The organism is Amycolatopsis sp. VC5-11 (genome assembly GCF_037034185.1).
Classification (GTDB): domain Bacteria; phylum Actinomycetota; class Actinomycetes; order Mycobacteriales; family Pseudonocardiaceae; genus Amycolatopsis; species Amycolatopsis nivea.
Genome location: NZ_JBAGKF010000017.1, coordinates 56,268 through 110,559, shown reverse-complemented (window position 1 = coordinate 110,559; position 54,292 = coordinate 56,268). Strand labels below are relative to the sequence as shown.

Genomic DNA, 54,292 nt, shown 5'->3' with positions numbered 1-54,292 from the left:
CCGCGGCCGGCCGCCGTGCGCGAGTCGATTTCCCCGGCGTCCGGACCGGCCGGTACGGCTCCGGCACCGGCAGCCGCAGGATCCGCCCGATCTTGCCCGGCCCGAGATGGTTCAAGTCCGCCACCGCCGCGGGTTCGTGCCGGGCGCAACTGGCGAGCACGCCGAACAGGAACATCGTCACGATCAGCGACGTCCCGCCGTACGACACCAGCGGCAGCGTCACCCCGGTGACCGGCAGCGCGTTCACCACGTACCCGATGTTGACCGCCGCCTGCGCCACCAGCAGCACGGTGATCGTCGCGGCGACGATGCGGATCCACGGGTCGAGGTTGCGCGTCGCGATCCGCAGGCCGACCAGCGCGAGCCCGCCGAACAGCAGCAGCACCACCGCGCAGCCGAGGAAACCGAGTTCCTCGCCGATCAGCGCGAAAATGAAGTCGTTCTGCACGTTCGGCAGGTACTTCCACTTCGACGCGCCCTGTCCGAGCCCGACCCCGAACAACCCGCCCTCGGCGAGGGCGTACTGCGCCTGCACCGCTTGGTATCCGGCACCGGAGGTGTCCGCGTCGGGGGAGAGGAACGACAGCACGCGCGCGAGCCGGTAGTCCGCGACCAGCGCGAGCACCACGAACCCGCCGACGCCGCCGGCCAGAAGCGCGGCGAAGAGCCGTCCCGGCGCGCCGGAGAACCACAGCAGCGCAAGCAGCACGATGCCGAGCGAGATCGTCCCGCTGAGGTTCGGCTGCGCCATCACCAGCGCGAACATCAGCAGCGCGACCGGCACCAGCGGCACCAGCAGGTGCCGCCAGTGGTGCAGCAGCCGGGCTTTCACGACGAGAATGTGCGCGCCCCACAGGGTCAGCGCGACCTTCGCGACCTCGACCGGTTGCAGCGTCAGCGGTCCCAGCGCGAACCACCGCTGCGCCCCGTTCACCTTCGCGCCGAGCGGGGTGAGCACGAGCGTGAGCATCGCCAGCGTCACGAGCATCAGCATCGGCGAGAGGGATCTGATCCGCCGCAACGGAATCCGCAGCCCGGCCCACAGCGCGACCAGGCCGATGAGGACGAAGATGACGTGCTTCTGGAACGTGCTGTACACGCCGCCCGGCTGCGCGGAGGACGCCGACAGCACCATGATGACGCCGAGCAGCGTGAGCAGGCCGCACAGCGCGAGGACGAGGTGGAACGACGCCAGCGGCCGGGAGAGCCAGCCGACGATCGCGACCGGAACCCGGGTTCGTCTGTTCCGTGTCGTAGCCACTCGCGCACCGCCGTCCGCCGATTTTCCGGCGCGCGGAAGGAACGCGCCGGGCCAATTATGCCCTAACCGTCTTCATCGGATAGTGCGGCGCGCGGGCATTCGCCGCTGAAGCTATTTCACACAAGGGATTCCGCCACCGCTCAACGCCGGCGGGGGAGCGGGAACGCCGCTGCTGTGCGTCATCGGGCGCACATACGCGGCCGGTGTCGGCACCGGAGCGCCGCTGAGCAGTTGCGCGACCAGGGACTGGATTTGCCCGGTATTAACGAAGTTGACGTCTTCGCCGGACGGGCTCTTGCCGAAATGGTCGACCGGAAGGGTAACGAAACTGACATTCCCGCCGGTCAGGCTGGACGCTTGTTTCGCGAGCGCGAGCAGGTCCAGCCCGCTGTCGACCGCGGTGTTCTGCTTCGCGACATCCAGGATCCCTTGGAGTTTCGCCGGATTCGTGAAGGTACCGCCCTGTTTGAGCTGATAGGCCAGCGAAGAGATGAACGCCTGTTGTCTGCGTTCGCGGTCGAGATCGGTGAAATTGAGCGCCGGATGCACGTTGTCGCGGCGCTGCCGGACGAATTCGACGGCCTGTTCGGCGCTGATCTCCTGCTGGCCGGCGTGGAAATTCGCGCCCGAATAGCTGTCCTGGGTGTCCTCGTTGAGGCACACCGTGATCGGCTGGACTACCTGGGCGATCTCGAAGAACGCCACGAGGGTGACCTCGACGAAATGGTCGATCGGGACGCCGCCGAGGAATTTCCGCACGGTGTCGATTTCCGCCCGGCGGCCCGCGTCCCGGGCTTGCTGCTCGCGCTGGGATTTGTCGGTGACATTCTGCGAGACGAGCTGTTTGGCCTTTTCGTCGAACGCCAGCCCGTAGGCCTGTTTGATCTTGCCCTGGCACACGTTGTCCGGACAGCCCGCCAGCGGAACGTAATCGTCGCGCGGGATCGAGATCGACGTCGCCCTGCCGCCGTCGCCGGGAACGTGCAGCAGCATCAGCACATTCGCGTTGTAGCCGCCGTCCTGCTGATCCCCGGCGTGCAGCGAGTTGTAGATGTCCTTCGGCAGCGGGTTGCCGTTCTCGTCGAGCCGCGAATCGAGGCCCATGACGAGGATGTTGGTGTCGCCGCCGCTGGAGGTCGACTGCCCGTCGAGCACGTCGGAAACCTGCAGTCCGGACACGACGCCGTGGTAGGCCGCCCAGCCGTAGCCGGTCAGCGAGAGCGTCAACGCGGCCGCGAGCGCCAGCGCGACCCGGCCGGTGACCCGCCGCCGCCGGGCCGCGGCACGGGCAGCGACACCACGCGCCGCCGCACTTCGGGACGCGGCGGCACGTCTGTCGTGAGGGTCGGTCATCAGGCCTTCCGGTGCCAGGGCGTCATGGTTGACCACTCTTCTGCACACACGCTGTGTACACGCTGAGAACGAAGCTCACGCAGAGTTAACTCAAGGGCGGCGGTGGTCATGTCAAGCACTCCCTCCGGCCCCGCTTCCCGGGCCGATCACGTTTCCCGGCTCGCGGAGTACTCAACGCCCTCCGCCAGATAACTGTCAAGCAGTTGTACAAGTGTTGTAGTTATCAAAGTGACCCAGATCACAGTCGAGGTAATGTCGAGAACGCCGTCCGGGCTCCGTCCCCGCAGCACCTGACCGAAGCCGAGAAGGAGACCACGATGGAACCGCAGGAAGTCGCCGAAGTCCTGAACCGCCCGCTCAGCCGTGAACTGCTCGCCCGCGACATCACCCGGCTCGCCTACGTGGCGAAGGACGGCACCCCGCGCAGCGTCCCGATCTCGTTTACCTGGAACGGCACCGAGGTCGTCCTGTGCACCACCAAGAACGCGCCGAAACTGCCTGCGCTGCGGGCGAACCCGATGGTCGCGCTGACCATCGACACCGAGTCGCACCCGCCGAAGATCCTGCTCGTCCGCGGCCGCGCCGAACTCGACTACGTCGACCACATCCCCGACGAGTTCCTCCAGATCAACGGCACCTACGAGATGACGGCGGAACAGCGCGTCGAATGGGAAGCCGAAGTCCGCTCCCTGTACGCGGACGGCATGGTCCGCATCGTCGTCACGCCGACTTGGGCGAAGCTCATCGACTTCGACACCACGCTGCCGTCCGCGGTCGAGGAACTCGTGCAGCGGCGAGCGGAAGCGAACGCCGGATAGCCGTCCGCTGATCCACTACACTGAATCGCCTACACGCCCCCGACGCGCGAAGGCGGAGCGCATGATCCTGGTGACGGGTGCGAGCGGCAACGTGGGATCGGCGCTGGTCAAGCAGTTGCGCGAGGCCGATGTTCCGTTCCGGGCCGCGTACCATTCCGCGGAGAAGGCGCAGAAGGCCGCCGCGGACGGAATCGACGCGGTCACCGTCGAAATGTCCGATCCGGCCAGCGTGCAACCGGCGCTGGCCGGGGTGTCGAAGGTTTTCCTGCTGGGCGCGATGAGCCCCGGACAGACCGGCAACGAGTCCAATGTGGTCGAAGCCGCCGTGTCCGCCGGGGTCTCGCACGTGGTGAAACAGTCGCTGTGGCGGGCGGACGAGGAACTCACCCCGATTGCCCGGCTGCACCGTCCGGTCGAGCGGATGCTGGAAACCTCGCCGCTGTCCTGGACCTTCCTCCGGGCGAACTTCTATCTCCAGGCGTTCTCGGGAAACTGGGCCGGAACCATCCGGTCGGGGAATTTCTTCGCCAGCCCGCTGATCCGCGGTCCGATCGCCTTCGTGGACGCCGAAGACATTGCCCGCGTAGCGTTTCGGGCACTGACCGAGGACGGTCGCGCAGGCAAAGCGTACGCGCTCAGCGGTCCCGAAGCGCTGACGTATGACGAGGCCGCGGCAGTGCTGTCCGAAGTGCTCGGCCGTCCGATCACGTACCGCGGAATGTCGAACGAGCAAGCACTTTCCGCGCTGGCCGAAGCCGGCATGTCCTCGTTCCACGCCAAGGCGCTGGTCGAGGTGTGCAATACGTACCTGGACGGCGGCGCGGAAACCGTGACGTCCACAGTCGAGGACATCACCGGCCAGCGGCCACGGAACTTCCGCGAGTTCGCGACGGCGCACCGGCATTGTTTCGAGGCAGCACAAGGCAGCTGAGCACGGCGGCGACGAGACTGAGCCCGGCGGTGACCAGGAAGACGTCGCCGAGGTCGGCGGCGTAAACCAGCCCGAGCACGGCGACGCCGAGCGTCTGGCCGAGCTGCCGGAACGTAGCCATGGCACCGGACGCCATCCCCGCGCGGTCCCCAGGAACCGCGCTGAGAATCGCGGTGCTGCCCGCAGGTCCGGCGATCCCCATCCCAGCGCCGGTCACGATCAGCCCGGGCAGCAGGCTGAGCCACGTCGAATCGCGGTCGAGCAGCATCCACTCCAGGCCGCAGCCCGCAGCCGCCAGCAGGGCCCCGAGCCCGAGCACGATGCCCGGCGAAACCGCGTGCAGCCGCTTGCCGATCAGGATCGAGGCGAGAAAAGACGTTGCCGCCAACGGAATCAGCGCAAGCCCAGCCTCGGTCGGGCTGAGGTGTACCGCGGTTTGCAGCCAGATCGACACGTAAACCAGGCAGGCGAATACGAAAGAACTCGCGACAACCACGACCAGCACTGTCACGAATGATGCCCGGCGGAACAGTGCGAGATCGAGCATCGGGTGCTTCACTCGTCGCTCGACCACAACGAAACCTGTCAACGCCACGGCCGCGAGAGCGAACACCGGCCACGCATGCTGGATCAACGCGTAGATCACCGCACCCGAACCGACTCCGAAAGCCAGCATGCCACCGAAGTCGATCCGGGTGCCAGCCGGTCGTTTCGGTGCCTCGGCCAGATACTTCCGGGTCAGCAGCAGAGTCAGCACGCTCAACGGCAAATTGAGAAAGAATATCGCCTGCCACCCCGCCCACTGCGTCAAAACGCCACCGAGAAACGGGCCCGCCGCACCAGCGCCACCGAGCACCGCCGTCCACGTCCCGAACGCGGCACCTCGCTCCTTGCCCGCGTAATTGGCTCCCAGCAACGACATCGCAGCCACCATCATCGCCGCGCCGCCGATCCCTTGCACCGCCCGCGCGCCAATCAGCACGCCGACATTCGGTGAGAGCGCGCATCCCAGCGACGCCACCGCGAACAACGCGACCGAACCGACGAACACCCGACGCTGTCCTACGATGTCGCCGATCGCGCCCGCACTCAACGCGAGAACGGCGAGCACCAAGGTGTAGCTGTTGACCACCCATTGCAGGCTGGCCAGCGACGCTCCCAGCCCGCGCGCCATCTCCGGCAACGCAACCGTCACCACGGTGGTGTCGAGGATCAACATGAACGACCCGAGGCAGATCGCCGCCAACGGCCCCCATTTGCGCATCACAGCTCCCTTTCTCATTCCCTGAAGAGTGCTCACGCTGTCGGCGTGCCTCAAGCAAACTGGCCTTTGGTGGCGGATCCCGTCATCAACTACCGTGGAGTGATGAAACCCGTCACGCTGGACTCCGTGGACCGCCAGCTGATCCACGCGCTGGATCTCGACGGCCGCGCCGCTTTCGCGCGGATCGCCGACGTGCTCGGCGTTTCGGAGAACACCATCGGCAGGCGCTACCGGCGGTTGCGACAGGCCGGGGTGCTCCGGGTAGTAGGCGCGGTCGCGAGCGCGAGACTCGGGTACGCACTGTGGACGGTCCGATTCGCCTGCGCGCCCGCGTCCGGCCTCCCGATCGCGACGGCGCTCGCCAAGCGCCCGGATACGTTTTGGGTCCATTTGCTGTCCGGCGGCACGGAAATCGCGTGCACGACACAGTCGTCCATTGTGGATGAACCCGACGTGCTGCTGCTGGACAAACTCCCGCGGAGCAGCCGGATCACGTCCGTGTCCGCACACCAGATGTTGCACGGGTTCACGCGCCTAGGCCGATGGTCGGCCTTGTCCGACGAGCAGATCGCCGCGCTGCAAGTCCCGGTCGACTCCGCCGAGGAGACCACCTTCGACGACGCCGACCGGCAGTTAGTGCAAGTCCTGGCCGACGACGGCCGCGCCAGCTACGGCGAACTGGCCGCCGCGTCGGGCCTGTCCGAGTCGACCGTGAAGCGCCGGATCGAAACCCTCCGCCGAGCCGGGGTGCTGTCGTATCAGCTGGACATTTCCCTGCGCGCCTTGGGCTGTCAGGCAGAAGCGCGACTGTGGATGATCGTCCGCCCCTCAGCCGTCACCTCGGTGGCAAGTGCCTTGGCGGAACACGAAGAGGTGCAATTCGCCGCAGTCACCACCGGCCCGGCGAACCTGGTCGCCGCGATCGCCTGCCGCAACGCGACGCACCTGTACGAATACCTAACCGAACGCGTCGGAGCGCTCGACGGGATCCAGCAAATGGAAACCGCCCCCGTGGTCCGCACGGTGAAGCGCAGTGGATCGTTGCTGCCGCTCTAAACCGCGGCCTTCCCGCTGTAAGCACTCAGCACCTCGGACAGCGAACCGTGCTGCTTCACGTGCCCCTCGTCCATCCACAACGCGGTATCGCAAAACTCCGCGAGCAGTTCGTCGGAATGATTCGCGAACACCAGGATCCCGGACCGCCGCACCAGGTCCTTGAGCCGATCGCGCGCCTTGGCGAGAAACGCCGCGTCGACCGCGCCGAGCCCCTCGTCGAGCAGCAGGATCTCCGGATCGATCGTGGTCACCACCCCGAGCGCGAGCCGCACCCGCATCCCGGCCGAGTAGGTGCGCAACGGCAGTTCGAGATAGTCGCCGAGCTCAGTGAACTCCGCGATGTCATCGACCCGTTTCGTCATCTGCCGCCGGCTCATCCCGAGAAAGAGCCCCTGGATCAGGATGTTCTCGCGTCCGGACACCTCCGGATCCAGCCCAACCCCCAGATCGAACACCGGCGCGACCCGCCCCACGACCTTCAGTGCGCCGCGCGTCGGCTCGTAAATCCCGGACAGCAACCGCAGCAACGTGGATTTGCCGGCCCCGTTGTGCCCCACCAGCCCGACCCGATCGCCCTCGCCAAGCCGGAACGACACGTCCCGCAACGCCTCGATCACCGGCACCCTTGCCCCGTCGGCGATGGTCCCGCCGACCTTCCCGAGCACCCGCTTCTTCAACGACCGGGTCTTGGCGTCGAAGATCGGAAAGTCGACGTAGGCGTTGCGCACCTCGATGCTGACCATGGCTCCCCCTCCTAGATGCGAACGGGAATTATCATTCGCATATCCGCGACGCTACCAGTAACGTGCCGCGAGTGAGCGAGACCAGCGAGGGCTTCCGCCCGCCGCAACAAGCCCGCAGCCGCGCCGCGCTGCAGAGACTCCTGACCGCAGCCGAACAAGTCCTGGCCGAGCAGGGCCTGGAGTCGTTTACTGTCGCCGCGGTGGCCTCGCAGGCAGGCATGTCGGTCGGCACGATCTACCGCCGCTTCGACGGCAAGGAACAGCTGCTGCACGCCGTGAAGGACCGCTTGCTGACCCAGCTGGAAACCAGCGTCCGAGACGCCCTCCGCTCAGCGCCCCCGGACCTGCGCTCGATCTTCACCGCCTTCGTGGCAGCCCTGGCACAGACCTTCGAAGAACACGACGGGATCTTCCCGGAACTACTGGACGCCCAACGCTCCGACGGCCGAGACCGCGGCCTGGCCGCCCTGTCCGCGATCCAAGACGCCCTGCTGGAAGCCCTGCCGCTGTCCTCGGCCGACGTCGAGAACCTGAAAATGGCCGCCAGAACGATCATCGGCGCATGCGTCCACCGCGCCGCGACCAGCAGATTCTGGCCAGACGACCGCCCGTGGGAGACATGGGCGGAGGAAGCGGCGGAGATGGCACTGGCGTACCTGACTTCACCGCCCACGGGCCCCGCTAGGATGTAGCCAGCAGCACGCGACGGCCCTCGTAGCTCAGGGGATAGAGCACGGCTCTCCTAAAGCCGGTGTCGCAGGTTCGAATCCTGCCGGGGGCACACATCCGCAGGTCAGATCCTATTTCGATCAAGAAGGTTCGAACCGGGAAGCCTCAAGAGTCAGAAAACTGTCTGAATTCAGCGCGTGACGGTTCGGCCCCCGACCGTACCTCTCCGCACACGGTCCGCACCTCCCGCGGCTTCCCGCGTAACAGGTCCGCTTCGCTCTGCGATCCCCTTTGCCGGACCATGACGAGGGGGACACCGTGGGGGACGACTCCGACAGACCGAGATGCTTCACCTCGCGATCGATCGGGGCGCTGCTGGCAACCCTGGTCGTTGCATTCGGTCTGACCAGCTTCGCGCCACCGGTCGACCCGGTCGCACGGTCGGCCGGGTTGAGGCCGACCGATCGCAAAGCGCCGACGTGCGACCAGGCCACGGTGATGAACCGGCGGCTCGACGAGCTCGGTCGCGGCGGCTTCACCTGGACGATCGCCGAGCCGCCCGACAATCTGTGGGGCGTGGTCGACCTGCACGGCACGATGCAGGTGCGCATTTCCCCGCGGGTTCCGTGCTCGCACATGATCGACGTGATCAACCACGAGTGGGTTCATACGCGGCAATACGCCAAGTACGGCGACCGCACCATGCAAGCCTACGGCGACGTGCTGGAACCGGTCGCCGACTGCGGCTCGCGACTGCTCGGCTCGGCGTACACGCCGTACCTCGACCAGCGGGGGGACTGGCTGCACCGAGTACGAGGTGGCGTCCGCGCGGTCACTGCTCGCCGCCAACCGACCGGGTTAGCTCTGGTCAGAGCCGAACGCCTGCCCATCGCGCGAACCCAGCCGGAGTCGCGGTGGTGCGCCGCTCGGAAGCGGCGAGCGCCCGCACCGTCTCGGTGACCGATGGGTGGTGACGGGTCGCGTTCGGTGCGACTTCCCTGGCCGCGTTCAACTTTGCGAGAGTGCGCTCTCGGTCACCATGGAGCATCCATGCGCGCGCCATGTCGATGTGGTGGTGCCCGACCCGTTCCGGTCGACGCGGGTCCGTAACTTCGACGGCGGAGGCACGCCGGACGGCTTCGGTGCCGTTGTAGTTCTCGACCGGCTTCGCGCACCAGTGAACGACGATGTTCGTCGTGCTGGCGTCGACGCCGTAGTACGGGACCGCGGGCGGCTGGAACTCGTCCGCGAACGCGCGTACCTCGCCCAGATAGTCGTCGGCCTCGACCGGGTCGCCGGCACGAGCGGCGAGGATCGCTGAGCGCAGGTCCAGTTGGATTGCCACTGACCGACTGGGGCTGACCCGTTTTGACGGACAGGGTCGTTGAGGCGGTCAGGCTATCCGGTGGGTGGGTTCGTAGGTGTTGGGGCTGAGGTAGCCGAGGCTGGAGTGCAGTCGGCGGGTGTTGTACCAGCCTTCGATGTAGCCGAAGATCGCTTTGTGCGCGGCAACCCGGGTAGGCCAGCCGCGCCGGTCGAGCAATTCCGCTTTGATGGTAGCGAAAAACGATTCGGCGACGGCGTTGGGCCAGCACTGTCCCTTGCGCCCCACCGACAAACGCGCGCCGTGCTCGTCGGCGAGGGCACCGAACTGGGCAGGCGTGTATTGACAGCCGCGATCGAAGTGGAAGATCACCCCGGGTTCCGGTCGGCGCTGGGCAACGGCGTTGTTGAGCGCGTCGGCGATCAGGTCGGTGCGCAGGTGATCGGCGGTGGCCCAGCCGACAACGCGGCGGGAACCGAGGTCGATCACCGTGGCCAGATACAGCCAGCCTTCCCAGGTGCGGATGTAGGTGATATCGCCGCACCAGCGAGTGTTGATATCGCTTGTGCTGCAGGAGAAGTCCCGCTTGATCAGATCGGCCGGAGTGTGCGCGCCCGGGTCGGGGACGGTGGTGGTGCGCCACGGTTTCGGAGCTCGTCCGGCGCGGCCGGCGGCGCGCAGGAGCCGGGCGATGCGCTTGCGGGAGTGCCGCCGCCCGCGGTGGCGCAGTTCGGCGTGCAGCCGGGGCGTTCCGTAGGTGCCGTTCGACTCGTCGTGGATCGCGGCGACCACCACGCCGACGACGAATGTGGGATCAATCCCCTGTTCCTCTTCTCCGACTGGCTGCGCCGAGCGCCGGGCTTCGCTCGCATTGGTCCGCCGCGCCGTCCAATCCGGATACGACTCGCCTGCAAAGCCTGCGGCGCGACCGCCAAGCACACGGACCACCGATGCGGCGAGTGCGGCGAAAGCTTCCGTTTGGACATCTAGACAGCCCGGCACCGCGGCGGTGATCCCTCGACACGCTGCGGCACCGGGTGCGCCCCCACCGGACGGGGTGCGGGGGACGGTGGTCTATCCCGAAGACCACCGCCCCCATCCAACAGACTGCGATGACAGGAACACCGGATGGAAACGCCGGACGAGGCGCGCGCGAAACGGATCAAGCGAAACCGCCGGATGATCGAATCCTGGCGAGCCGGTGAGTCGGTCACCGAGATCGCTCGGGAGCACGGGCTGTCGCTGAGCTGGACCGGGCGATTGCTGCGGCAGGAAGGGGCCGTGCTGCCGCCCATCCGACAGGGTGTGAAGCGCACCGACCTCGACATCGAACAGAACATTCTCGACTACGAAGGCGGCGCATCCATACAGGCAGTCACCGACGCACACAGTACGTGCTATGCCACGATCCGTCGGCTCCTGAAGAAACACAAGGAGACGATTCGCCCGCACGGCGGCCAGAACGCCATCGAGCTCTCGCCCCTGCTAACCCTTCGATCCCGCACATAACCACGACCCCATGCCGCACGTCCGCATGCTTCCCTCTCGCAGGCGCGTGGCGGGGCGGTTCCGTTGTCCGGTGAAATGTGCCGGTCGAGCGACGCGCATGGCGGCGATCTAGCGTTCACGAGTCCTTGGGCGCTGCACATCAGGTCGTGCCACGCGTCGCTTCTCCTCCTCCTGAGTAGTTCTATCTAGCTGCGCCTAGATAGGCCTTCGCGTGTTCGCTGGCGAGCCCCCCGTTTGAGGGGTAGACACCGTTGATCTCCGAGCCCCGGTGCCCGTAACGTGACTCTCGGTTACGGGAAGGGGAGGCCGATGGGGTTCACGAGTGTGCCCGCTGCGTTGAGAGCGGCGGGGCGGTCCGCAGGGGAGAAAACGGCCGGTCTGCGCGGCGCGGATTGCGCCGGTCTGGTCGGGCGGGTCTCGGCTGCGGTGCGGGGCGGGAAGGCCGCGGCGGCGGCCGGGGGCTGCCAAGAAGCGTTGTCGTCGACCTTCGCGCAGTGGTGTGCACAGGCGCAGCGGTTCGGCGAGAATCTTGGTGCAGCAGCCGACCGGTACGAGAAGGGCGACCACAGCGCGGCCGGGGTGTTCCCCGTCGCTCCGACGATGCGGGGGCCGCGCTGATGGTGTCACTGGCCGATGTGCGCGCCTGGAACCCGAACGTGCTGGACGAGGTTTGCTCGGCCGTGCGGGCGAAGGTGCAGGTTCTGGTCAGCGAGGGCGGCGACTACGGCAAACTGCTCCCGGTGGACGGCTGGAGCGGTCCCGCCGCCGAGGGCGCGGCCGCCCAGCACAAGACCCACATGCAGGGCCTGGACACCTACGCCGCCGGAGTCGCCGCGATCGGCAAAGCCGTCGGGCAGGCCGCCGACGCGATCCTCGCGCTGCAGGCCGCGATCAAGAACGCCGACGAGCTGGCCCGCAAATACGGGTTCGCGATCACCGCCGACGGCGCGATCGTCTGCGTCTACGCAGGCGACCCGCCACCGGAACTGCACCCGCAGGACCGGGCACGAGCACAACAGCAACTGGCCGACGACGTCGCGCAGATCCTGCGCACCGCCGAAGACATCGACAGCGACCTCGCCGCCGTCCTGGACAAAGCAGCCGCCGGCCAGTTCGGCACCGGCAACGAATCCACCGTCGCCGCCGCGGCCGCCGACGGATTAAACGCTCCTGGCCTCACCGCGCCCGAACCTCCGCCCAACGCGACGCCATCGCAAGCCTCGGCGTGGTGGGCCACCCTCTCCCCGGCCGAGCGGGACATCCTGATCCGCGACCGCCCCGGCCGGATCGGCGCGATAGACGGACTGCCCGCCGTCGACCGCGACCGCGCGAACCGGGCCGTGCTCGACCGCGACTACGCCGATCTGCAACGGCAGCGCGACGACATCCGCCACCGGCTCGACGGGGTGAAACGCAGCGATCCGCAGCAACAGAAGGAGTACTACGCGCTGGAAAAGCAACTCGACGAGCTCAACGGCAAGATCGCCGGAATGGACCAGATCAAACACCGGCTCGACCAGGCCCTGCCCGGTCAGCCGCCCGCCTACCTGCTTGGCATCAACCCCGCGAACTCCGGGCAGGCGATCGTCGCCATCGGCGATCCCGACCACGCCGCCAACGTCGCCACCTACGTCCCCGGCACCACTGCCGGGCTCAACGACGGCATGCACACCGACATCGAACGCTCCGACGCCATGGCAGCCAAAGCCACGCAGTTGGGTTCCCCGTCCACGTCGGTGATCACGTGGGTGGGGTACGACGCGCCGCAAAGCGTCCTCCCGGACGCGGCCAGCACGAGCTTCGCCGACAAAGCCGAACCCGCGCTGCGCGGTTTTCAGGACGGGCTCGGGGCCGCGCACCACGGGCCGGTGAACACCACCGTCATCGGACACAGCTACGGCACCACCGTCGTCGGCCAAACCGCCCGAGACCTCGGCCTGCCCGCCAACAACCTCGTCATGGTCGCCAGCCCCGGAGTCGGCGTCGACCACGCCAATCAGCTCCACCTCGACGGAACTCCTCAAAACCAAGTCGGCCAGCACATCTACTCCACCGCCTCCACTACCGACCCCATCCCCGCACTCACCAACCTCGACTTCTCCCCGCTCGACGGAATCGACCCCCTCGGACCCGCCCCCACCACCCCCTGGTTCGGCGGGCAGACCTTCGATTCTGACACCGGAAACCCCGCCACCTCCCACAGCGACTACTGGAACAAAGACTCTTCCTCACTCAAGTCGATAGGCAAGGTAATTGCCGGAAGCAAACCATGACTCGTAACTATCAAAAAAAACCTGTGCAGCCGATGAGGCTCGCAACGCTTGCCGCCGTCTTGATCGCAATGACCGCCTGCGGAGGTGCCCCCATGCAGCCAACCCTCACGTCCGAACAGGCCAAGCAGGCGGCGGCGGACGCCGTTCACGCTGCCGCGTCGATCTCCTTCCCTGTCGGGTACAAGCTGACCGAAATCGTATTTCCCGCAGAGTCCTGCACTGACTCGTCGGACAAAGAAACCGGTCAAGTCAGGGTCGGCGTCACCTACTGGGTAGACGGCCCGGACCGCGCGCAAAATAGTTCCTACTACGAAAAGCTAAAAAAGTGGTGGACGGACAACGGCTGGACAATCGAAACCGACACCTGGCAGGGCGACCAATTCGCCAACGCCCATAACGGTGACGGCTACGTCATGAGCCTGACTGGCACGGTGACGGGAACGGTCCTGGGGCGCCTGAGCATCGGAGCTAGTTCGCCGTGCGTCTGGCCCAACGGGACGCCCGAGCCCAAGTCCTGAGACCCGGATGAGCCGTCGACTGGATCAGCCAAGGTCAGCAGTCCTGCTCATTGCCGGGCTGTTCGCTGCAGTCCTGACTGCGTGCAGGGTCGAGAAATCGCCCTTCCCAGGAGACAACGTGGACCGAGACCCCGCAGAAGTCTGGGCCGCACTGATGCGCCTGCCCGACACCGACCAAGCCCGCCAGCAATACCAGCAACTCGACACCGAACTCCGCCAAGCCCTCACCGCCGCCATCCCCAAACTGACGCCCTGGACGCCGCTTGGCAACGGCTCGTGAGCAGCGTGCGGCGCACGATTCCCCGGCGTCGGCAACGACGGCGAACAGGCAAGCCTGGGCGACCACGGGGTGACCGGGAACCTGCCGGACGCGGACTACGAGAAAGCCCTCACCATCATCGGGACCATCGCCCAGCGCTACGGATTCGACCTGCGTCCCCAGCGTCTGCACGACGCGCCCGGATCACACGACGCCGTCTTCCATAACCGGACCGATGAAGGAGCGATCTCCTTCGGCACCGCGCTCAACACCAGCCTTGGCCTCGACCTTGGCTGTCGCCTCTTCCCTGCGGCCAAGCAACGTGGCACCCCGTCGGCCACGCCCTAGCCGGGCGCACCGACCCGCCATCTGCTCAGTTTCGCCCCGCCGCGCTTCCCCCTCGGTTGCGCGGCGAGGCGGTTCCATGCCCGGTTAGTCCTGGTCGAGCTTGGCGACCGGCACGACAGGGCGGCGGACGAGCACGCTGCTCACGACGGACAGGATCGTGCCGACCGCGGACACGATCACGTTGATGGTCTGGTCCGGGATGACCCACCACCCGATGGCGACGACGGCGACGAGGACCAGGCGCACGGCCTCGGCGATGCTCGCGGGCTCGGTGCCGGCGCGGCTCGGCTGATCCGGGGCGGTCACTGCGCGACCGCCGGTTTCGTGCCGAGCCGAGCGGCGGGCTTGTCCACGATCTCGTCGGCCTGCTCGGCGTTGTCCTCGCCGAGCACTGCCACGACGTCGGCGCGCAGCTGCGCGCGGAAATCGTCGAGGCCCGCGCCGACGGCCTTTGGCGACCATGGGCAGGATCGACGGCATCGGGTTGCCGTCCGGCGCCGCGATGTAGTTCGACGCGAAGAAGAGCATCCGTACACGTTGGCGAGCATGTCGTTGAGCGGCTTGGCGTTTGAGCGCGGGGCGATGCCGTCCGCGTTGTTCGGCCCGATCTCAAGCGAAAGCGGGCTAAGCCAGGAATGTAGCTCGGCCAGCTGCCGGGTTCGGGTAGCGTCCATGTCGGGAGCCTCCGTGCTGATGAGTTGAGCGTTGGCGTAGGACTGGTTCCAGCCGACGGCTCCGGCCGAGCCGGGGAGTGCGCCGTCGTCGCGGTACTGATGGATGTCTTAGTGGCCGGTGTATTGCACGCCGTTCCTTGGGGTCTCCGGTTTGAGCCCGTATCGGGCGACCCAGACGACCGGGACTTCCGGCCAGAGATCCGGCCGGGTCGCCGGCTCCAGCGACGCGTTCATGTAGACCGCCGGCCGGACGCCGAGCTGGCGCATCTGCGAGCAGTACGCGCGGCCGTCGTCCTTGTCCGCAGCGTTCGACCAGATGTGAATCTTCGGGTCGCTCTCGATGTCGCAGCCGGGCGCGACCCCGGTCCAGCCGAGCCGCTTGCACTCCGCCCACAGCACGCGGGCTTCGGCGGCACCGTCGCTGGGCTGGGCGTAGACGTAGCCGCCGAACGGGATGCCGAGACGGCGGAACAACGCGGCGTGCGCGTCCGCAGTTCAAACCCGGCCGTCGGCTTTCTTGCTGCAGACGCGCGCCATCGGCCCTCTTGAGCCAGCCGTATTCCAAGCCGGCAGCGCGGTGACTCCGCGTTGAGCGCGTCTGCGTCACCGGCGGCGTTGCCGCTCATCAACCACGCGGGCTGGAAGTCGAGGCCGTCGACCTGCCACGACTGGCCCGCGCGCGCCTACGCGCAGGAGACCCACTCGGGTTTGCTGGCCGAGTTCGCCGGGCGCATCCACCGTCGGTACGCACATGGCCGATCAGGGCGGCCGGGTCGAGGAGGCGGCCAGCCAGCTGGGCAACACCAAGGAGATGGTCGAGAAGCGCTACTGGCGCATGCAGGTGACGAACGAGCGGGCCGCGGCTCTGCTGGAGACGTTGCTCGACGCCGAGCCGAAGATCGGCGAGTCGAGGGGCCATTAGTGTCAGTAAACCATCAGAATTCAACTCGATACAACGATGTCCGACTGAGACTCTGCGGGACAGATTCCGTTACGACAAAACACAAATGGAGCTAACATGGGCGTGATTCTGCGACAGCCGGTGTCGTAGGTTCGAATCCTGCCGGGGGCACAAAACATGGTGATCGGCATGCCCTCTGGCTCGCGACAAGCCCTTCCTTTCAGTTGGACAAGAGCGGCCGCTTCTCTGCTGTGAGGTCCATTCTCTTCGCGGTGCGAATCAATGATTGCTCACAGCTGCCGGAGCTCCTTCAGGATGTGGAGCACGAGCTTGACGGTCACCACAAAAGCGCCTGCCCCAGCGGTCAGCACGACTTCCGTTCGGGTGCCCACTGCGGCCGCCACGATTCCGGCCACCAGGCAGGCGATCACTCCAGTGAGCACTGCGACCAGGACAAGCAGAGTCCGCTGGCGGGACGACATCGCACGAGGCTTGGTCATGGGGTAGGAGCCCTTCACTCATCGGACAGCGGCTTCGGACTGTCGCCGCTTGCGCAACCCAGTAGAGCACACTACTATCTTCTCAGCAATCAGAGAGGACTGAGAATTGAAAAAACTGGATCTTGTGGACAGCGACTACGACCGAGTCATGCTGCTCGCACGTGCGTGGCAGGTCTCAGGCGGTGAGGCGGTGCGACGTCTGCTCGACCATTTCGTCCGTGAGGTCGGAACGCCCGCCGCCGCTGGGCAGGAACCTGCTGATGACGGCGTGTCCATCTACGCCGACTACGGAGGCGAGCGCATCGAGGCGCTCTACCACAAAGCTACTAAGCGAGTCGACATTACGAGCGGCGTGCTCGCTGGGTGCTCGTACAAGAGCCCGAGCGGTGCGGCGATGGGGGTTGTCCAAGCACTCAACCCCAATGTGCACAACAACCGCAACGGATGGTCGTTCTGGTTCATCGCCGAGAACGGGGAAGCGCTGCAAACAATTCGGCCGTAGCCGGCCGCGTTCGAGTCTCTCTGCGGCGTGGCCCGCTCGTGCAGCACTGCTTGACCGGCGCGGGTTAAACGAAAAGCTGATCCAGATACCGATCGATCGCCACGCGCGCGGCGCGAGGATCGATCACGTCCAGCTCAAGCAGCGGCGTCAATCCAGTCAACGCGAGGACAAGATTCGTCTCGACGGCCGGGTCCCGATCCTCGGCGATGTGCCCGTCCGCGATGGCTTGCCGGATCATCTGTTCGACGAGTGCTCGTTTCTCGCGCAAGTCGTCGCGCAGCTTCGCGTGCAACTCAGGGTCGTGCAGGGCTTCGAGGACGTACGCGGCGCTCATCCGGCTGGTCGCGCGGGCGTCGGGGTGCAGCGGCAGCATCTCGGTGAGTGTCACCCGCAGCACCTCGCGGGGGTGCGTGACGTCCACGAGCCCCTCGGCGACCCGGTGCGACGTCTGCTCCGCGGCGAACTCCATCGCGAACGTGAGCATCGCCGTCCGGGTCGAGAAGTAGTGCTGAACCTGCCCGAGCGACGCGTCCGCCTCCCGGGCGACCTCGCGCATGGTCGCGCGGTTCCAGCCTTGCTGCGCCACCACCCGCCACAACGCGCGCGCGATCGCTTCCCGGCGCTCGCGGTGGTCGACCTTCTTCGGCACGGCAGCCCTTTCCCTCGTTCCAATACAAGTGACATAATACACTTGACTTGAAACCGGAGGGGGAACGAGAATGGACGACAAGACGCAGCCAGTGGTCCGGACGGTCGAGGGGGCCGTGGCGGGCCGCTGGCGAGCGGGGATGGCGGAGTTCCGTGGGATCCCGTACGCCCAGCCGCCGGTGGGCGATCTCCGGTTCGCCGCGCCGGTCCCGGTCTCGCCCTGGGAGGGCACGCGACAGGCGACCGAGTTTGGTCCACTGCCTCCGCAATCCGGGCCGGTCCAGGTGGAGTCGGCGCACGAAACGGACTGGCTCACCCTCAACGTCGCAACGCCCGACCCGGGTGCGGCAGGACTGCCCGTGCTGGTCTGGTTGCCAGGCGGCGGATACGTCATCTCGGTAAACAGCGACCCGAGCTACGACCCGACGCTGCTGTGCGCGGCCGGGCTGGTCGTGGTGAGCGTGAACTACCGGGTCGGCGTCGAAGGGTTCGCACTCATCGACGGTGCACCGGCCAACCGTGGGTTCCTCGACCAGATCGCCGCTCTGGAATGGGTGCAGCGCAACATTTCCCGCTTCGGCGGCGACCCCGCGCGAGTGTGCGTCGCCGGTCAGTCCGCGGGAGCGGGATCGGTCGCGTCCTTGCTCGTGACGGCGCAAGGCTTGTTCCAACGCGCCATCGCCCATTCCGTACCCGGTGCCTTCGTCCTCCCTTCGCTCGCCAAGCAGGTCACCGCGGCGCTGGCGAACGGGGAAGACCTCCGCAACGTCGACCCGTGGCAGCTGGCCGAGAGGCTCACCGCGTTCAACGCCAGCCTGTCCGGCCAACGCGACCGCTGGGGGCCGATGGCGCAAATCGGGGCCGGAGTTTGTCCTGTGCTGGACGAGAATTCCCTGCCGCAGACGCCATGGTCGGCTCTCTCGAACGGCGTCGACCTCTTCGTCGGCCACACCCGTGACGAGTTCCGGCTGTTCTCCGTCATGGCCGGTCGAGTCGGCACGTTCACTGCCGACGACGCGCAACGGGCGCTCGACCTCTTTGCCCCGTCGCCAGACGGCTACCGCGACGGCTACCCGGACGCCAGCCCGGAGGAGTTGATGGAGACCGTCTACTCGGACGCGCTCTTCCGGATGCCGAGCCAGCAGTTGGCCGAGGTCAACGCTCTGGCTGGCGGCCGGTCGTACCTGTTCGAGCTGTGTCTGTCCGCGCCCGTTCTGGGTGCGTGTCACAGCCTCGACGTGTGTCTCGCCTTCGGAACTCTGGACAGTCCGGTCGGCCGCCAGGTCTTCGGCGAGATGCCTGGTGCCACCACGCTTCAGGCGTCCGAGGAGCTTCGGAGTGCTTGGGTCAGCTTCGCAGCCACTGGCGATCCGGGGTGGGCCGCCTACCGTCCCAGCCAACGGCTGACCCGCGTGCTGGACGTCGAGTCGAAGACCGTTCCCTATCCGGAAGAAACTTCACGGAAGATCTGGGAGCAGCACACCCCGGTCCCGTTCAGCCCTCCCGCCTAGTCATGCCGGCCTTCCGATACCAGTCAAGAAGATCCGGCCGATCAACGCTCCCAGGATCAACCACGCTGTCCGGCTTTTCTCCGCGCAACAACCGCTTCACCGGAACCTCGAGCTTCTTTCCTGTGCGGGTATGCGGAATCCCCGGCGCAGCAAGGATCTCGTCGGGAACATGCCGTGCGGAAGCACCTCGGCGGATGGCCGCGAGGATCCGGTGTCGCAGCGCTTCATCGAGAAGGGCCCCGTCGGTCAGCGTGACGAACAACGGCATCCAGTACCCGCCATCGTCCAGCTCAACGCCGACTACCAGCGCCTCCGCGACCTCCGGAAGTTCCTCGACCGGTCCGTAAATATCGCTGCTGCCCATGCGCACGCCGTGCCGATTCAGCGTCGCGTCCGAACGTCCGTGGATGATCACCGAACCGCGGTCGGTGATGGTCGTCCAATCGCCGTGCCGCCACAGCCCCGGAAACGTGTCGAAGTACGCGGCTCGGTACCGGCTGCCGTCGGGGTCGTTCCAGAACCGCACCGGCATGGACGGCATCGGCCGCCGCACGACCAGCTCACCGACCGCGTCGCGCAGGGATTCCCCGTTGTGTCCCAGCGAATCGAGCGCGACACCGAGGCAAGGGGCGGACAACTCGCCCGCCCACACCGGCGTGGTGGGCGCCGCGCTCGCGAAGGCGGTGACGACGTCCGTCCCGCCGCTGCTGGAAGCCACCTGCACTCGCGGCCCGAGTTCACCCTCGACCCAGCGGTGCAGGTCAGCCGGGAACGTCGAGCCAGTGACGCCGAGTCGTACCAGCGCGCGCAGGTCATGGTCACCGAGCCGGACCCCGGCCTTGCGGCACGACGCGAGGTAACCGGGACTGGTGCCGAGCGTGGTGACCTGCAGGCGAGCGGCCAGCTGCCACAACGCGTCCGGGCGGCCGAACGTCGGGCTGCCGTCGTAGCAGACCGCGGTCGCTCCGGTGAGGAGAGCGCCGACGAGTGAGTTCCACAGCATCCAGCTCGGCGTCGTGTACCAGAGGATCCGGTCGCCAGGGCGCAGGTTCTGGTGGAACGCGGAATGTTTCAGCTGCTCGAGGACTACGCCGCCGTGTCCGTGCACTATCCCTTTAGGACGGCCGGTGGTCCCGGAGGAAAAGAGAACCCACAGCGGGTGCTCGAACGGAACGGGCACGGGTGCCAAGACAGCGTCGCCATTGACGATTGACGACCAGGGGATCGCGCCGGGCACCGAGTCATCGAGCACCACAGTCGCGACCAAAGTGGACAGCCCGGCGCGCAAGGCCGCCACGTCGGCGCTGCGTTCGACGACGCGGCCACCGTGCCGGGATTGGGTCGCGGTGATCAACACGGTCGGCGAGAGCTGCGCGAATCGCGCGAGCGCGGCCGATCCGACGTAGTCCAACCCGCATCCGGCCCAGATCGCCCCGAGGCTCGCGGTCGCCAGGAACGCCACGATCGCCTCGGCCGAATTGGGCAGGTAACCCACCACCCGGTCGCCCGGCGATACTCCCCATTCAGTCAGCGCCGCCGCGACCGAGCCGACTTGCCGGCGCAGCTCACCCCAGCTCAGCTCGACCGGCACCGCGTCCTCGGCCACCGCGATCACCGCAGTGGCGTCCTCGTCGCGATCCCGGAAGACCTCGGCTGCATAGTTCAACGTGCTCCCCGGGAACCAAACGCTGCCCGGCATCGCCTCGGTCGCCAGCGCCGGTTGTCCCTCCGGACGCGCCGGCAGTCCGAAGTAGTCCCACACCGCGGACCAGAACCCGTCGAGATCCTGCACCGACCACTCCCACAACGTCCGGTATCCGCCGGTCAGGTCGCGTCCGGTGCGGGCCGACGCGTACCGGGCGAAATCGGTAATCCGCGCGGTCATTCGAGTTCCCGTTCCGCGACCGTGGTCCGCACGTCCTTGGCGGCGAGGGCCTCGAACAGCGGCCGACCGCCGGTGTCGGCGAGGGTGACGAACAGCCGGTTTCCGCCATCGGTGCAGCAGGCGATGGGGAACGTGGCGCCGGTTGTGATCGTCTCGCGCACCGTGTTGTCCCGGACCAGCACGACGGCGTGTCCAGTCGTGGTCGCCACCCAGATCCCGCCCGGGGCGGGCCAGATTCCGTCCGGACGAGCGTCGGGGCCGACCAAGTGGGCGAGGTCGGCGTAAAGCCGCCGGTCGGTCAGCGTGCCGTCCGGGCCGACGGTGAAGGCCGTCAGCCGTTGCGCCGCGGTCTCGGCGACCACCAGGGTGCGCCCGCCGTCGAGGAAGGCGAGACCGTTCGGGAAGTCGAGGTTCCCGGCAGCGACAGTGGCTGAGCCATCGACGCCGACCCGCACCAAACGGCCTGGTCGCGGCGGTTCACCAGGGACGAACCCGACGTCATCGACGTACAGATTGCCCTGCTCGTCACCGACGAGATCGCCGAGCGGGCCAGTCGCCACGGCGCTGAGATCCGCGTAAGTGGTGAACTGCCCGTCCGCCCAGACGCCGATGCGTTTCTCGTGCATCATGGCCGCGACCAGCCTGTCGTCGGGCAAGAACCACAGTCCGTTCGCCGGTGAGTCCACCTTGGTGGCGCTCCAGGTCCCGCCCTGATCCGTCCACAGTCGACTGCCCTGGGTGTCCGACAGCCACAGCGCGCCCTGATGCCAGCGGGGTCCTTCGCCCCAGATCATCCCGGTGCCGTAAGGCTTCACGCGCGCACCTCCATGCGTCGCGCGAGTTCCTTCGTCGCCGTCTCGAGTTCCGCAGTGTCGGCCGCGAAGGCGAACACGTACCGGTCCGGACGGATTATGGCCGCGGTGGCCGAATTCGCGGCCAACCATTCTTCGACCGCCGGGCCGCCATCAGCGACGACCGCGACGTCGAGGTGCCGCCACAGCTCCGCGATCTCCGCCGATACGGCCTGTTTGCCGACGACGACGAAGTTGTATCCGGTGACCTCGTCGAGTCGCGTGCCGTCCGCGGCCCGCGGCTGCGGGCTGAGTCGGCTGACCGAGGTGCTCAGGCCGGGGCCGAGCGGCGGACGGAGCGGTTCGAGAGTCTGCGGCTCCGTCAGTTCCGGATGGGTGTCGCCGACGCCGAAGGACTCGATGAGGTTGGCCTGCCGGGCGGACTCGGCGATGTAAGGGCGAACGTGCGGGGCGCGCTCGCTCTCGTAGGTGTCGAGCAGGTTGTCGGGGCTGCCGCCCTGGACGACGGCGGCGAGTTTCCAGGCGAGGTTCGCCGCGTCGCGGAGTCCGGAACACATGCCCTGCCCGAGCATCGGCGGCATCTCGTGCGCGGCGTCGCCGGCGAGGAGCAGCCTGCCGGAACGCCAGCCGTGCACGAGCCGCGCGTGCCATTCGTAAGTGTCGGCGCGCATGATGCGGTAACTGCCCGGTTCGATCCAGCGGCTGAGCGCGTCGTACACCGCCTGCGGACGTTCGAGCGCGGCGGCGTCGTCTCCGTCGAGGAGCATGAATTCGAACCGCAGCATCGGGGGGAAGATCGGCACGTAGGTGATCGGCCGTTGTCCCTGGCACAGAATGAATCCGGATTCCTGGGGCAGCGCCGGCGGGTGCTGGAACGGATGGATGTCGACGATGAGCGACCGTTGAGTTCCCTCGAGATCTTCGACCTCGGCGTCCATCAGCCGCCGGACGAACGAATTCGCCCCGTCCGAGCCGACGGCGTAGGCCACGGTCAGCGTCTTGACCTGGTCTCGGCCGGTCACGGTGAGGCGGACGGCGTCGGCGTCCTGGGTGATTTCGGTGACGGACCAGCCGAACCACAGGTCGACGTTCGGGTCGTTTGCGAGCAGACCGCGCAGCCGGGATTCGAAATCCGGTTGGTGGAACTGGTAATCCGTGCGCCAGCCCTGTCCGGATTCTTCCCTGGCGTGGGCGAATTCGAGGAATGGCGTGCCGTCCGGCAGTTGCAGCGTCCATCCGGTCTGCCGCAGGAACCGCTCCTCCAGATCGGCCGCGCCCAGCGTTTGCAGCGTGCGCATCGATTCGTCGTCGAGATGAGTCGCCCGCGGATGGTGGCAGACGATCCGGTTCGGATCGATCGCGGCGACCCGTAGTCCTTTAGCGCTGAGCAGCCGCGCGAGGGTCAGGCCGACCGGACCGCAGCCCACGACGGCGATGTCGTACGTGTCCATGACTGTTCCTTCGTTCAAGCCGGTTCTTCGACCGGTTGCGACGCGGGGGTTTCGGCGGTGCGGCGGAAACTTCCGAGGACGACGGTGAAGGTCGCGCCGAGGATCGCCGGGACCGCGAAAAGCAGGAAATTCCACTGTGGAGCGAACCCGGCGGCAAGGACCCATCCGCCGAGCACCGGCCCGGCGATCGCGCCGATCCGGCCGATTCCCAGCGCGACGCCGATCGCGCTGGCCCTGGCGTGCGCCGGATAAGTGCGGGCGACGTACACGTTGATCAGCCCCTGCACGCCGAACGCGCCCGCGCCGCCGATCAACACGATCGCCGACAGCACCGGCAATGGCGACCGAACGCTCAAGGCGGCCATAGCTCCTGCGGCGACGACAAAACACGCGATGATCGGGATACGCGATCCCGCCCGGTCGGCGAGCGCCGCGATCGCGAGACCGCCGACCGTCGCGCCGACGTTGACCAGGGTCAGGAACATCAGCGAGGAATCCAGCGGATACCGCGCGGCCTGCATCAATTGCGGCAACCAGGTGTTGATCCCGAAAATGAGCAAGAACGAACAGATCACCATGGCGCAGAACAGCGCGGTCGTTCCGGTATACGGCGGGCGCAACACGACGCGCAGGCCGCGTGCTCCGGTCGGCTCTCGCCGGTAGACCGGTGATTCGGGAAGCCACCGGTACGTCATCGGCACCAGCAGCAACCCGACCGCGCCGCCGACGAGGTACTCGGGCCGGAAGTTGTCTCCGCTCAGGAACGCCGCGGCCACGACCGCGGCCAGCGAACCGCCTACAGTAACTCCACATTGGACGATTGCCGAACTGAGGTTCTTCCGTTTCGGCGGCGCGAGTTCGAAGATCAGCGGGCCCATCGCGGGGTAGACCGCGCCGACGCCCAGTCCGACGAGGAGCCTGCTCGCACCGAACAATTCCGGATTGGGCGCGAACGCACAAGCGAACATGCCCAGCGAGACGATCGCGATGCTGAGCAAAGTCGTTCGGCGACGCCCGTGCCGATCGGTGAGCGGCCCGACCAGCAGTGCGCCGAAAAGCATGCCCACCGGCGTGAGGCTGCCTAACGTGCCCAGCTCGGGAAGGGAAAGCTGCCACGGCTGATGGCGGAGCAACAGCGGCGTCGTCGCGCCGAAAGCGACGAGGTCGTATCCCTCCAGCGTCATGACGGCCAGCCCGATCGCGATGGCTCGCCACGGCATCTTCATGTGCTCGCCTTGTCCGTGGAAAGGTGTAGCACCCGTTCGGCGTTGCCGTGGCTGATCTTCTCCCGGTCTCGGTTGCTGATCGGTGCCTGCTCGAGGAACTGGACGGCCTCTGCAGTGTCTTCGAAGGGATAGTCGACGGCGAACATGATCGCGTCCGCTCCGACGGCCAGTACCGCCCCGGCGAGCGCGGCCGGGGAACAAACCCCGCTGGTGGTGATCAGGATGTTGTCGCCGAAGTATTCCGACGGTTTCCGCGCGAGAGTCCGGAGTTCCTGCCGGTCGTAGCGCGAATCGAGCCGCGCGAGCTGAAACGGCAGGAACTCGCCCAGGTGGCCGAGGATGAGAGTGGCCCCCGGATGCCGGTCGAAGACGCCGCCGAAAACCAGCCGGAGCGCGTGTCCGCTCGTCTCGGCCGCCCAGCTCCACAATGGACCGCGCAGTTCGGGGCGTCCGTCGAGTACGTTCCAGGGTTCGGCTGGGGGAGCGCCCGGGTGAAGGTAAAGCGGCACGTCCAGTTCTTCGAGCGCGGACCACACCGGTTCGTAGCGCGGGTCGTCGAGGTAGGTGCCGTTGGTGTGGTCGTTGACGAGAGCCCCGCTGAGCCCGAGTTCGCCGACGGCGCGGTGAAGTTCCGTCACCGCCGCCTCCGGACTCTGGAGCGGCAACGCGGCCAGGCCGCGGAACCGATCCGGATGCGCGGCGATCACTTCGGCTAAATGGTCATTGGCGACCCGAGCATCCTTGATCGCCTGGTCGGCATCGGTCAGCCCTTGAATACCGGGCGCGGTCAGGGAAAGCACCTGAACGTCGATGCCGTTCGCGTCCATTTCCGGCAGCCGGTATGTCGTGTAGTCGCACAACCGTTTCCCCCAGTCCTCGACCCACCGCGCGGCGGTTTCCGTCTTGGGCACTGGGTATCCGGCCTGCAGTTCGGGAAGCGCGAACGCTTCTTCCATGGCGATGTAACGCAAGATGATGGCCTTTCCGCTCAGCTGCCTTCGGCGTGCGCGCCGGTCATGTGCGCCGCCAGGTCCTCCGGATTGATGAACGACGGCGGGGGCGGCGGGCCCCATTCGGAGAGCGACCGCATGCCCTCGAACGACCGCGGCGTCCAGAGCTGGTCGTCGACGATGGCGTCCATGTCGGAGTAGTACTCGGCGAAGTTCCCGGCGGGATCCTTGAGATACCAGAAGAAATTCGACCCGATGTGGTGGCGGCCGAGACCCCAGACGTGCCGTTCCGGATGGTCGGCGAGCATGCCCATCGCTCCGCGGCCGACTTCGTCCACATCGGACACCTGCCAGGACGTGTGGTGCAGGAAATTGAGCGGAGCCTGCTGCACCAGCAGGTTGTGGTGATCGGTGGAGCACCGCAGGAACGCCGCCCGGCCCGGAACCACGTCGCTGACCTTGAACCCGATGCCGTCGGTGAAGAACCGCTGGGTCGATTCCTGCTCGACCGTCCCGATCACGACGTGCCCCAGCGCGAGCGGCCGCACCGGCTCGGTCCGCGACAACACGGGCGCGCGGGTATTGGCGCGGTCCAACCGGCCAGGCCCGTTGTACGGAGTCGCCGGCACCGGTGTGCGGACCAGCCGCGGCGCGACGACCGCTTCGACGGCGATGTCCGCGATCGGCTCCCGGGCGTGCAGCGTGTCGGCCTCGCGCCGCACCGGAACGCCGAGCCGGTCGAGGTTGGCGGCGATCCGGCCGAGGTCGTCGGCGTCGTCGACCGCGACGGTCAAACCCAGCAGGCGGCGGACCCGCGAGTGCGCGAGCACGAACTGCTCGCCGCCCTCGACCGTGGCGAACCTGCCCGGTGCGAGCTGCGTGAGCCCGAAGTCGGCGTAGTAGCCGGAGGTGCCCGCGACGTCGGGCACTCCGACGGTCAGCGACTTCAATCTGTGCAGTGCCATGGAATCGCTCCCTTCACCCGGCGACGCAGGTCTGCCGGAGCTGTCCGATGCCCTCGATCTGGGTGACGACCTCGTCGCCCGGCCGCAGGTAGCGCCGCGGGGACCGCGAATGCCCGACCCCCGAGGGCGTGCCGGTGAAGATCAGGTCGCCGGGAAGGAGCGGGCACACCGCCGAGAGCCGCGCGATCAGTTCGGCGACCGAGAAGACCATTGACGACGTGCGCGCCTTCTGCACGCTCTCGCCGTTGACCAGGCACTCGATCGCGAGGTCGTCGGGGTCGGCGAACTCGTCCGCGGTCACCAGCACCGGCCCGGTGGGGGCGAACCCCGGGAACGACTTGCCGAGCGAGAACTGCGGAACCGGTCCCGCCGCCTGGACGACTCGCTCGGAAAAGTCCTGCCCCACCGTCAATCCCGCCACGTGCAGCCAGGCGTCCTCGGCCGCGGTTTTCTCCGCCCGGCGGCCGATCACGACCACGAGTTCCGCTTCCCAATCGACGAACTCGCTCGGCAGCTTCAGCTCCGTGTCCGGCCCGGTGAGGGACGTGGCGAACTTCGTGAAAGTGGCCGGCGACTCCGGAAGCTCGAGCCCGGCTTCCTGCGCGTGCTCGCGGTAATTCAGCCCGATGGCGAAGATCTGCCGAGGCTTCGGCGAAGGGCTCCCCGCGAGACCCTCGGGCGCGGCCGGTCCGTCGGTCGTCGTCCGCCCCCACTCCGCGAACTCGCTCCAGCGCTCGAAAACCGCGAGCGGATCGGCCGGGAACCGCCCGCCGCTCGCCCCTTCGACGTCGATCGCCCTGTCATTGAGCACCAGGCACATCCGGCCGGCCCGTGTCGTCGTTTGCATTCTCCGCGTCCTTCCGCTGCTTCCCGGCCAGTGAACACCGCTGAATCTCGATAAGTCAACTAAATCTCGAGATTATGGCGAATATGCGGAACCAGGTACGATCTGCGACATGACTGGCGCTCGCAGCACGACCCGCGTCGAGGACGTCTACCTGCGTCTTCGCGCCGACATCCTCAACGGCCGGCACGCGCCCGGAACGCGGCTGCGCGTCGAAGCGCTCAAAGGGGACTACGACGCCAGCAGCGGCGTCCTGCGCGAAGCGCTGCCCCGGCTGGTCGGCCAGGGGCTCGCGACTTTCGCGCCACAGCAAGGATTCCGGGTCATCGACGTCTCCCCGGACACCCTGCAAGACCTCACCGAGGCGCGCGTGGTCGTCGAAACGCACGTGGTCCGCGAATCCCTCGCGCACGGCACCATCGAATGGGAGTCCGACCTGCTCGCGGCGCACCACAATCTCGCCCGCACCACGTTCGCCGACGAGTCAGACTCGATCAACGAGCGCTGGCTGTCCGCGCACGCCCGGTTCCACCAGGTCCTGCTGGAGGGCTGCCCGAACCAGCACCTGCGCACGGTGGCGACGCAGCTGCGCGAATCGGCCGAGGTCTACCGATGCTGGGCCCGTGCCTCGAGCGAGGACAACCACCGCGACGTCGCGGCGGAACACCGGCTGATCTGCGAACGCGCGATCGAACGAGACGTCGCGGGCACGGTCGAGGCCCTGCGGGACCACATCGAGTTGACTACGAAGCTGCTGCTCGACGGGTATCGGAGCCGGGAAGAGGGCGATGGATAGTGGTGGTCATGCCTCGAGTTTTGCCTGCGTGCGGGCCCGGCGTCCAAGACTGGTTCGCTATCCGGCGATAACTTGACGGCATCGGATCTCGAAAGTCTTGCGGCAAACAAGTTCTCTCAACTCCGAGCGAGAAACCGCCGCTGCTCCGCCGCCGCGTCCAAGTCCTCCGGGCTGTCGCCGCCGAACCCGCCGTGCGGCATCGCCTCGAACACGTGCAGTTCGGCTGCCACGCCGGCGGCGCGCAATTTCCGATGCATCCGGACCGTGTTCGACAGGAACAGATCGCGGGTACCGCTCCGGAGGAAGGTGCGCGGGAAGCCGGAAACGTCACCGAAGATCGGGGACAGGTACGGATCCCGCAGGTCGGCACCCGCTGCGTAGAGGGCGTTCGTGGGAGCCAGACTGCGGAGGATGTTGTCGACGCCGTCCAGCGTCTGGAAGGTGTCGCCGGATTCGGTCAGGTCGACTTGCGGCGTGTTGAGCACCAGCGCGGCCGGCATCGGCAACCCGGCGTCCTTGGCGCACAACAAAAGCGCGGCCGCGATGTTCCCTCCCGCGGAATCGCCGCCGACGAACACCTGCGACGGATCACGCTCCCGCAAGGCGTGCTGGTACACGGACATCGCATCATTCAGCGCCGCCGGATACGGATAGAGCGGCGGCAGTCGGTAGTCCACGCCCCACACGAGCATGCCGGTCGACAAGGCGGTCCTGGCCGTTGTCGCCCGGCACGCGTCCCCGCCGCCGACCAGGAGGCCGCCGGGATGCATCCACAGGAAGACGGCGTCGTCATCGACCCCATGCGGCCGCGCGGCGTACCCGGCGGCTCCGTCGACCTCGAAGTCCTCGACGTGCACCGGCAGTCCAGTGACCGGAAACCGCTGGGCTGTCGACTGATTCGCCCGAGCTGCCATCGCGAGCCAGCCATCCGTGTCGTCGGCAGCCGGATAGGTCAACTCGCCGGCGTCGAGGGCGAGCCAAGACCGTGCTTGCTCGCTGACCGTCGACGGAGCGGGAAACACGCGCTCGCTCATGACTGGGCTCCCCTCTGCCTGGTAGCATCTTAATCAACTAAATTTAGTGACACAAGGAAGTGGTTCCGGATGCCCAGAACCAGCGAACGCGGGGGCCCGCAGACGCGCGCCCGGATCCTGGCGGTCGCGAACCGGCTGTTCGTGGAGCGCGGGTACGAAGCCGTGACCGTTGCCGAGATCGCGCGGGAGGCCGGGGTTTCCAGCGTGACGGTCTTCAACCACTTCGCGCGAAAGGAAGACCTTTTCCTGGACCGAGCGGCCGACGCCGTGGATCTGCTGCGCGCGGCAGTCCGAGACCGCGCGCCGGACGCCGATATCCTGACCTCCTTGCAGGGCCTGTGCTTCCGCCTGTGCGACGACCGTGCGCCGCTGTCCGGGATCAGCGCCAATTCCGTACCGTTTTTCCGGACGGTCGCCGGTTCCCCCGCGCTGATCGCCCGCGCGCGAGCCATTGGTTCCGAACTCCAGTCCGTCCTCGCCGAGGAGCTAGCCCAAGACCCCGCCTTCGACGGCGACGGGTTTTTGCTCGCGGCCTTCTTTATCGCTGGCTACAGCACGGTGCTCGTAGAAACCGTCCGCCGCCGTATCGAGGGCGAGCCGGACCGCGCGGTGGCGAAGAACCACCGCGTCCGTCTCGATCAGCTGTTCACGGCACTGCGCGACGGCGTCGTGGCGCGCTGACGAGCAAGACGACCGCTGCGGCCGCGGTGCAGATCGCGAGGGCGGTGCCGGGTGCCGTGGTTTCCGTCGTCGCGCCGAGGAGACCCGAGCCGGCAGCGGCACCGAGGTTGACCGCGGTGTTGATCCAGCTGCTTGCTTCGGTCCGCACGGTGGGATCAGTGCGAGCATCAGCCGCGAGGTAGCCGACGATGAGCAGCGGTGCGATGAAGCCGCCCGCTATACCGATGCCGACGACCAGCACTGGCGTGGACCCGATGAGCCCAGCGGTCGCGCTGACGCCGATCAGCGCTGCGCCGAGAACGAGCAGTTGTCGTTCGACCGACATCCGCGGATTGAGGCGGCCGTACAGCAAACCGCCGAGCGCGCTCGCCCCTGCGAACAGGGCCAGGACGACGCCGGGCAGAACCGCGGAACCCTCGGCCGCCCCGATAGCCGGTGCCACGATCTCGACCGCGCCGAGGATGATTCCCGGAGCCATGATGGCGACCACCACCGGCAGAAATCCGGGCGACCGCAACGGTTTCGGCGCTTCCGCGGTTCGTTTGGTGCCGTGTCCGCGCTGTTGCCGGGACAGCGGGCTGAGCACGAAAAGACCGCTGCCCGTGGCGACGAGGCCGGCCGAGACGTAAAGCGCCAGCGCCGGATCCGCGAGCGCGGTGAGGATCGCGGAAGTCAACGGCCCGACTGCGAAAATCAGTTCTTCGGCGACCGCGTCCAGGCTCAGTCCTCGAGTGCGCAGCGGTCCGCTGGCGAGCGCCGCCGACCACACCACGCGCATCGTCGATCCGAACGGCGGAAGCGACAACCCCGCGACGGTGCCAAGACCCAGCAAGAAAGGCAACGGCGCGCCCGGATCCATGGCGAACACCACGAGCGCCATCGTGTGGACCGCGCCCAGCGTGGACAAGACGGTTGCCTGGCCGAATCGGTCGACGGCGCGCGCTCGCCAGGGTGTCGCGACGACGTTGGCGATTCCCAGCGTGGCCGTGACGGCTCCGGCGGCGGCGAATGATCCGCTGCCGGATTCGAGGAGGAACACGAGCGCGAGACCGGACATCGCCAGCGACGACCGGCCAAGGATGCTCGGCAGGAAGGAGCGCACCACGTGGGGCTGGCGCAGCGCGGTCCAGTAGGAAGGGTGTTCAGGTGACACGTCGTTCTCCAGGGCACAGCGCGAGTCGAGGCGCGCGGCTGACGGGGTCCTGCGCCGAAAACGGCGCGTTGAGACCCGCCCGGGCCGGTGCTGGATCTGCGAGGGGCGGGTCGCAGGACCGTCAGCTGAAGAGAACGATGAACTGGAACATCGCCGCGACCGTAGCAGCGGCGGCGCGCCCGGCGGTCACCTTTTTCGCGCGGACTCCAGTCAGCAAGCCTTCCGAACCAGCCGATGAACATCCGCTCCTTCTGGATCGGTTACGCAACTCGGCGACGCCCATCCGAAGAAGTCACTCAAGTGGGTGACCAGCAACCGGGTCGACTGCTGTTCTCGGCCGCTCCGGTGGACCAGCCGCGTCACCTGGTCGTGTCTGGTTTCGAAACCGTGGACAACAGTAGGTAATCTTCCGTAACGGGTGCGGGGAGCCGCCTCCAACCCACGGTTTGCCGGAGGGCTTCGTTGATCAAGCTCATGTTCGCCGACGACGAGGAACTAGTTCGGTCGGGGCTGCGCGCCATGATGTCCGGGGCGTCGGACATCGAGATCGTGGGCGAGGCGAGCGACGGCAGATCGGCGGTCGAGGTCGCCCGTCGCTATCACCCTGACGTCGCGCTGCTCGACATCAAGATGCGCGCCCCTGACGACGGCATTCGCGCGCTCCGGGCCATTCTCGCGCTGCCCGATCCGCCGACCGTCGCCATGCTCACCACCTTCGACATCGACGAGTACGTCAGCCTCGCGCTGCGGCTCGGCGCCAACGGCTTCCTGCTGAAGGACATCGACCCGGCGGCGCTGCTGCGGGCCGTGCGCGACCTGGCCAAGGGCGGTGCCGTCCTCGATCCGGGCGTGGCCGTGCGCATGGTGCAGAGCCACCGCGACGAGCAGCGGGCCGCGCAGCCGGCGCGCAAGCTCCTGGCCTCGCTGTCCGAACGCGAACGCGAGGTCGTCGCGCTGATCGGGCAGGGCCTGTCGAACGCCGAGATCGGCGGGCGGCTGCACCTGTCCGAGGCGACGGTGAAGGGGTACGTCTCGGCGGTGCTGTCGAAGATCGGCGCGGCCAACCGGGTGCAGGCCGCGCTCCTGGCCTACCGCGGCGGGCTTCTCGACCAGTAGAACCAGCACATGCTGCTGACCGCGCTCGAGTTCCTCGGGCTGGTGGCGTTCGCGGCGTCCGGGGCGCTGGCCGCGGTCCGGGCGCGGCTGGACGTGTTCGGGGTCGTCGTGGTCGGCCTGACCACGGCACTCGGCGGCGGCATCATCCGCGACGTGCTCCTCGGCATCCACCCGCCGACGTCCCTGCGCAACTGGCCGTACCTCGCCGTCTGCGCAGTGACGGCGCTGGTGGTGTTCGCCTTCCACCCGCAGGTCGCCCGGCTGCGCCACGCCGTGCTGCTCGCGGACGCGGTCGGGCTCGGAGTGTTCGCCACGGCCGGCACGACGCTGGCGCTCAACGCGGGTGCGACCGGGTACGCAGCGTGCCTGATCGGCATGACCAGCGGCATCGGCGGCGGCGCGGTCCGCGACCTGCTGCTGCGGGAGATCCCGCTCGTGCTGCGCAAGGAGATCTACGCGATGGCCGCGCTGACCGGCGCGGTGTGCGTCTGGGCGGGGCACGCGCTGCACCTCCCGGCCGGCGCGGTCACGACCGTCTCGGCGGTGGTCGTGGTCGCGATCCGCGTGCTCGCTCTCTGGCGACACTGGAACGCCCCGGTCGCCCGGCCGCCGGAAGAGCGCTCGTTGTGATTTCCGCGTCCGCGACCCCCGGCGCGGCCAGTGCGAATGTGCCGCCCTGTCCGCGGTCGTCCGGAAATGCTCTTTGTGTGTTCTGCGTGTGTTCTTAGGCGGGTCTCAGCACTCTGCGTAAGACTGACGGCATGCGCATCCTCGTAGTGGACGACGACCGTGCCGTCCGTGAATCGCTCAGGCGGTCTTTGGAGTTCAACGGCTACACCGTGGAGCTCGCGAGCGATGGTGCGCAGGCGTTGGAGACGATCCTCGCCAACCGTCCGGACGCGATGGTTCTCGACGTGATGATGCCGCGCCTCGACGGGCTCGAAGTGGCCCGCCGGCTCCGCAGCACCGGCGACGACCTGCCGATTCTCGTGCTGACCGCCCGCGACACCGTCTCCGACCGGGTATCCGGCCTCGACGCCGGCGCCGACGACTACCTGCCCAAGCCGTTCGCCCTGGAGGAGCTGCTCGCCCGGTTGCGCGCCCTGCTGCGCCGCGCCGCGCCGGACGCTCAGCAGGGCGAGACGTCGGAGGTGCTGTCGTTCGCCGACCTCACGCTGGACCCCGGCACTCGCGAGGTCCGCCGCGGCGGTCGCGAGATCAGTCTCACCCGCACCGAGTTCGCGCTGCTCGAGCTGTTCCTCTCGTACCCCAAGCACGTGCTGACCCGCGGAAGGATCCTGGAGGAAGTATGGGGTTACGACTTCCCGACGTCGGGCAACGCGCTGGAGGTCTACGTCGGCTATTTGCGCCGCAAGACGGAAGCGGACAACGAACCGAGGCTGATCCACACGGTGCGTGGAGTGGGGTACGTCCTGCGCGAGACCCCGCCGTGACCGACTACCCGGCGGGTGCGCACGCCGCGCCGGAGGGGGAGGTCCCGGATCCGCGGGGCACCCGGTGGACCACCCGGCGGTTCTCGCTGCGCGGCCGCGTCACGCTGCTGGCCGCGGCGTGCGTGGCGGGTGCGGTGGCGCTCGTGTCCCTGTGCGCGTACCTCGTGGTGCGCAACAACCTCCTCACTCAGCTCGACGACAACCTGCTGGCCCGCGCACAAGCCGCGGCGAACTCGCCCCAGGTGCCGACCGACCAGCTGCGCGAGGTTCCGGGAGCCTTGCTGGCCAGCGCTGACCTGCAGATCGGCCAGCTCAACGGCCTCACCGGCGACCTGATCTATCCGCAGCCGGGCACGCGGCCGCCGGTCGGCCCGTCCGAGATGCGCGTCGCGACCGGCGTGCTTCCGCAGTCGCTGCGCACCGACGCGGCCACCGGCATGCGCGTGGTCGCGGTGCCGCTCGGGCACGGCCAGGCGATCGTGCTGGCCCAGTCGATGGCTCCGACGATGCGCGCGCTGAACCAGCTGTCCGTGGTGCTGTTCCTCGTCGGCGGTGCCGGGATCGTGGTGGCCGCGGGTGCGGGCACGGCCGTCGCGCGCGCCGGATTGCGCCCCGTCGACCGGCTGACCTCAGCTGCCGAACGGGTAGCCGCGACCGGCGACCTGCGCCCGATCCCGGTGAGCGGCGATGACGAACTCGCCCGGCTCACGCACAGCTTCAACATCATGCTCGGCACGGTCGCGGACTCGCAGGAACGGCAGCGGCAGCTTGTCGCGGATGCCGGGCATGAGCTGCGTACCCCGCTGACTTCCATGCGCACCAACCTGGAACTGCTGCTGTCGGCCAGTCGCCCAGGCGCGCCGTCGCTGCCGGACGAGGACCGAGCCGACATCGAGGCCGACATTCGCGGCCAGCTCGACGAGCTGACCCAGCTCATCGGCGACCTGGTGGAGCTGGCGCGGCAGGACGAACCGCGCGAGCAGGCCGAACGCGTCGACCTGATGGACGTGGTCGAGCGCGCGCTCGACCGGGCGCGCCGGCGGGCGGGCGAGATCGAGTTCGAGGTCGCGCTGCAGCCGTGGGTGCTCACCGGCGACAACAGCTCGCTCGAGCGGGCGGTGCTGAACCTGCTGGACAATGCGGTGAAGTTCTCGCCGCAGGGTTCGCGGGTGCGGGTCACGCTGCGTCCGCTCGGCGACGGCACCGCGGTGGTCGAGGTCGCGGACTCCGGACCGGGCATCGCCGAGGAAGACCTGCCCAAGGTGTTCGACCGTTTCTACCGCTCTTCGGAGGCACGCACCCTGCCCGGTTCCGGCCTCGGGCTGGCGATCGTGAAGCACGCCGCCGAACGGCACGGCGGCACGGTTTACGCCAACCGGGCGCCGGAAGGCGGCGCGCTGCTCACCATCCGGCTACCAGGGGCGCCGGTCGCCTGAGCGGCCCGCCACGCATGGCTGTCGCCCGGCAGGGGGACGCTTGATCTGCACGTCGCGCACACCTGATGTTGAATCGTGTAGGATTTTGTGCAGTTGATGGGTGTGCTTGGGGAGTGGCGGTGCTCGCGCGGCAGCGACAGGCGGTGATCCTCGAGGAAGCACGCCGGACCGGTGCGGTCCGGGTCAGTGACCTCGTCGCGAGGCTCGGCGTCTCCGACATGACGGTCCGCCGAGACCTCGACGTGCTCGCGGGCCGCGGCCTGGTCGAGAAGGTCTACGGCGGCGCGACGTCGCTGGTCGGCAAGAGCACCGACGAACCGGGGTTCGAGGCGAAATCGGTGCGCCAGCGCGCCCAGAAGGAAGCCATCGCCGAACTGGCGGCCACCCTCGTCAAGCCGGGCACCGCGATCGGCCTGTCCGCGGGCACCACCACCTGGACGCTCGCGCACGCGCTCGACGGCGTCGAGGGCCTCACCATCGTCACCAACTCGATCCAGGTCGCCGATGTGCTGCGCAACGCGGGACAGCCGGACCGCACGGTGGTCCTCACCGGCGGGGTGCGCACTCCCTCGGACGCGCTGGTCGGACCGGTCGCCGTGCAGAGCCTGCGGACACTGCACCTCGACCTGGTGTTCCTCGGCGTGCACGGCATGGCGGTGGGGCCCGGGTTCACCACCCCGAACCTCACCGAGAGCGAAACCGACCGCGCGCTGGTGGAGGCCGGACGGCGGCTGGTGGTGCTCGCCGACCACACGAAGTGGGGCACCGTCGGCATTTCCACGATCGCGGACCTGGAAGAAGCGCAGGTCGTGGTGACCGACGACGGACTGGACGACCGCGCGCGGGAAGACCTCGCGGAGCGGGTCGGAGAACTCATGATCGCCGAAACGGCGGAGAACCTCGAGGCAGAAGAAGCGTGAAACGCACTGCGGCACACCTGGCCGACGGCCGGGAGATCATTTATTTCGACCACACCGACGACCGTGAACGGCTCGCCGAGGACACCCGGGACCTGCCGCCGGTCGCGGCGGCCTCGGAAATCCGCCGCGACCCGCTGACCGGCGAGTGGGTCGCGATGGCGGCGCACCGCCAGACGCGCACGTACAAGCCGCCCGCCAACCTCTGCCCGCTCTGCCCGACCCGGCCGGGCAAACCGAGCGAAATCCCCGAAGCCGACTACGACGTGGTCGTCTTCGAGAACCGGTTCCCCTCGTTCTCGCAACAGGCGACCGGTGAACCGTCCACTGTGGATGGTTTGGGCCTCGTCCCGACCGCGCCGGGCCTCGGCCGCTGCGAGGTCGTGTGCTTCACCAGCGACCACGACGGCGCGTTCTCCCGGCTGACTCCGGAACAGGTGCGCCTCGTGGTGGACGCCTGGGCCGACCGCACCGCCGCGCTCGCGGAGACGCCTGGCGTGGAACAGGTCTTCCCGTTCGAGAACCGCGGCGAGGAAATCGGCGTCACGCTCTCGCATCCGCACGGCCAGATCTACGGCTACCCGTTCGTCACGCCGAAGACCGAGCGGATGCTGGCGGTCGCGCGCGAGCACGGCGGCTCGGTGCTCGGCGACGTGCTGGCGGCGGAACGGAAATCGGGCGAGCGCGTGGTCGCGACCGGCGAGCACTGGACGGCTTTCGTACCGCCTGCCGCGCGCTGGCCGGTGCACATCCAGATCGTGCCGCACCGGCAGACGCCGGACCTCCCGTCGCTCACCGACGCCGAGCGCGACGACTTTTCCCGCGTGTACCTGGACGTCCTGCGCCGGTGCGACGCGCTGTACGACCGGCCGCTGCCCTACATCGCGGGCTGGCACCAGGCTCCGGTGCGGCGGGACCGGGAGCTGTCGTGGCTGCATCTGGAGCTGTTCTCCGTGCTGCGGGCCAAGGACAAGCTGAAGTACCTGGCCGGATCCGAGTCGGGCATGGCGGTCTGGATCAACGACGCCACCCCGGAACAGATCGCGGACCGGCTTCGTTCGGCAGGCTGACCGGAACTCGCGGCATACTCATCTACGAAACACAGGTTCGACTCAGGAACCTCTCAGGCCCAGCCGCTTAGGTGAGGACATGACCGAGAACGACCCCCACGTGCCCGACTCCGCGGCGGGTCGCCAGGACCCGGGCGCCCAGCCGGGCGCCGAAGGCCAGGCGGCCTGGCAGCAGACCCCGGCTCAGCCGGACCAACCCTCTTCCGGCGGCGACGCGAACCAGCCGGCTTCCAGTGCCACTGGTTCGACCGCCGCGTACGGTTCGGCCGCTGAGGGCTCGGCGGGGACGTCTGGCACCGGCACGGCGAGCGGCGACGCTTCCGGTGCGTACGGAGCGCCTGCGGGGCAGTACGGCGCCGCTCCGACGTACGGGGCCGCTGCTCCGGCTGGAAGCACGCCGAATCCGTGGTCGGCCCAAGGCGCGGCCGCGCCGCACACTGGCGCGCCCCAAAGCGGCGCGATCCCCGGCGCTCAGCAGCCCTATGGCAGCCAATACCCGGGCGGCACCCACACTCCGCCTGCCGGAGCCCCGGCCAATCCTTACGGCGCACCGGGAACCTCGGTGTACGGCGTCCCCGCGCAGCGCGAGAAGAAGGGATCGGCGGGCAAGCTCCTCGCGAGCGTCGCCGCGATCTCGCTCGTGATCGGCGGCGTGGCGGGCGGAACCGTCGGGTACCTGACCGGCGGGTCCGGTTCGTCGGTGAGCGCGCTCGACGCGCCGAAACCCGCGCAGCAGACCGGCAACGTGCCGGCCGGTTCGGTCGAATCGGTGGCGCAGAAGCTGTCGCCGAGCGTGGTCGAGCTGCAGGTGTCCGGCCGGACCGCAGCGGGCGAGGGCTCCGGCTTCGTGATCAGCAGCGACGGCTACATCCTCACCAACAACCACGTCGTCCAGGTCGCCGCGAACGGCGGCCAGATCCAGGCCGTGTTCCAGGACGGCAAGAAGGCCGCGGCGAAGGTCGTCGGCCGTGACCCGACCACGGACATCGCCGTGGTCAAGGTGTCCGGCGTCAGCAACTTGAAGCCGGTCGAACTGGGCCGCTCCGACGACCTGCGGGTCGGCCAGCAGGTGGTGGCCATCGGTTCGCCGTACGAGCTGACCGGCACGGTCACCTCGGGCATCGTCAGCTCCCTGCACCGCCCGGTGCAGGCAGGCGGCGACGAAACCGACCAGACCACGGTGATGGACGCGATCCAGACCGACGCCGCGATCAACCCCGGCAACTCGGGCGGTCCGCTGTCGAACATGAACGGCCAGGTCATCGGCATCAACTCGGCCATCTACAGCCCGAACTCGGGCCGCGGCCAGGGCAGCGGCAGCGAGGGCGGCAACGTCGGCATCGGCTTCGCCATCCCGATCGACCAGGCGCGCCGCACCGCGCAGGACATCATCAAGACCGGGCACGCGACCCAGACGTTCATCGGCGCGAAGGTCACCGACGCGCCCCAGGGCGGCGCTCAGCTCGGCGACATCACGCCGGGCAGCCCGGCGGAGAAGGCGGGCCTGAAGTCCGGCGACGTGGTGACCAAGATCGACGACCGCGTCATCGACAGCGCCAACACGCTCGTCGCCGCGATCCGCACCCGCGCCCCGAACGACCAGACCACCTTCACCCTCGCCGACGGACGCACGGTGCAGGTCACCTTGGGCGGACAGGCGGTACCGGCCAACTAGTTCGCTCGGCCGCCGAGGCGCGGCCGAGACCAGCCACGGCTCGACCCCCTATCCGCGCTGGGGCCGAACCTTTGCAGGCCGCGCGCGACCGGAGCACAAGAGCCGGTCGCGCGTGGCCGTTTTTCATGCCCAGCGCGCGAAAACCGGCTCGCACACGAAAACACGAAGAGGCTCTCCGTGCCGCCTCCGACTCGGCACGGAGAGCCTCTCCGCGTGCGGTGAGGTGCCCACGCGCACGCTGTCCCAAACGCCGAATCCGCGGGAAAATTCCGGTACCGGAAGAAAACCCAGGTCAACTACGTGCGCGCGGCCGAATTTTCCGTGCCGCCTGCCGCCGTACCCGGACAATCCGGACGAGCGAAACGACCAGCACGGCACTCCACACCACGGCGAGCGTCGCCAGCAGCCCCAGCCATGTGTTCCCGTCGTGCAGACCGGGCTTCGGCGGCACGCCATAAGCACGCCACAGCAGCGGGAACGCCACGAAACCCAGCACCGCGGTCAACGCCGCGCCGACCTGCACTGGCCCACGCCACGGCAGCGGCAGGAATCGAGCGAGCAGCAGACCGACTACGCCCGCGATCGGAGCGAACACCGCGTCGTTGACGATCGGACCGCCGCCGATCCACAGCAACGTCGTGAAACTGTCCGGCCACGCCGGCGCCGCGTACTCGAGGAACAGCACGATCCCGTACGCCAACGCCGTTAATCCGGGCAGCACCAGCAGAATTCGCGCGGTCTTCACCGCACCTCCAGCTTCTCGACCCACTTCGTCTGCAACACGCCTGGCCGACTGGGTGCGATCACGCGGCACGGATACCCGTGGTCGAGATTCAGCACCTCACCGTTCAGTTCCAGCGCCAGCAACGTGAGCGGGTCGGCCGTGTGCTCGCCGGGCAACACGCTGACGCCGTACAGGCCGGTCTTCTCCAGCGACGACACCCGCACGTCCACGCCGGGCGAAGTCCCGCTCGCGCGCAGCAGGTCCGGGAACGAGACGCCGCGCCAGGTCGCCATCTGGCTCCACCCTTCGACGCACGCGATCGGCAAGTCCACAGTGGTCTGCGGCAACGCCCGCAGCTCGGCCAGCGTGAACTGCCGAGTCCCCGCCGGAGTCACCACGGACAACCGCCATCCAGGATCCTGCGCTGCCCGCGTGACCCGCGCTGCCACGGCCGTGCGGTTGACCGGCAGCTTCTGCGTGCCCTTGTCCGATCGCCACGACAACCCGGAGACGTTCCGCAGCGCCGGAACGGTCGCCCCAGCGGTCGCCAGCACGGCAACTCCGGTCGCGATCCCCGTGGTGGTCAGGAATCCCCGACGCGACAACCCAGGGCCAGACTGCTGAGCGGGCGCACGCTCCCGCGTCAGCGCCCGCCGGATCACCGGGAGCTTCACCGCGACATGCACGAAGATCGATCCGATCGCGACCCATGCCACCGCATAGTGCACCTGAGGAAAGTAGAAATTCCATGGGTAATTCTGCGCGACGTTCAGCAGTCCCGAACTCAGCTCGAAGAACGCTGCGCCGGACAGGACAAGGATCGACAGCCGCTCCACGGCGTGCGGCACCGAGCGCACCAGCGGCCGCTCGAACAGCTTCGGGTAGACGCTCCACAGTTTGGCCAGCAGCAACGGAATCGCCGCGATCCCGGACAGCACGTGTGCGCCCTGCGTCACCCGATACAGCCACACCGGACGGCTCGGCCAGAAGAACCACTCGGGCGGATGCTGGATCAAATGGCTCAGCAGACCGGTGATGAAGCAGATCAGGAACGCGAGCCCGAGCAGGCTGCCGACCCGGGCGGTCGCGCGTTCGCCGTGCGCACCGCCCTTGAACTGCTCCGCCCTCGGCACCCGGCGATCGACGGCACGGGCCCGTTCGCCGATCTTTGCCTGTGCTGCGGAAACCCGAGCGTCGAGCCCGCGCCACGCGGCTGCCAGCCGTTTCATGCGCGTGCCAGCTTCGCGAACCAGCGGCGGCCGCGACTGGTCGTCCACGCCACTCGAAAACCCGTCCGCACCGCGATTTCCGCAATGGCGTCGACACCGACCCACGCCCAGGTGAACCACCGCCCACCAGCGGGATCCGGCCGCAAGCGGACGTGGTCGCGGCGCACTCCCTGGCCGGGCTCCTCCAGTTCCACGAGCACGTCGCCATCTAGCGTGAGCAACTCGTGCACCCGCCGCAGCAGCGCATCGGGATCACCACCGATCCCGATGTTGCCGTCAGCCAGCAGCACGTGACTCCATCGTCCCTCGCCAGGAAGGCGAGTGAAAACGTTGCGCTGCAACGCACTCGCTCCGCGCCGTCGAGTCAGCCGCACCGCGACCGGCGAACTGTCCACGCCGAGGGCCACCACGCCTCGACGCGTCAACGCAGCGGTAAGCCGACCGGGTCCGCAGCCGACGTCGAGCGTCGGACCCGCGCACGCGTCCAGCAGCACGGCGTCGCCCGCACCGCAACCGTCCGCCCAACGACCGACCGGCAGCTCGATCCGGTCGCCGTTGGCGAGCTCCAGCCAGCAGTGATGGCCGAGCAGCCCGCGATCGAATTCCCGCCCAGTCGCGAGTTTCATGCCACCACTCCCACCGCGTCGACCGCGGCGGCGAACCTGGTTTCCGGCCGGATCGCGGCCACCCGCAGCGCGTCCTCCATGGTGTCCACATCGGACAGTGTCGGCAGCTCGACGACGCGGAGCCCGTTTCCTTCCAATGCCGCTCGGGTGCGGAATCCGGTGTCCGGACGCGACATCGGAACTCCGGCGAGCACTTGCGCCTGCCGCGGATCAGCCAGCCCGAGTCCCCACCAGCCCCCGTCTTCCGCGCTGCCCAGCACTGCGCGGCTGTCTCCGTCGACGACCGGCTTGATCGCCGAAGCCAGCAATACGGGGGAGACCTGCGGCGTGTCCATGCCGATCTGCAGCACGGGCAACCCGGCATGCACCGCGGCGGTGTCGGAGTGCGCGTTGGCCAGCCGGGTGCCGAAATCCCAGCCCCGCTGCGCAATCACGGTCGCCTTCCGCAACGCCCGGCCGATTTCGCCGCCTCGCGCCGCCTCCGAGAGGTCGCCCGTCATCGCCACGACGGTGATCGCGCCGTCAGTGGCGAACGCAGCGTCCAGCGTGTCCAACAGCGCGGAGGCGGCGATCTCCGCGGCCTGTTCTGGCGTCGCCGGCGGGCACAACCGAGTCTTCGCGAAGCCCGGCACCGGGGCTTTCGCGACCACAAGCAGGCAGAACGTCATCGGGCGAGCACCCGCCCGAAGTCCCGCACCGCTCGCAACGTGCCGCGCATCGAACCGGACACCTTCGATTTCGTGCCCCGCGCCCGTTCCCGGTAAGCGACGTCGAACTCTTGAACCGTCCAACCCGCGCGCTGAGCCTTCACCAACAGCTCAAGCGGGTAGCCGAAAGCCCGGTCCGTGACGCCGAGAGCCAGCAACTCCCGACGACGCACCGCCCGCAGCGGCGCGATGTCCCGCACTGGCAGTCCACGGGACCGCAAGAGCAGCGAGAGGACGGCATTGCCTGCTCTTGCGTGCCATGGCCAAGCCGCCCGGGAAACCGGCACCCGTCGCCCGACCGCGAGGTCAGCACCATCCACAACCGCGGCGACCAGACGCGGCAACTCGGCCAGATCGAGTGACCCGTCGGCGTCCGCGAAACAGACGATGTCGGCGGTCGCGTTCTCCAACCCGGTGTGGACAGCGGCACCGTAACCACGCCGCGGCTCGTCGACGACTTTCGCGCCGTGCGCGGCCGCGACATCGGGGGAACCGTCGCGCGACCCGTTGTCCACGACGATCGCGCGATACCCCGCCGGCAGACCGGCGAGCACGCCGGGCAGCGCGGCCGCCTCGTCGAGGCAGGGGAGGACGACGTCCGCTCCGAATTCGTTCACGAGGCGTACGGTAGGTCTGGAAAGGACAGTGCAGAACCCTTGCTGTGCTTACCAAATCCTGACGTTCGCCCAGATCTTACCGACTTCTCACGGATCCGCCGGAACCCTGCCGGACGCCCGCCCGCGGGGTTATCGTGACCGGCGATGAGCGAGTCGACGAAGGCTGCCCGGCTCGCCGAGCCGCCGCCCCCGGTTCCCGTCCGTCCCCGGTTCCGCGCCGATCTCGTGACGGTCGGCGTCACCCTCGTGGTGATCGCCGCCGCGACCGCGGTTGGCGTGTACTACAACCGGCCAGGTTCGGACGTGGTGATCTACGCGTTCGCGCCGCCGTTGTTCGCGCATTGGCTGCCACACGTCGGCCCCGGCTCGGTGTTCGCCGTCCTGATCGCCGCCGGTGTCGTCCTGTACGGCCCGACCCTGGCCGCCCGGCTGCGATGGCGGCGCGCCCTGGCCGCGGGTTACCTGGCCTCCCTCGCCTGGATCTTCTCGCTCGCCATGGTGGACGGCTGGACGCGCGGCTTCACCGGCCGGCTGACCACTGTGCAGGAGTACCTGCACGAAGTCCCCGGCATCACGGACATCCCGCGGTTCCTCCGCGAATTCTCCTCGCGCATCCTCGACTTCCAGCCGAACTCGTGGACCACTCACGTGTCCGGCCACCCGCCCGGCGCGACCCTCGTCTTCGTCTGGCTCGACCGGCTCGGCCTCCACGGCGGTGCCTGGGCGTCGACCGCGGTCGTGCTGGTGGCCGCGCTGGTCGCGGTGGCGGTACCCGCGACGATCGCCCTGCTCGGCCGCCCCGACGCCGCCCGCGCGGCGCTTCCGTTCGCCGTGCTCAGCCCAGGCGCGGTGTGGCTGGGCGTATCCGCGGACGGCCTCTTCGCCGGCGTGACCGCCACCGGCATCGCACTGCTCGCCCTGGCGTCGGTGGGCTTCCGGGAACAGCGCGGTTACGCGTGGCCCACGGCGTTGGCAGCCGGGATTCTCATCGGGTTCGGGATCTTCCTCTCCTACGGCCTCGTCTTGCTCGGCTTGGTCGCGCTGGCCGTCGCCGTGCTCGGCAGGCAATGGCGGGCCACTCTCGTCGCTGCCCTCGGTGCGCTAGCAGTGGTCGCCGTGTTCGCGCTCGCCGGTTTCTGGTGGTTCGACGGCTACCACCTCGTGGTCGAGCGCTACTACCAGGGCGTTGCGCTGGTGCGGCCGTATTCCTACTGGGTGTGGGCCGATCTGGCCGCGGTGGCGGTCGCGTGCGGCCCCGCAGTAGTCGCAGCGGCTCGCCGGGGAGTGGCCAACGCGGTCTTCTTGCCTTCCCGCCGGACGATCCTGCGCGATCCGGTGCTGCTGATCGTGGTGGCGGCTCTGCTCACGATCGTGTTCGCTGATTCGTCCGGCCTGTCGAAGGCTGAGGTAGAACGGATCTGGCTACCGTTCGGCGCGTGGCTGATCCCGGCCACGGCGCTGCTCCCGGCGGGCCACCGCCGCTGGTGGCTTGCCGGACAGGCGGTGGTCGCGCTCGCGGTCAACCACCTGCTGCTGACGAACTGGTGAGGTGAGGCATGGAGGACCAAGCGGGTCGCGTGCTCGTGGTAGACGACGACGAGACCGTGCGCGACGTCGTCCGTCGCTACCTCGAAACCGCCGGTTTCACCGTCGACCTGGCCGGCGACGGCACGGCGGCGCTCGCCCGGTTCGCCGAGCGCGTGCCGGATCTGGTGGTGCTCGACGTGATGATGCCCGGGCTGAACGGCCTGGAGGTGTGCCGTCGGCTGCGGCAGACGAGCCAGGTGCCGATCGTCATGCTCACCGCACTCGGCGAGGAGGAAAACCGCATCGCCGGACTGCAGTTGGGGGCCGACGACTACGTCACCAAACCGTTCAGCCCCAAGGAACTCACCCTGCGCGTGGCATCCGTGCTGCGCCGGGCCCGGATGCCGCGGCCCGAGCCGCCCACGGCTGAACTGACGGACGGCAACCTCCGGCTCCAGATGACCGCCCGCCAGGCGACGCTCGACGGCGCGGCGCTGCCGCTTACGACGCGCGAGTTCGATCTCCTCGCGTTCTTCCTCTCCCATCCCGGCGTCGCGTTCAGCCGGGCTGACCTGCTGGAAAAGGTGTGGGGCTGGGATTTCGGCGACCAGTCCACGGTGACTGTCCACGTGCGCCGGCTGCGCGAGAAGATCGAACGTGACCCGGCCAAACCGGTCCGCGTCGCGACGGTGTGGGGCGTCGGCTACCGCTACGACCGGACACAGCCGTGATCGGCTCGGGCGAGTCGGCGTGGGACATGTTCGTCCACGTCCTGCACATCCTGCCGCTCGCCTTGCTGTTCGCCTTGCCGGTGGCAGCGCTGGGCGGACTCGCGCTTTACCTGCTGCGGCACCGGTCGCTGGCCACGACGATGACCACGCTCGTGCTGACCCCGGTCGCCGCGATGCTGGTCGGGATCCTCGGCGTGAGCGGCTTCATGTTCACCGAGGCCCTGACCACGGAACTGCTGGTGTGCCTGCTCGTGGCACTGGTGGCGGTGCCCGCGGCGATGGTGCTGGGCCGGGTCATCGCGCGGCGCAGTGTGTGGGAACGCGAGGCGCGGGACCGCGAACGCGCGGCGGAGTCGTCGCGTCGCGAACTGGTCGCGTGGATCAGTCACGACCTTCGCAGCCCGCTCGCCGGGATCCAGGCGATGGCCGAGGCGCTGGCCGACGGCGTGGTTTCGGAGCGCGCCGAGGTGGCCGACTACGCCCAGCGCATCAGCGGCGAGACCACCCGGCTGTCCGGCATGGTGGGGGATCTCTTCGAGCTGTCCCGGATCACCGCGGGAGCGCTCGAACTGAGCATGTCGGCGGTGCCGCTGCGCGACGTGGTGAGCGACGCGGTCGCCGCGCAGGCACCGGTGGCGGACCGCAAACGCGTACGGGTGCTGGAAAACGCGTCGGCGTGGCCAGTGGTGTCCGGCAGCGATCCGGAGCTGGCGCGGATCGTGCGGAACCTCGTGTCCAACGCCATCCGGCACACCCCGCCGGACGGCACAGTCGCCGTGCAGATCGGCATCGACGGCGACCAGGCGCTGCTGGCCGTGGACGACGGCTGCGGCGGGATTCCGGACGACGAGATCAGCCGGGTCTTCGACGTCGCCTTCCGCGGCACCCAAGCCCGCACCCCCGACCGCAGCGGCACCACCAGTGGTGGCGGGCTGGGCCTGGCGATCGCGAAGGGCCTGGTGGAGGCACACCGGGGACGGATCGGCGTGCAGAACCACGGCCCAGGATGCCGCTTCGAGGTGCGGTTGCCGCTGGCGGCCTCCTGAGCTGTCTATTGTGGACAGTCAGGAAGCGGCAACCGCCGCGACCGGCTCCACGCTGTGGTCGGCCGCGATCCGGAAGAACGGCTCGTCCGGGAAATGCGCCGCCGCGACGATCGTGCCGGTACCGACCACCTCGCCGAGCCAGCGACGGCGGGTCAGCTCCGCCTGTCCGGGATTGGCGTCGGACGCAGCACCGATCGCCGGATCAGCCATCTGCTCCGGAATCTGGAAGACGTCGCCGATCAGGACAGCGCGACGGTCCTGGTCCGCGACTTCCAGCACGTAATGACCTGGCGTGTGTCCAGGCGCATGCCGGGCGGTGACGCCGGGAGCGACCATTTCGCCGTCAAGCAGCGGTCGCAGTTTGCCCTGGGCGCGAAGAGCTTCCAGCGCTACACGGCCACGGTCGTGCCGCCCGGCCGGCTCGATGAACGCTGCCCAGTCGGGCGCGCCGTACCGCACTTCGGCATTCGGGAAGTACGGCTCGCCGTTCGGCGCGACCCAGCCGATGTGGTCGGCGTGCAGATGAGTCAGCACCACGGTGTCGATGTTTGCGGGGGCAATCCCGGCCTCAGCGAGCGCCGCGGGCAAGCCGCCGGTGTGCTCCGGCTCGGCGGCGCTGACCACGGGGTGCAGTTGCTCTTTGGAGTGCTGCGGCAGGTGCGGCTCGCCGGACGCACGCGGTCCGAAACCGGCGTCGACCAGCACGGTGCGGCCGCCCGTCCGGATCAGGAACGCGCCGATGACCACGGGCACGGTGCTCGGCGCCGAGCGCTTGCCCTGAAGTCCCGGGAAGAACGACGACGGCAGTTGCAGCCGTCCGTCGGTCAGCGCGTGGATTTCGATGTCCCCCACCACGATGGAACGCATGCCCAGCATCAAGATCCGGTACGGCCGATTCATTCCGGAACGTGATCTTCACCTCATCGGGTGATGGAGGCGCGCAGCTCCGCGGTGGCGAACGCGGCGATGCCCTCCGCGAAGGACGTTTCCGCCCGGAACCCGAGCAGCTCCCGTGCTCGAGCCGGGTCGGCGACCACGTGCCGGACGTCCGCGGGTCGCGCACCGCCGACGATCCGCGGCTCCGGCCCTCCGCAGGCACGGGCCAGCTCCCGGGCCAGGTCGCCGACGCTGTGCGGCTGTCCGGAACAGACGTTCAGCGGCGTGATGTCTGCCTCCGGACCGTCTTTCTGGAGCGCGAGGACGTTCGCTCGGGCCACGTCGTCCACGTGCACGAAATCCCGCTGCTGCCGCCCGTCCTCAAGCACGGTCGGCGCTTCGCCGCGCTCCAGTGCCGAGCGGAACAGCGACGCCACGCCCGCGTATGGCGTGTTCTGCGGCATCCGCGGGCCGTAGACGTTGTGGTAGCGCAATGCCCAGACCGTGCCGCCGGTCTGCCGTGCCCATGCGCCCGCGAGATGTTCTTGCGCCAGTTTTGTTGCCGCGTAGGTGCTCCGGGGCAACAGCGGCGCGTCTTCGGGCACGAGTTGCCAGCCCAACTCGGCACCGCAGTGCGGGCAAGTGGGTTCGAATCGTCCGGCGTCCACATCGGACTGCCGGCGAGGTGACGGCGGAACGACACCGTGTTCCGCACACGCGTAGCGCCCCTCGCCGTAGACCACCATCGACGAGGCGAGCACGAGCTTTCGCACCTTCGCCGCATACATCGCGGCCAGCAGCACGGCGGTGCCGTAATCGTTGTTCAGCGCATACGAGGGCGCGTCGGAGGGATCCACGCCGTGCCCGACCACCGCAGCCTGGTGACAGACCGCGTCGACGCCGTCGAGCAGCTCGGCGACGATCTCGGTGTCGGTGACGTCACCGCGGAGGAAACGGTGCCGCTGGGTGTATTCGGGCGGCGTGGTGGAGCCGTGCGCAGTGGACAGCAGGTTGTCCAGCACGACGACCTCGGCGCCGTCGTCGGCCAGCTGATCGGCGATCCGGGACCCGATGAACCCGGCTCCGCCGGTGATGAGCACTCGCACCCCGCCGACGCTAGGCGGCCCGCCCCGGGGTGCGCGCGGCCTGCGGGGACCACGTCACCGAATCGTCAGAAATCACCGGGCCCGTGGCGGCGAAGCGGGCCCCGAACCGGATACGGTGTCGGCATGGAACGGAGCGCACAGCGGCTGGGCCGGGCACTCGTGGTGATTGTGGACGACCGGGTCGCGCACGGGGAGCACGAGGACACCTCGGGGCCGCTCGTCACCGAGTTGCTCGAGGAGGCCGGGTTCATCGTCGACGGCGTCGTGGTGGTCGAGGCCGAGACCGCGGGCATCCGCAACGCGCTCAACACGGCGGTGATCGGCGGGGCTGACCTGGTGATCACGGTCGGCGGCACCGGAGTGTCGCCGCGCGACCGCACGCCGGACGCGACCGCCGGGGTCCTCGACCGCCCGATCCCGGGCATCGGCGAGGCCCTGCGCGCCTCGGGGCTGGCCGCGGGCGCGGTCGACGCCGGGATCTCCCGCGGCCTGGCCGGCGTTTCGGGCAGCACGCTGGTGGTCAACCTGGCCGGCTCGCGCGCGGCTGTGCGCGACGGCATGGCGACCCTCTCCTCGCTGGTCCCGCACGTGATCGACGAGCTTTCCGGTCTCGAAGAGGTCTGAGCCCGGCCGTTTCGCGGCGGATGTCTCTCTGCACTTGTCAAACAACAGGTGGGACGATGGACCCATGCCGCACGAGGAACGACGTCCCCGCACAGACGAGGCCCAGCGCCGCCGCCGGGTCGACGAGATCTTCGGCGACGTCCTGCCGGAGACCACGTCCGATGAGCGGGGCCGGGGCCCGGAGACCACTCCGGATTCGTGGTATCTCGAGAACCGGCCCCCGCATCACGATCGGTGACCCCTCAGCTGTCGCGGCTGGAGGGGCCGTTGCCCTGCTGCGCGCGCAGCAGGTCGCGGATTTCGATGAGCAGCTCGACGTCGGTGGGCTCGGCGGGACCGGGCTCCTGGCCGCGCTTCCGCCGCTCCTGCAGGTGCTTCACCGGCAGGACGACCAGGAAGTAGACGATCGCCGCCACGATCACGAAGTTGATCGCCGCGTTGATCACGCCGCCGAAGTCCATGAAGGTCGCGCCGTTTGCCTTGAGGATCCGGAAACCGAGCCCCTGCGCCGCGTCGGAACCGCCGATCGCGCTGATCAGCGGCTTGATCAGGCCGTTGGTGAACGCGGTGACGATCGCGGTGAACGCGGCGCCGATCACGACGGCGACCGCGAGGTCGACGACGTTGCCGCGCATCAGGAAGTCCTTGAAACCTTTCAGCACTGCTGCTCCCAGGGGATTCGGGACAGGCGTCTGGCCGCCTTCAGACAGCCGTCGCCCGTCGGAACAGGGTCGGGTTAGCGGAGAGTAACCGTTACCGGTCGTTCGAGCGAGGAAGCAGCGACCTGCGTGGCAACCTGTGCCGGCAGCGCGAGCAGCACCAGCGGACCCTTCTGCGGCGGGCCCAAAGTGCGGTTCCCGGTGTCGTCGGAACGCCGGACGGTGACCACCGAAGCCCCTCTGGCCAGCACAGACGCGGAATTTGTGGTATCCGCGCCCGCGACGACGTCAACGCGCTGGCCCGGCTGAAGCAACTCGGCGACGGCCGCGTCCGCGAGCCGGACGGCCACGGTGACCGCGCCGGGTTCACCCGTTACGGGGAGGTTGTTGCCCAGAAGCCGGACGTCGGTGATGGGCTCGCCGGCTCGCGCCGCGCCGGACAGAAGCCGGCCCACCGCTGTGTCGGTCGCCGAGAGCGCGCCGGACGGACGGAGGTTGTCGGGCAGCGCGACGGTCCGCACGTCCGCAGCGCGCAGGACTGAGCCCGCGGGCAGGTCGCGTGCGGAGACCACCGTCGAGGTGGCGGGTGCGCCCCGTGCAGAGGGCGGGAGAAACAGGACAAGCAGGCCGGCCAAGAGCAGGGCCGCCGCGAGACACCGGCGGAGCATCCGGGCTCGCCGCCCGCGCGGCAGACGGACGTCAGGCAGCGCGGGAAGGCGGCTGAGCAAGGTGTTCACGGTTGTCCCCTCGTCGGTTCCGGTGCGGCGGGATGCCGCACGAATCCGACGTTAAGGACGTCGCGAACCGGCCGGAAGAGCCGATTCGCGAACCTGTGGACAACTGGCCCCTTGTGGATAACTCGGGGGTCAGGAGGGCGTGGAAGCCGTTTTTGTCGTGCTCGTCGTGGAGGATGTGTTCGAGGACGAAGAAGACGTCGACGAAGAGGAGGTGGTGGACGACGAGTCGGACTTGGCGCTCTCGGTCTTGGCCGGGGTCGCGGAGGTGCTCGACTTGCTCGAATCACGCGAATCCGTGCGGTAGAACCCGCTGCCCTTGAAGACCACGCCGACCGAACTGAAGACCTTGCGCAGGGCGCCGGAGCACTGCGGGCAGACGGTCAGGCTGGGGTCGGAGAAGGACTGCACCGCCTCGAAGCGGTGGTCACATTCCTTGCAGGCGTACTGGTACGTGGGCACTGAAGCTCCTTCATGCACTGGCACTCGACCTACAAGAGTGCTAACCCAATTGTGCTGGACAGCATTCCCTCAGCGCAATTACCCCTTGCTCACAGTGCGGGCGAGGAAGGGGCGGTGGCGGGTTAGTGCTGGTCAGGGCGTCCTGGGCGGCGGCGGGTGGGTGGCTGGACTGCGGCTGGTCCGGTCGACTGGGCCGTTGCTGGGCTGGTTGGCGGGGCCTGGAGGGCCTCGTGCGGGCTTGCTCGCGGCGGTTTTGGTGGTCGTGAGGGGCGGGTGCTGGTGTGGGTTGTGTGCGGATGCGTGGTTTGGGTGGTTCGTGGCTGGACGGTGGCCATCGGATTCGAGTGGCGGGTCATGGTGGCGGCCATCGGGTTCGGTAGGGGCCATGACGGTGGGCATCGGGTTCGGGCGGCGGTACCGGACACGGCTGGCCGGTTGAGTGGTCTTGACCACTTTCGAGCCGAGGCAGGCCGAGCCGCGCCGTGCCGCGTCGCCGTGCCGCGCCGAGCTGCGTCGCCGCGCCGCGCCGAGCCGCGCCGAGCCGCGCCGAGCCGCGCCGAGCCGCGTCGTGCCGCGTCGTGCCGCGTGGAGCCGCCGAGCGAGCCGCGCCGAGCGAGCCGCGCCGAGCGGGCCGCGCCGCGCGGAGCCGTCGAGCCGAGCTGTGCCGCGTCGCGTGGAGCCGTCGCGCCGTTGAGCCCTTGAGCGGCGTCGCGTGGAGCTGAGCCGAGCCGTGTCGCGCTGAGCCGCCGAGCGGAGCCGTTGTCGCGCTGCGTCCCGCCGAGCCGAGCCGCGCCGAGCGGCGGTCTCACCGAGCAGCGGCAGCCGTTGGCAGCTGGATGAGGCCGGAGGGCGTCAGGACGGCGGTCATGGGCACGTCGTGGGGTTCGGCCGGGAGACGGTCGACGACCTCCTCTGCGCGCACCACGGCCACGCGGGCGGTGTCGGGCGCGGCGGTCAGGGTGCGGTCGTAGTAGCCCGCTCCGCGGCCGAGGCGGGTGCCGTGGCGGTCGACGGCCAGGGCTGGGATCAGCAGCACCTCCGCCGACGCCACTGCGGCGGTGCCCAGGCGTGGGCCGGAGGGTTCGAGGACGCCGCGGAGGCGTCCGGGGATCAGGGCGTCCGGGCCGGTGTACTCAGACCAGTCGAGTGGGCCGGGCGTGTCCGGGATGACGGGCAGCAGGACGCGCGCGCCCGTCGCGGCCAGGGCGTTCACCAGGGAGATTTGGCCGGGCTCGGTGCCGAAAGGGAGGTACGCGCACACCGTTTCCGCGTGGATCGACGACGCCGCGGTCGCCAGGGCGGCTGCCTCGCGAGCATGGGCTTCGGGGGGCAGTTCGGCGCGGGAGCGAAGGATTCGTGTCCGCCACTCCGCCTTGCTCGGGGTCTCATTGCCCGGCTCGTGCATGAGACCAGGTTAGGCTTTGCGCCCATGACGGGCGCCTCAACCACCCAGACCTTCAGAACCGCCATCGTGCCTGCCGCAGGCCTCGGCACGCGATTCCTGCCGACCACGAAAGCGGTGCCCAAAGAGCTGCTGCCAGTGGTCGACACGCCGGGGATCGAGATCGTCGCGAGCGAGGCGGCGAGTGCGGGGGCGAAGCGGCTGGTGATCGTCACCTCGCCGGACAAGGAAGCTGTCGTCCGGTACTTCGAGGCGAAGCCGGACCTGGAGAAGACGCTCGAGGACAAGGGCAAGACCGAGCTGCTGGCGAAGGTCCGGCGCGGGCCGGAGCTGCTGGACGTCGAGGTCGCGATCCAGGAGCAGGCACTCGGGCTCGGGCACGCGGTCGCGCAGGCCGAGCCGAACCTCACCGACGAAGACACCGCTGTCGCCGTTCTCCTGCCCGATGACCTCGTGTTGCCCGCCGGGGTCCTCGACCGGATGTCGGCCGTCCGCGCCCAGTACGGCGGGAGCGTGCTTTGCGCCTTCGACATCCCGAAGGAGCAGATCTCCCCGTACGGCGTCTTCGACGTCACCGACACCGGCGACCCGGACGTCAAGCAGGTCCACGGCATGGTCGAGAAGCCCAAGCCGGAGGACGCGCCGTCGACCTACGCCGCGGCTGGGCGGTACCTGCTCGACCGGGCGATTTTCGACGCGCTGCGCCGGATCGAGCCCGGTGCGGGCGGCGAGCTGCAGCTCACCGACGCCGTCGCGCTGCTGATCCGGGAGGGGCACCCCGTGCACATCGTCGTCCACCGCGGCGGGCGGCACGACCTGGGCAACCCGGGCGGATTCCTGCGCGCCGCCGTCGATTTCGCGCTCGAGGACCCGGATTACGGGCCGTCGCTGCGCACCTGGCTGACCGAACGGATCGGAAACGATCGCCCATGACGGACTCCCTCGATTCCACCCCTGCCGTCCCGACCGAAGACGTGCCCGAACCGGCGGTTCAGGCCGTCGCCGCGGCGGAATCGGCGGAAATCGTTGCCTCGACGGAAGAATCCGCCGAGACCGGCGATTTCCGCTCGGTCGACGAGCAGATCGCGCTGACCCTCGACGCCGCCGTGCGCCCGCGTCCGGTTCGCGTCGCGATCTCCGAAGCGCAGGGTCTGCTCTGCGCGGAGGAGGTCGTCGCCGAGCACGCGCTGCCCGGGTTCGACCAGGCGGCAGTGGACGGCTACGCGGTCCGGAGCGTCGACGTGCAGACCGCCGGACAGGAACCGGTCCAGCTGCCGGTCGTCGGCGAGATCCCGGCTGGCTCGCGTCAGCCGCGACGGCTGCAGCCGGGCCAGGCGGTGCGGGTCGACACTGGCGCGCCGCTGCCCACGCTCGCGGACGCCGTCGTCCCGACCGCTTACACCGACGGCCACCAGGCGAAGGTCACCATCACCCGGTCCGTGCCGTCGGCCGGCTACGTGCGCCGGACCGGCGAGGACGTGCAGATCGGCGACGTCGCGGTGCGCAAGGGCGACACCATTGGCTCCGCGCAGGTCGGGCTGCTCGCCGCGGTCGGCCGCGCGAAGGTGCTGGTCTACCCGCGGCCGCGGGTGTCGATCGTGTCGGTCGGCGACGAGCTGGTGGACATCGACCGCACGCCGTCGGTCGGCCAGGTCTACGACGTCAACTCGTACGCGCTGGCCGCGGCCGCGCGTGACGCGGGCGCCGAGGTGAGCCGGGTCGGCATCGTGCCGGGCGACCCGAAACGGCTGCGCGAGGTCGTCGAAGGACGGCTGCTGATGTCCGAGATCGTGGTCGTCGCGGGCGGGGCAGGCGGGTCTTCCGGCGACGAGGTGCACGCCGCGCTGTCCGACCTCGGGCACATCGACCTGACGAGGGTCGCGATGCACCCCGGCTCGGTGCAGGGCTTCGGCAGGCTCGGCCCGGACTCGGTGCCGACCTTTCTCATCCCGGGCAACCCGATGAGCGCGCTCGTGGTGTTCGAGGTGCTGGTACGTCCGCTGATCCGCACCGCGCGCGGCACGCGCAACCCGCACCGCCGGGTGGTCGGCGCGAGGCTGCTTTCGTCGATCACCTCGACGAAGGGCCGCCGGGGCTACCTGCGCGGCCAGCTGCTGCGCGACGAGGCGAACGGCGAGTACCTGGTGCAGCCGCTCGGAACGTCGGGTGCGCATCTGCTCGCGTCGCTGGCCGAGGCCAACTGCCTCATCACCGTCGAGGAGGACCTCACCGAGGTGGCCGCGGGCGACCAGGTCAAGGTCACCTTCCTCGCCCAGCGCGCCTGATCCGTGGCCGCACTCGCCGACTCGGTCGAAAACCGGCACCCCGGCTGGCCCGCCACGCTCGGCCCCCTGCGGATCCCGGCAGGCGTGCTCGCCGTGCGCCCGGTGCGGTTGCGCGACGCCGGCGAGTGGAGCCGCGTCCGGCTGCGCGACCGCGAGCACCTCGAGGAGTGGGAGCCGACCGGGATCGGGCCGTGGGCGGACCGCAACGCGTTCTGGTCGTGGCCGTCGCAGTGGGCGGCGCTGCGCGGGCTCGCGCGGCGCGGGCAGTGCCTGCCGTTCACGATCACGGTTGACGGAAAGTTCGCGGGGCAGATCACTGTCGGTAATGTGATCCGCGCCGCACTCCGGTCGGCCTGGATCGGGTATTGGGTGTCGTCCGAGATCGTCCGGGGAGGCGTCGCCACCGCGGC

The 54,292-nt window shown here is 68.7% G+C and carries 61 protein-coding genes, 1 tRNA gene and 1 pseudogene (2 of these 63 only partly in view); 33 read left to right on the top strand and 30 right to left on the bottom strand.

Annotated features, from left to right (window positions below):
• Together ftsW and WA670_RS35780 are read right to left on the bottom strand one after the other, a co-directional pair.
• Positions 1 to 1,261, bottom strand: the 5' portion of a protein-coding gene (gene ftsW / locus WA670_RS35785) for a putative lipid II flippase FtsW (RefSeq protein ID WP_336160667.1). It extends 56 nt beyond the left edge of the window; 1,261 of the gene's 1,317 nt are visible here — the first part of the coding sequence; its start codon is at positions 1,259 to 1,261; its stop codon lies beyond the left edge, outside the window.
• Between the two features lie 111 nt (positions 1,262 to 1,372).
• Complete coding sequence (locus WA670_RS35780; RefSeq protein ID WP_336160665.1) at positions 1,373 to 2,614, bottom strand: LCP family protein; 1,242 nt, start codon at positions 2,612 to 2,614, stop codon at positions 1,373 to 1,375.
• Between the two features lie 317 nt (positions 2,615 to 2,931).
• Here WA670_RS35780 and WA670_RS35775 point away from each other — a divergent pair, with 317 nt between their 5' ends.
• Together WA670_RS35775 and WA670_RS35770 are read left to right on the top strand one after the other, a co-directional pair.
• Complete coding sequence (locus WA670_RS35775; RefSeq protein WP_043830726.1) at positions 2,932 to 3,432, top strand: pyridoxamine 5'-phosphate oxidase family protein; 501 nt, start codon at positions 2,932 to 2,934, stop codon at positions 3,430 to 3,432.
• A gap of 61 nt (positions 3,433 to 3,493) precedes the next feature.
• The gene (locus tag WA670_RS35770; protein ID WP_336160662.1) at positions 3,494 to 4,363 is read left to right on the top strand and encodes an SDR family oxidoreductase; all 870 of its coding nucleotides are present in this window, start codon (positions 3,494 to 3,496) and stop codon (positions 4,361 to 4,363) included.
• Here WA670_RS35770 and WA670_RS35765 read toward each other — a convergent pair.
• Positions 4,284 to 5,627, bottom strand: coding sequence for an MFS transporter (locus WA670_RS35765; protein WP_336160660.1), 1,344 nt, complete (start codon positions 5,625 to 5,627; stop codon positions 4,284 to 4,286). The genes WA670_RS35770 and WA670_RS35765 overlap by 80 nt on opposite strands.
• A gap of 102 nt (positions 5,628 to 5,729) precedes the next feature.
• Between WA670_RS35765 and WA670_RS35760 the strand changes: the two genes are divergently transcribed.
• Complete coding sequence (locus WA670_RS35760) at positions 5,730 to 6,683, top strand: Lrp/AsnC family transcriptional regulator (protein ID WP_336160659.1); 954 nt, start codon at positions 5,730 to 5,732, stop codon at positions 6,681 to 6,683.
• Here the strand turns inward: WA670_RS35760 and wzt are convergent.
• Positions 6,680 to 7,426: a galactan export ABC transporter ATP-binding subunit Wzt/RfbE gene (gene wzt, locus WA670_RS35755; RefSeq protein ID WP_037811079.1), complete on the bottom strand. Its 747-nt coding sequence runs from the start codon at positions 7,424 to 7,426 to the stop codon at positions 6,680 to 6,682. The genes WA670_RS35760 and wzt overlap by 4 nt on opposite strands.
• Before the next feature lie 71 nt (positions 7,427 to 7,497).
• Here wzt and WA670_RS35750 point away from each other — a divergent pair, with 71 nt between their 5' ends.
• The 4 genes from WA670_RS35750 to WA670_RS35735 all read left to right on the top strand — a co-directional run bounded on the left by WA670_RS35750 (position 7,498) and on the right by WA670_RS35735 (position 9,416).
• On the top strand, positions 7,498 to 8,118 hold the full coding sequence (locus WA670_RS35750; protein WP_336160657.1) for a TetR/AcrR family transcriptional regulator: 621 nt from the start codon (positions 7,498 to 7,500) through the stop codon (positions 8,116 to 8,118).
• A gap of 16 nt (positions 8,119 to 8,134) precedes the next feature.
• A tRNA-Arg gene (locus tag WA670_RS35745) sits at positions 8,135 to 8,207 on the top strand.
• 338 nt (positions 8,208 to 8,545) lie between these two features.
• Positions 8,546 to 9,055: a hypothetical protein gene (locus tag WA670_RS35740; RefSeq protein ID WP_134665210.1), complete on the top strand. Its 510-nt coding sequence runs from the start codon at positions 8,546 to 8,548 to the stop codon at positions 9,053 to 9,055.
• A 115-nt stretch (positions 9,056 to 9,170) separates the two neighbouring features.
• Complete coding sequence (locus tag WA670_RS35735; RefSeq protein ID WP_167754140.1) at positions 9,171 to 9,416, top strand: hypothetical protein; 246 nt, start codon at positions 9,171 to 9,173, stop codon at positions 9,414 to 9,416.
• Positions 9,417 to 9,488: 72 nt separating this feature from the next.
• Here WA670_RS35735 and WA670_RS35730 read toward each other — a convergent pair whose 3' ends face one another.
• On the bottom strand, positions 9,489 to 10,358 hold the full coding sequence (locus WA670_RS35730; protein WP_081684799.1) for an IS3 family transposase: 870 nt from the start codon (positions 10,356 to 10,358) through the stop codon (positions 9,489 to 9,491).
• A gap of 189 nt (positions 10,359 to 10,547) precedes the next feature.
• Between WA670_RS35730 and WA670_RS35725 the strand changes: the two genes are divergently transcribed.
• The 6 genes and pseudogenes from WA670_RS35725 to WA670_RS35700 all read left to right on the top strand — a co-directional run.
• Positions 10,548 to 10,928 carry a hypothetical protein gene (locus WA670_RS35725; protein WP_037811083.1) on the top strand — a complete coding sequence of 127 codons (381 nt, stop codon included), beginning with the start codon at positions 10,548 to 10,550 and terminating at the stop codon, positions 10,926 to 10,928.
• A 309-nt stretch (positions 10,929 to 11,237) separates the two neighbouring features.
• Positions 11,238 to 11,546, top strand: coding sequence for a type VII secretion target (locus WA670_RS35720; protein WP_037811085.1), 309 nt, complete (start codon positions 11,238 to 11,240; stop codon positions 11,544 to 11,546).
• A complete protein-coding gene (locus tag WA670_RS35715) occupies positions 11,546 to 13,201 on the top strand; it encodes an alpha/beta hydrolase (RefSeq protein WP_037811087.1) in 1,656 nt (551 codons plus the stop codon). The genes WA670_RS35720 and WA670_RS35715 overlap by 1 nt, the downstream gene beginning before the upstream one ends.
• Entirely contained in the window at positions 13,198 to 13,719 is a 522-nt protein-coding gene (locus tag WA670_RS35710; RefSeq protein ID WP_200864272.1) for a hypothetical protein, read from the top strand. Before WA670_RS35715 ends, WA670_RS35710 begins: the two co-directional genes overlap by 4 nt.
• Positions 13,720 to 13,837: 118 nt before the next feature.
• Positions 13,838 to 13,999 (top strand): LppA family lipoprotein, encoded by a 162-nt coding sequence (locus WA670_RS35705; protein ID WP_336160652.1) that lies wholly within the window; start codon positions 13,838 to 13,840, stop codon positions 13,997 to 13,999.
• A 30-nt stretch (positions 14,000 to 14,029) separates the two neighbouring features.
• Positions 14,030 to 14,326, top strand: a pseudogene (locus WA670_RS35700) (LppA family lipoprotein); the annotation flags it as partial.
• Between the two features lie 84 nt (positions 14,327 to 14,410).
• On the opposite strand, the gene WA670_RS35695 reads toward WA670_RS35700, so the two are convergent.
• The 3 genes from WA670_RS35695 to WA670_RS35685 all read right to left on the bottom strand — a co-directional run bounded on the left by WA670_RS35695 (position 14,411) and on the right by WA670_RS35685 (position 15,474).
• Positions 14,411 to 14,632 carry a hypothetical protein gene (locus WA670_RS35695; RefSeq protein ID WP_037811091.1) on the bottom strand — a complete coding sequence of 74 codons (222 nt, stop codon included), beginning with the start codon at positions 14,630 to 14,632 and terminating at the stop codon, positions 14,411 to 14,413.
• Positions 14,629 to 15,000: a hypothetical protein gene (locus tag WA670_RS35690; RefSeq protein ID WP_134729296.1), complete on the bottom strand. Its 372-nt coding sequence runs from the start codon at positions 14,998 to 15,000 to the stop codon at positions 14,629 to 14,631. The genes WA670_RS35695 and WA670_RS35690 overlap by 4 nt, the downstream gene beginning before the upstream one ends.
• 108 nt (positions 15,001 to 15,108) lie before the next feature.
• Positions 15,109 to 15,474 (bottom strand): hypothetical protein, encoded by a 366-nt coding sequence (locus WA670_RS35685; protein WP_051728826.1) that lies wholly within the window; start codon positions 15,472 to 15,474, stop codon positions 15,109 to 15,111.
• Positions 15,475 to 15,751: 277 nt separating this feature from the next.
• Between WA670_RS35685 and WA670_RS35680 the strand changes: the two genes are divergently transcribed.
• On the top strand, positions 15,752 to 15,922 hold the full coding sequence (locus WA670_RS35680) for a hypothetical protein (protein ID WP_158691397.1): 171 nt from the start codon (positions 15,752 to 15,754) through the stop codon (positions 15,920 to 15,922).
• 269 nt (positions 15,923 to 16,191) lie between these two features.
• On the opposite strand, the gene WA670_RS35675 is transcribed toward WA670_RS35680, so the two are convergent.
• On the bottom strand, positions 16,192 to 16,401 hold the full coding sequence (locus WA670_RS35675) for a hypothetical protein (RefSeq protein WP_158714459.1): 210 nt from the start codon (positions 16,399 to 16,401) through the stop codon (positions 16,192 to 16,194).
• Positions 16,402 to 16,507: 106 nt separating this feature from the next.
• On the opposite strand from WA670_RS35675, the gene WA670_RS35670 reads away from it, so the two are divergent.
• A complete protein-coding gene (locus WA670_RS35670) occupies positions 16,508 to 16,903 on the top strand; it encodes a hypothetical protein (protein ID WP_051171969.1) in 396 nt (131 codons plus the stop codon).
• Positions 16,904 to 16,967: 64 nt separating this feature from the next.
• On the opposite strand, the gene WA670_RS35665 is transcribed toward WA670_RS35670, so the two are convergent.
• Positions 16,968 to 17,552, bottom strand: coding sequence for a TetR/AcrR family transcriptional regulator (locus tag WA670_RS35665; RefSeq protein ID WP_037811096.1), 585 nt, complete (start codon positions 17,550 to 17,552; stop codon positions 16,968 to 16,970).
• Between the two features lie 70 nt (positions 17,553 to 17,622).
• Here WA670_RS35665 and WA670_RS35660 point away from each other — a divergent pair, with 70 nt between their 5' ends.
• The gene (locus WA670_RS35660) at positions 17,623 to 19,062 is read left to right on the top strand and encodes a carboxylesterase/lipase family protein (protein WP_336160651.1); all 1,440 of its coding nucleotides are present in this window, start codon (positions 17,623 to 17,625) and stop codon (positions 19,060 to 19,062) included.
• Here WA670_RS35660 and WA670_RS35655 read toward each other — a convergent pair.
• From WA670_RS35655 to WA670_RS35625, 7 genes are read right to left on the bottom strand one after another with little or no spacing between them, the layout of a single operon-like run.
• Complete coding sequence (locus WA670_RS35655) at positions 19,046 to 20,947, bottom strand: acetoacetate--CoA ligase (RefSeq protein WP_336160649.1); 1,902 nt, start codon at positions 20,945 to 20,947, stop codon at positions 19,046 to 19,048. The two genes, WA670_RS35660 and WA670_RS35655, sit on opposite strands and share 17 nt — an antisense overlap.
• Positions 20,944 to 21,762, bottom strand: a complete 819-nt coding sequence (locus WA670_RS35650; RefSeq protein WP_336160646.1) for an SMP-30/gluconolactonase/LRE family protein — start codon at positions 21,760 to 21,762, stop codon at positions 20,944 to 20,946. Before WA670_RS35650 ends, WA670_RS35655 begins: the two co-directional genes overlap by 4 nt.
• On the bottom strand, positions 21,759 to 23,210 hold the full coding sequence (locus WA670_RS35645) for a bifunctional 3-(3-hydroxy-phenyl)propionate/3-hydroxycinnamic acid hydroxylase (protein WP_336160645.1): 1,452 nt from the start codon (positions 23,208 to 23,210) through the stop codon (positions 21,759 to 21,761). Before WA670_RS35645 ends, WA670_RS35650 begins: the two co-directional genes overlap by 4 nt.
• 14 nt (positions 23,211 to 23,224) lie before the next feature.
• Entirely contained in the window at positions 23,225 to 24,436 is a 1,212-nt protein-coding gene (locus WA670_RS35640; protein ID WP_336160643.1) for an MFS transporter, read from the bottom strand.
• On the bottom strand, positions 24,433 to 25,407 hold the full coding sequence (locus tag WA670_RS35635; RefSeq protein WP_336160641.1) for an amidohydrolase family protein: 975 nt from the start codon (positions 25,405 to 25,407) through the stop codon (positions 24,433 to 24,435). Before WA670_RS35635 ends, WA670_RS35640 begins: the two co-directional genes overlap by 4 nt.
• Before the next feature lie 17 nt (positions 25,408 to 25,424).
• Positions 25,425 to 26,351 carry a VOC family protein gene (locus tag WA670_RS35630; protein ID WP_336160639.1) on the bottom strand — a complete coding sequence of 309 codons (927 nt, stop codon included), beginning with the start codon at positions 26,349 to 26,351 and terminating at the stop codon, positions 25,425 to 25,427.
• A gap of 13 nt (positions 26,352 to 26,364) precedes the next feature.
• Positions 26,365 to 27,198: a fumarylacetoacetate hydrolase family protein gene (locus WA670_RS35625; RefSeq protein ID WP_134729278.1), complete on the bottom strand. Its 834-nt coding sequence runs from the start codon at positions 27,196 to 27,198 to the stop codon at positions 26,365 to 26,367.
• Positions 27,199 to 27,307: 109 nt separating this feature from the next.
• On the opposite strand from WA670_RS35625, the gene WA670_RS35620 reads away from it, so the two are divergent.
• Entirely contained in the window at positions 27,308 to 27,991 is a 684-nt protein-coding gene (locus WA670_RS35620) for a GntR family transcriptional regulator (RefSeq protein ID WP_336160636.1), read from the top strand.
• Between the two features lie 116 nt (positions 27,992 to 28,107).
• On the opposite strand, the gene WA670_RS35615 is transcribed toward WA670_RS35620, so the two are convergent.
• A complete protein-coding gene (locus WA670_RS35615) occupies positions 28,108 to 29,025 on the bottom strand; it encodes an alpha/beta hydrolase (protein WP_336160635.1) in 918 nt (305 codons plus the stop codon).
• Between the two features lie 69 nt (positions 29,026 to 29,094).
• On the opposite strand from WA670_RS35615, the gene WA670_RS35610 reads away from it, so the two are divergent.
• Positions 29,095 to 29,706: a TetR/AcrR family transcriptional regulator gene (locus WA670_RS35610; protein WP_336160633.1), complete on the top strand. Its 612-nt coding sequence runs from the start codon at positions 29,095 to 29,097 to the stop codon at positions 29,704 to 29,706.
• On the opposite strand, the gene WA670_RS35605 is transcribed toward WA670_RS35610, so the two are convergent.
• Positions 29,672 to 30,859 (bottom strand): MFS transporter, encoded by a 1,188-nt coding sequence (locus tag WA670_RS35605; protein WP_336160631.1) that lies wholly within the window; start codon positions 30,857 to 30,859, stop codon positions 29,672 to 29,674. The two genes, WA670_RS35610 and WA670_RS35605, sit on opposite strands and share 35 nt — an antisense overlap.
• Positions 30,860 to 31,321: 462 nt before the next feature.
• Here WA670_RS35605 and WA670_RS35600 point away from each other — a divergent pair, with 462 nt between their 5' ends.
• The 7 genes from WA670_RS35600 (at position 31,322) to WA670_RS35570 (ending at position 38,527) form a co-directional block, all read left to right on the top strand.
• Positions 31,322 to 31,975, top strand: a complete 654-nt coding sequence (locus WA670_RS35600) for a response regulator (RefSeq protein ID WP_009083595.1) — start codon at positions 31,322 to 31,324, stop codon at positions 31,973 to 31,975.
• Positions 31,976 to 31,984: 9 nt separating this feature from the next.
• The gene (locus WA670_RS35595) at positions 31,985 to 32,605 is read left to right on the top strand and encodes a trimeric intracellular cation channel family protein (RefSeq protein ID WP_134665171.1); all 621 of its coding nucleotides are present in this window, start codon (positions 31,985 to 31,987) and stop codon (positions 32,603 to 32,605) included.
• 131 nt (positions 32,606 to 32,736) lie between these two features.
• Positions 32,737 to 33,429, top strand: a complete 693-nt coding sequence (locus tag WA670_RS35590; RefSeq protein ID WP_037811118.1) for a response regulator transcription factor — start codon at positions 32,737 to 32,739, stop codon at positions 33,427 to 33,429.
• A complete protein-coding gene (locus WA670_RS35585; protein ID WP_134665169.1) occupies positions 33,426 to 34,865 on the top strand; it encodes a sensor histidine kinase in 1,440 nt (479 codons plus the stop codon). The genes WA670_RS35590 and WA670_RS35585 overlap by 4 nt, the downstream gene beginning before the upstream one ends.
• 119 nt (positions 34,866 to 34,984) lie before the next feature.
• Positions 34,985 to 35,785: a DeoR/GlpR family DNA-binding transcription regulator gene (locus tag WA670_RS35580; protein ID WP_106961260.1), complete on the top strand. Its 801-nt coding sequence runs from the start codon at positions 34,985 to 34,987 to the stop codon at positions 35,783 to 35,785.
• The gene (gene galT, locus WA670_RS35575; protein WP_336160625.1) at positions 35,782 to 36,852 is read left to right on the top strand and encodes a galactose-1-phosphate uridylyltransferase; all 1,071 of its coding nucleotides are present in this window, start codon (positions 35,782 to 35,784) and stop codon (positions 36,850 to 36,852) included. Before WA670_RS35580 ends, galT begins: the two co-directional genes overlap by 4 nt.
• Positions 36,853 to 36,931: 79 nt before the next feature.
• Positions 36,932 to 38,527 carry a trypsin-like peptidase domain-containing protein gene (locus WA670_RS35570; RefSeq protein WP_336160624.1) on the top strand — a complete coding sequence of 532 codons (1,596 nt, stop codon included), beginning with the start codon at positions 36,932 to 36,934 and terminating at the stop codon, positions 38,525 to 38,527.
• 292 nt (positions 38,528 to 38,819) lie between these two features.
• Here WA670_RS35570 and WA670_RS35565 read toward each other — a convergent pair whose 3' ends face one another.
• The 5 genes from WA670_RS35565 to WA670_RS35545 are packed head-to-tail and all read right to left on the bottom strand — an operon-like array spanning position 38,820 to position 42,430.
• The gene (locus WA670_RS35565) at positions 38,820 to 39,272 is read right to left on the bottom strand and encodes a hypothetical protein (RefSeq protein ID WP_037811128.1); all 453 of its coding nucleotides are present in this window, start codon (positions 39,270 to 39,272) and stop codon (positions 38,820 to 38,822) included.
• Positions 39,269 to 40,480: a molybdopterin-dependent oxidoreductase gene (locus WA670_RS35560; protein ID WP_238604169.1), complete on the bottom strand. Its 1,212-nt coding sequence runs from the start codon at positions 40,478 to 40,480 to the stop codon at positions 39,269 to 39,271. Before WA670_RS35560 ends, WA670_RS35565 begins: the two co-directional genes overlap by 4 nt.
• The gene (locus WA670_RS35555; protein ID WP_037811130.1) at positions 40,477 to 41,106 is read right to left on the bottom strand and encodes a class I SAM-dependent methyltransferase; all 630 of its coding nucleotides are present in this window, start codon (positions 41,104 to 41,106) and stop codon (positions 40,477 to 40,479) included. Before WA670_RS35555 ends, WA670_RS35560 begins: the two co-directional genes overlap by 4 nt.
• Positions 41,103 to 41,774, bottom strand: coding sequence for a TIGR04282 family arsenosugar biosynthesis glycosyltransferase (locus WA670_RS35550; protein WP_336160621.1), 672 nt, complete (start codon positions 41,772 to 41,774; stop codon positions 41,103 to 41,105). The genes WA670_RS35555 and WA670_RS35550 overlap by 4 nt, the downstream gene beginning before the upstream one ends.
• The gene (locus WA670_RS35545; protein ID WP_336160619.1) at positions 41,771 to 42,430 is read right to left on the bottom strand and encodes a glycosyltransferase family 2 protein; all 660 of its coding nucleotides are present in this window, start codon (positions 42,428 to 42,430) and stop codon (positions 41,771 to 41,773) included. Before WA670_RS35545 ends, WA670_RS35550 begins: the two co-directional genes overlap by 4 nt.
• Positions 42,431 to 42,574: 144 nt before the next feature.
• Here WA670_RS35545 and WA670_RS35540 point away from each other — a divergent pair, with 144 nt between their 5' ends.
• From WA670_RS35540 to WA670_RS35530, 3 genes are read left to right on the top strand one after another with little or no spacing between them, the layout of a single operon-like run.
• Positions 42,575 to 43,978, top strand: a complete 1,404-nt coding sequence (locus tag WA670_RS35540) for a hypothetical protein (RefSeq protein ID WP_037811132.1) — start codon at positions 42,575 to 42,577, stop codon at positions 43,976 to 43,978.
• Positions 43,979 to 43,986: 8 nt separating this feature from the next.
• The gene (locus WA670_RS35535; RefSeq protein WP_037811133.1) at positions 43,987 to 44,688 is read left to right on the top strand and encodes a response regulator transcription factor; all 702 of its coding nucleotides are present in this window, start codon (positions 43,987 to 43,989) and stop codon (positions 44,686 to 44,688) included.
• Positions 44,685 to 45,734, top strand: a complete 1,050-nt coding sequence (locus tag WA670_RS35530) for a sensor histidine kinase (protein WP_336160616.1) — start codon at positions 44,685 to 44,687, stop codon at positions 45,732 to 45,734. Before WA670_RS35535 ends, WA670_RS35530 begins: the two co-directional genes overlap by 4 nt.
• Before the next feature lie 18 nt (positions 45,735 to 45,752).
• On the opposite strand, the gene WA670_RS35525 is transcribed toward WA670_RS35530, so the two are convergent.
• Positions 45,753 to 46,634: an MBL fold metallo-hydrolase gene (locus WA670_RS35525; protein WP_336160614.1), complete on the bottom strand. Its 882-nt coding sequence runs from the start codon at positions 46,632 to 46,634 to the stop codon at positions 45,753 to 45,755.
• A 20-nt stretch (positions 46,635 to 46,654) separates the two neighbouring features.
• The gene (locus WA670_RS35520) at positions 46,655 to 47,716 is read right to left on the bottom strand and encodes an SDR family NAD(P)-dependent oxidoreductase (protein ID WP_336160612.1); all 1,062 of its coding nucleotides are present in this window, start codon (positions 47,714 to 47,716) and stop codon (positions 46,655 to 46,657) included.
• A gap of 123 nt (positions 47,717 to 47,839) precedes the next feature.
• Between WA670_RS35520 and WA670_RS35515 the strand changes: the two genes are divergently transcribed.
• Together WA670_RS35515 and WA670_RS35510 are read left to right on the top strand one after the other, a co-directional pair.
• Entirely contained in the window at positions 47,840 to 48,340 is a 501-nt protein-coding gene (locus WA670_RS35515) for a MogA/MoaB family molybdenum cofactor biosynthesis protein (protein WP_009083558.1), read from the top strand.
• Positions 48,341 to 48,404: 64 nt separating this feature from the next.
• Positions 48,405 to 48,578, top strand: a complete 174-nt coding sequence (locus WA670_RS35510; protein ID WP_162836035.1) for a hypothetical protein — start codon at positions 48,405 to 48,407, stop codon at positions 48,576 to 48,578.
• A gap of 4 nt (positions 48,579 to 48,582) precedes the next feature.
• Here WA670_RS35510 and mscL read toward each other — a convergent pair whose 3' ends face one another.
• The 4 genes from mscL to WA670_RS35490 form a co-directional block, all read right to left on the bottom strand.
• The gene (mscL, locus tag WA670_RS35505) at positions 48,583 to 49,002 is read right to left on the bottom strand and encodes a large-conductance mechanosensitive channel protein MscL (protein WP_037811136.1); all 420 of its coding nucleotides are present in this window, start codon (positions 49,000 to 49,002) and stop codon (positions 48,583 to 48,585) included.
• Between the two features lie 74 nt (positions 49,003 to 49,076).
• Entirely contained in the window at positions 49,077 to 49,736 is a 660-nt protein-coding gene (locus tag WA670_RS35500) for an SAF domain-containing protein (protein ID WP_235146677.1), read from the bottom strand.
• 129 nt (positions 49,737 to 49,865) lie between these two features.
• On the bottom strand, positions 49,866 to 50,195 hold the full coding sequence (locus WA670_RS35495; protein ID WP_078870386.1) for an FmdB family zinc ribbon protein: 330 nt from the start codon (positions 50,193 to 50,195) through the stop codon (positions 49,866 to 49,868).
• Positions 50,196 to 51,000: 805 nt separating this feature from the next.
• Positions 51,001 to 51,600 carry a 5-formyltetrahydrofolate cyclo-ligase gene (locus tag WA670_RS35490; protein WP_336160606.1) on the bottom strand — a complete coding sequence of 200 codons (600 nt, stop codon included), beginning with the start codon at positions 51,598 to 51,600 and terminating at the stop codon, positions 51,001 to 51,003.
• 24 nt (positions 51,601 to 51,624) lie between these two features.
• On the opposite strand from WA670_RS35490, the gene WA670_RS35485 reads away from it, so the two are divergent.
• The 3 genes in view from WA670_RS35485 to WA670_RS35475 are tightly spaced (at most 3 nt apart) and all read left to right on the top strand, a layout consistent with a single transcriptional unit that may run on beyond the window.
• Positions 51,625 to 52,530 (top strand): UTP--glucose-1-phosphate uridylyltransferase, encoded by a 906-nt coding sequence (locus tag WA670_RS35485; protein ID WP_037811139.1) that lies wholly within the window; start codon positions 51,625 to 51,627, stop codon positions 52,528 to 52,530.
• Complete coding sequence (glp, locus tag WA670_RS35480) at positions 52,527 to 53,882, top strand: molybdotransferase-like divisome protein Glp (protein ID WP_199817529.1); 1,356 nt, start codon at positions 52,527 to 52,529, stop codon at positions 53,880 to 53,882. Before WA670_RS35485 ends, glp begins: the two co-directional genes overlap by 4 nt.
• A gap of 3 nt (positions 53,883 to 53,885) precedes the next feature.
• Positions 53,886 to 54,292: the 5' portion of a GNAT family N-acetyltransferase gene (locus WA670_RS35475; RefSeq protein WP_037811141.1), read on the top strand. Its footprint extends 253 nt past the window's final position; only the first 407 of its 660 coding nucleotides appear in the window; the start codon lies at positions 53,886 to 53,888; its stop codon lies off the right edge, out of view.

What these genes read in the sequence shown, in the direction of transcription:
- WA670_RS35625 (WP_134729278.1), bottom strand. Translation starts at nt 27,198, where the DNA reads ATGCAAACGACGACACGGGCCGGCCGGATGTGCCTGGTGCTCAATGAC.
- WA670_RS35760 (WP_336160659.1), top strand. Translation starts at nt 5,730, where the DNA reads ATGAAACCCGTCACGCTGGACTCCGTGGACCGCCAGCTGATCCACGCG.
- WA670_RS35630 (WP_336160639.1), bottom strand. Translation starts at nt 26,351, where the DNA reads ATGGCACTGCACAGATTGAAGTCGCTGACCGTCGGAGTGCCCGACGTC.
- WA670_RS35485 (WP_037811139.1), top strand. Translation starts at nt 51,625, where the DNA reads ATGACGGGCGCCTCAACCACCCAGACCTTCAGAACCGCCATCGTGCCT.
- WA670_RS35725 (WP_037811083.1), top strand. Translation starts at nt 10,548, where the DNA reads ATGGAAACGCCGGACGAGGCGCGCGCGAAACGGATCAAGCGAAACCGC.
- WA670_RS35540 (WP_037811132.1), top strand. Translation starts at nt 42,575, where the DNA reads ATGAGCGAGTCGACGAAGGCTGCCCGGCTCGCCGAGCCGCCGCCCCCG.
- WA670_RS35690 (WP_134729296.1), bottom strand. Translation starts at nt 15,000, where the DNA reads ATGGACGCTACCCGAACCCGGCAGCTGGCCGAGCTACATTCCTGGCTT.
- WA670_RS35680 (WP_158691397.1), top strand. Translation starts at nt 15,752, where the DNA reads ATGGCCGATCAGGGCGGCCGGGTCGAGGAGGCGGCCAGCCAGCTGGGC.
- WA670_RS35640 (WP_336160643.1), bottom strand. Translation starts at nt 24,436, where the DNA reads ATGAAGATGCCGTGGCGAGCCATCGCGATCGGGCTGGCCGTCATGACG.
- WA670_RS35660 (WP_336160651.1), top strand. Translation starts at nt 17,623, where the DNA reads ATGGACGACAAGACGCAGCCAGTGGTCCGGACGGTCGAGGGGGCCGTG.
- WA670_RS35610 (WP_336160633.1), top strand. Translation starts at nt 29,095, where the DNA reads ATGCCCAGAACCAGCGAACGCGGGGGCCCGCAGACGCGCGCCCGGATC.
- WA670_RS35645 (WP_336160645.1), bottom strand. Translation starts at nt 23,210, where the DNA reads ATGGACACGTACGACATCGCCGTCGTGGGCTGCGGTCCGGTCGGCCTG.
- WA670_RS35655 (WP_336160649.1), bottom strand. Translation starts at nt 20,947, where the DNA reads ATGACCGCGCGGATTACCGATTTCGCCCGGTACGCGTCGGCCCGCACC.
- WA670_RS35535 (WP_037811133.1), top strand. Translation starts at nt 43,987, where the DNA reads ATGGAGGACCAAGCGGGTCGCGTGCTCGTGGTAGACGACGACGAGACC.
- WA670_RS35555 (WP_037811130.1), bottom strand. Translation starts at nt 41,106, where the DNA reads ATGAAACTCGCGACTGGGCGGGAATTCGATCGCGGGCTGCTCGGCCAT.
- WA670_RS35570 (WP_336160624.1), top strand. Translation starts at nt 36,932, where the DNA reads ATGACCGAGAACGACCCCCACGTGCCCGACTCCGCGGCGGGTCGCCAG.
- WA670_RS35510 (WP_162836035.1), top strand. Translation starts at nt 48,405, where the DNA reads ATGCCGCACGAGGAACGACGTCCCCGCACAGACGAGGCCCAGCGCCGC.
- WA670_RS35780 (WP_336160665.1), bottom strand. Translation starts at nt 2,614, where the DNA reads ATGACCGACCCTCACGACAGACGTGCCGCCGCGTCCCGAAGTGCGGCG.
- WA670_RS35720 (WP_037811085.1), top strand. Translation starts at nt 11,238, where the DNA reads ATGGGGTTCACGAGTGTGCCCGCTGCGTTGAGAGCGGCGGGGCGGTCC.
- WA670_RS35525 (WP_336160614.1), bottom strand. Translation starts at nt 46,634, where the DNA reads ATGAATCGGCCGTACCGGATCTTGATGCTGGGCATGCGTTCCATCGTG.
- WA670_RS35775 (WP_043830726.1), top strand. Translation starts at nt 2,932, where the DNA reads ATGGAACCGCAGGAAGTCGCCGAAGTCCTGAACCGCCCGCTCAGCCGT.
- WA670_RS35770 (WP_336160662.1), top strand. Translation starts at nt 3,494, where the DNA reads ATGATCCTGGTGACGGGTGCGAGCGGCAACGTGGGATCGGCGCTGGTC.
- wzt (WP_037811079.1), bottom strand. Translation starts at nt 7,426, where the DNA reads ATGGTCAGCATCGAGGTGCGCAACGCCTACGTCGACTTTCCGATCTTC.
- glp (WP_199817529.1), top strand. Translation starts at nt 52,527, where the DNA reads ATGACGGACTCCCTCGATTCCACCCCTGCCGTCCCGACCGAAGACGTG.
- WA670_RS35615 (WP_336160635.1), bottom strand. Translation starts at nt 29,025, where the DNA reads ATGAGCGAGCGCGTGTTTCCCGCTCCGTCGACGGTCAGCGAGCAAGCA.
- WA670_RS35590 (WP_037811118.1), top strand. Translation starts at nt 32,737, where the DNA reads ATGCGCATCCTCGTAGTGGACGACGACCGTGCCGTCCGTGAATCGCTC.
- WA670_RS35595 (WP_134665171.1), top strand. Translation starts at nt 31,985, where the DNA reads ATGCTGCTGACCGCGCTCGAGTTCCTCGGGCTGGTGGCGTTCGCGGCG.
- WA670_RS35765 (WP_336160660.1), bottom strand. Translation starts at nt 5,627, where the DNA reads ATGCGCAAATGGGGGCCGTTGGCGGCGATCTGCCTCGGGTCGTTCATG.
- WA670_RS35715 (WP_037811087.1), top strand. Translation starts at nt 11,546, where the DNA reads ATGGTGTCACTGGCCGATGTGCGCGCCTGGAACCCGAACGTGCTGGAC.
- WA670_RS35620 (WP_336160636.1), top strand. Translation starts at nt 27,308, where the DNA reads ATGACTGGCGCTCGCAGCACGACCCGCGTCGAGGACGTCTACCTGCGT.
- WA670_RS35490 (WP_336160606.1), bottom strand. Translation starts at nt 51,600, where the DNA reads ATGCACGAGCCGGGCAATGAGACCCCGAGCAAGGCGGAGTGGCGGACA.
- WA670_RS35515 (WP_009083558.1), top strand. Translation starts at nt 47,840, where the DNA reads ATGGAACGGAGCGCACAGCGGCTGGGCCGGGCACTCGTGGTGATTGTG.
- WA670_RS35710 (WP_200864272.1), top strand. Translation starts at nt 13,198, where the DNA reads ATGACTCGTAACTATCAAAAAAAACCTGTGCAGCCGATGAGGCTCGCA.
- WA670_RS35560 (WP_238604169.1), bottom strand. Translation starts at nt 40,480, where the DNA reads ATGAAACGGCTGGCAGCCGCGTGGCGCGGGCTCGACGCTCGGGTTTCC.
- WA670_RS35675 (WP_158714459.1), bottom strand. Translation starts at nt 16,401, where the DNA reads ATGACCAAGCCTCGTGCGATGTCGTCCCGCCAGCGGACTCTGCTTGTC.
- WA670_RS35550 (WP_336160621.1), bottom strand. Translation starts at nt 41,774, where the DNA reads ATGACGTTCTGCCTGCTTGTGGTCGCGAAAGCCCCGGTGCCGGGCTTC.